The organism is Pyxidicoccus trucidator, from assembly GCF_010894435.1.
GTDB lineage: Bacteria > Myxococcota > Myxococcia > Myxococcales > Myxococcaceae > Myxococcus > Myxococcus trucidator.
In genome coordinates this window covers 115,037-172,707 of the sequence record NZ_JAAIXZ010000024.1, presented here as the reverse complement: position 1 = coordinate 172,707, position 57,671 = coordinate 115,037, and the positions used below count along the sequence as shown (strand labels likewise).

The 57,671-nt window shown below is 70.5% G+C and carries 44 protein-coding genes (2 of these 44 running past the window's edge); 26 read left to right on the top strand and 18 right to left on the bottom strand.

Annotated elements, in window-relative coordinates:
- Together G4D85_RS42900 and G4D85_RS42895 are read left to right on the top strand one after the other, a co-directional pair.
- Positions 1–8,105 carry the 3' portion of an RHS repeat-associated core domain-containing protein gene (locus G4D85_RS42900; RefSeq protein ID WP_164020069.1) on the top strand. Its footprint begins 319 nt before the window's first position, so 8,105 of the gene's 8,424 nt are visible here — the last part of the coding sequence; its start codon lies beyond the left edge, outside the window; it ends in the stop codon at positions 8,103–8,105.
- A gap of 211 nt (positions 8,106–8,316) precedes the next feature.
- Entirely contained in the window at positions 8,317–9,837 is a 1,521-nt protein-coding gene (locus G4D85_RS42895) for a cysteine peptidase family C39 domain-containing protein (RefSeq protein ID WP_164020068.1), read from the top strand.
- Between the two features lie 29 nt (positions 9,838–9,866).
- Here the strand turns inward: G4D85_RS42895 and G4D85_RS42890 are convergent, their stop codons facing one another.
- The 3 genes from G4D85_RS42890 to G4D85_RS42880 form a co-directional block, all read right to left on the bottom strand.
- Positions 9,867–11,930 carry an MSCRAMM family protein gene (locus tag G4D85_RS42890; protein ID WP_164020067.1) on the bottom strand — a complete coding sequence of 688 codons (2,064 nt, stop codon included), beginning with the start codon at positions 11,928–11,930 and terminating at the stop codon, positions 9,867–9,869.
- Positions 11,931–12,106: 176 nt separating this feature from the next.
- Complete coding sequence (locus tag G4D85_RS42885) at positions 12,107–12,988, bottom strand: NAD(P)-dependent oxidoreductase (protein ID WP_164020097.1); 882 nt, start codon at positions 12,986–12,988, stop codon at positions 12,107–12,109.
- A 129-nt stretch (positions 12,989–13,117) separates the two neighbouring features.
- Positions 13,118–14,227: a right-handed parallel beta-helix repeat-containing protein gene (locus tag G4D85_RS42880; protein ID WP_164020066.1), complete on the bottom strand. Its 1,110-nt coding sequence runs from the start codon at positions 14,225–14,227 to the stop codon at positions 13,118–13,120.
- 338 nt (positions 14,228–14,565) lie between these two features.
- On the opposite strand from G4D85_RS42880, the gene G4D85_RS42875 reads away from it, so the two are divergent.
- The 6 genes from G4D85_RS42875 to G4D85_RS42850 all read left to right on the top strand — a co-directional run bounded on the left by G4D85_RS42875 (position 14,566) and on the right by G4D85_RS42850 (position 19,852).
- Positions 14,566–15,834: a CCA tRNA nucleotidyltransferase gene (locus tag G4D85_RS42875; protein ID WP_164020065.1), complete on the top strand. Its 1,269-nt coding sequence runs from the start codon at positions 14,566–14,568 to the stop codon at positions 15,832–15,834.
- Positions 15,835–16,042: 208 nt separating this feature from the next.
- A complete protein-coding gene (gene mnmA, locus G4D85_RS42870; protein ID WP_164020064.1) occupies positions 16,043–17,089 on the top strand; it encodes a tRNA 2-thiouridine(34) synthase MnmA in 1,047 nt (348 codons plus the stop codon).
- Between the two features lie 27 nt (positions 17,090–17,116).
- A complete protein-coding gene (locus G4D85_RS42865) occupies positions 17,117–17,896 on the top strand; it encodes a hypothetical protein (RefSeq protein ID WP_164020063.1) in 780 nt (259 codons plus the stop codon).
- 79 nt (positions 17,897–17,975) lie between these two features.
- The gene (locus G4D85_RS42860; RefSeq protein WP_164020062.1) at positions 17,976–18,413 is read left to right on the top strand and encodes an integration host factor subunit beta; all 438 of its coding nucleotides are present in this window, start codon (positions 17,976–17,978) and stop codon (positions 18,411–18,413) included.
- Between the two features lie 134 nt (positions 18,414–18,547).
- On the top strand, positions 18,548–19,462 hold the full coding sequence (locus G4D85_RS42855) for an SPOR domain-containing protein (RefSeq protein WP_164020061.1): 915 nt from the start codon (positions 18,548–18,550) through the stop codon (positions 19,460–19,462).
- Between the two features lie 27 nt (positions 19,463–19,489).
- The gene (locus tag G4D85_RS42850) at positions 19,490–19,852 is read left to right on the top strand and encodes a cupin domain-containing protein (RefSeq protein WP_164020060.1); all 363 of its coding nucleotides are present in this window, start codon (positions 19,490–19,492) and stop codon (positions 19,850–19,852) included.
- A 28-nt stretch (positions 19,853–19,880) separates the two neighbouring features.
- On the opposite strand, the gene G4D85_RS42845 is transcribed toward G4D85_RS42850, so the two are convergent.
- Entirely contained in the window at positions 19,881–20,516 is a 636-nt protein-coding gene (locus G4D85_RS42845) for a hypothetical protein (protein ID WP_164020059.1), read from the bottom strand.
- Between the two features lie 93 nt (positions 20,517–20,609).
- Between G4D85_RS42845 and G4D85_RS42840 the strand changes: the two genes are divergently transcribed.
- The 9 genes from G4D85_RS42840 to G4D85_RS42800 all read left to right on the top strand — a co-directional run bounded on the left by G4D85_RS42840 (position 20,610) and on the right by G4D85_RS42800 (position 30,301).
- Positions 20,610–20,789 carry a ribbon-helix-helix domain-containing protein gene (locus G4D85_RS42840; protein ID WP_164020058.1) on the top strand — a complete coding sequence of 60 codons (180 nt, stop codon included), beginning with the start codon at positions 20,610–20,612 and terminating at the stop codon, positions 20,787–20,789.
- 14 nt (positions 20,790–20,803) lie between these two features.
- Positions 20,804–21,772: a UDP-glucuronic acid decarboxylase family protein gene (locus tag G4D85_RS42835; RefSeq protein WP_164020057.1), complete on the top strand. Its 969-nt coding sequence runs from the start codon at positions 20,804–20,806 to the stop codon at positions 21,770–21,772.
- Positions 21,773–21,841: 69 nt separating this feature from the next.
- The gene (locus G4D85_RS42830; protein WP_164020056.1) at positions 21,842–22,786 is read left to right on the top strand and encodes an NAD-dependent epimerase/dehydratase family protein; all 945 of its coding nucleotides are present in this window, start codon (positions 21,842–21,844) and stop codon (positions 22,784–22,786) included.
- Between the two features lie 303 nt (positions 22,787–23,089).
- Entirely contained in the window at positions 23,090–24,901 is a 1,812-nt protein-coding gene (gene lepA / locus G4D85_RS42825; RefSeq protein WP_164020055.1) for a translation elongation factor 4, read from the top strand.
- A 3-nt stretch (positions 24,902–24,904) separates the two neighbouring features.
- Entirely contained in the window at positions 24,905–26,167 is a 1,263-nt protein-coding gene (gene lepB / locus G4D85_RS42820) for a signal peptidase I (RefSeq protein WP_164020054.1), read from the top strand.
- A 124-nt stretch (positions 26,168–26,291) separates the two neighbouring features.
- The gene (locus G4D85_RS42815; RefSeq protein WP_164020053.1) at positions 26,292–27,185 is read left to right on the top strand and encodes an aspartate carbamoyltransferase catalytic subunit; all 894 of its coding nucleotides are present in this window, start codon (positions 26,292–26,294) and stop codon (positions 27,183–27,185) included.
- Entirely contained in the window at positions 27,182–28,495 is a 1,314-nt protein-coding gene (locus G4D85_RS42810; protein WP_164020052.1) for a dihydroorotase, read from the top strand. The genes G4D85_RS42815 and G4D85_RS42810 overlap by 4 nt, the downstream gene beginning before the upstream one ends.
- Positions 28,495–29,619, top strand: coding sequence for a glutamine-hydrolyzing carbamoyl-phosphate synthase small subunit (gene carA, locus G4D85_RS42805; protein ID WP_164020051.1), 1,125 nt, complete (start codon positions 28,495–28,497; stop codon positions 29,617–29,619). The genes G4D85_RS42810 and carA overlap by 1 nt, the downstream gene beginning before the upstream one ends.
- A 16-nt stretch (positions 29,620–29,635) precedes the next feature.
- Positions 29,636–30,301, top strand: coding sequence for a DUF7986 domain-containing protein (locus G4D85_RS42800; protein WP_164020096.1), 666 nt, complete (start codon positions 29,636–29,638; stop codon positions 30,299–30,301).
- Between the two features lie 60 nt (positions 30,302–30,361).
- Here G4D85_RS42800 and pyk read toward each other — a convergent pair whose 3' ends face one another.
- From pyk to G4D85_RS42785, 3 genes are all read right to left on the bottom strand, one after another.
- Positions 30,362–31,762, bottom strand: coding sequence for a pyruvate kinase (gene pyk / locus G4D85_RS42795; protein WP_164020050.1), 1,401 nt, complete (start codon positions 31,760–31,762; stop codon positions 30,362–30,364).
- A 223-nt stretch (positions 31,763–31,985) separates the two neighbouring features.
- Complete coding sequence (locus G4D85_RS42790) at positions 31,986–32,771, bottom strand: bifunctional nuclease family protein (protein WP_205525949.1); 786 nt, start codon at positions 32,769–32,771, stop codon at positions 31,986–31,988.
- A gap of 107 nt (positions 32,772–32,878) precedes the next feature.
- A complete protein-coding gene (locus G4D85_RS42785; RefSeq protein ID WP_164020049.1) occupies positions 32,879–33,256 on the bottom strand; it encodes a hypothetical protein in 378 nt (125 codons plus the stop codon).
- Between the two features lie 83 nt (positions 33,257–33,339).
- On the opposite strand from G4D85_RS42785, the gene G4D85_RS42780 reads away from it, so the two are divergent.
- Positions 33,340–35,166: an AMP-dependent synthetase/ligase gene (locus G4D85_RS42780; RefSeq protein WP_164020048.1), complete on the top strand. Its 1,827-nt coding sequence runs from the start codon at positions 33,340–33,342 to the stop codon at positions 35,164–35,166.
- A gap of 103 nt (positions 35,167–35,269) precedes the next feature.
- Here G4D85_RS42780 and G4D85_RS42775 read toward each other — a convergent pair whose 3' ends face one another.
- The 8 genes from G4D85_RS42775 to aroF form a co-directional block, all read right to left on the bottom strand.
- The gene (locus tag G4D85_RS42775) at positions 35,270–36,571 is read right to left on the bottom strand and encodes a citrate synthase (protein WP_164020047.1); all 1,302 of its coding nucleotides are present in this window, start codon (positions 36,569–36,571) and stop codon (positions 35,270–35,272) included.
- 77 nt (positions 36,572–36,648) lie between these two features.
- Entirely contained in the window at positions 36,649–37,950 is a 1,302-nt protein-coding gene (locus G4D85_RS42770) for a 3-phosphoshikimate 1-carboxyvinyltransferase (RefSeq protein WP_205525948.1), read from the bottom strand.
- The gene (locus tag G4D85_RS42765; RefSeq protein ID WP_164020045.1) at positions 37,947–39,023 is read right to left on the bottom strand and encodes a 3-dehydroquinate synthase; all 1,077 of its coding nucleotides are present in this window, start codon (positions 39,021–39,023) and stop codon (positions 37,947–37,949) included. The genes G4D85_RS42770 and G4D85_RS42765 overlap by 4 nt, the downstream gene beginning before the upstream one ends.
- Positions 39,020–40,039, bottom strand: a complete 1,020-nt coding sequence (gene aroC / locus G4D85_RS42760; protein ID WP_164020044.1) for a chorismate synthase — start codon at positions 40,037–40,039, stop codon at positions 39,020–39,022. The genes G4D85_RS42765 and aroC overlap by 4 nt, the downstream gene beginning before the upstream one ends.
- Positions 40,036–41,307 carry a shikimate dehydrogenase gene (locus tag G4D85_RS42755; RefSeq protein WP_164020043.1) on the bottom strand — a complete coding sequence of 424 codons (1,272 nt, stop codon included), beginning with the start codon at positions 41,305–41,307 and terminating at the stop codon, positions 40,036–40,038. Before G4D85_RS42755 ends, aroC begins: the two co-directional genes overlap by 4 nt.
- Positions 41,304–41,906: a shikimate kinase gene (locus G4D85_RS42750; RefSeq protein ID WP_164020042.1), complete on the bottom strand. Its 603-nt coding sequence runs from the start codon at positions 41,904–41,906 to the stop codon at positions 41,304–41,306. Before G4D85_RS42750 ends, G4D85_RS42755 begins: the two co-directional genes overlap by 4 nt.
- Positions 41,887–42,576, bottom strand: coding sequence for a bifunctional demethylmenaquinone methyltransferase/2-methoxy-6-polyprenyl-1,4-benzoquinol methylase UbiE (gene ubiE, locus G4D85_RS42745; protein ID WP_164020041.1), 690 nt, complete (start codon positions 42,574–42,576; stop codon positions 41,887–41,889). Before ubiE ends, G4D85_RS42750 begins: the two co-directional genes overlap by 20 nt.
- Positions 42,573–43,412 (bottom strand): 3-deoxy-7-phosphoheptulonate synthase, encoded by an 840-nt coding sequence (gene aroF, locus G4D85_RS42740; protein ID WP_240359837.1) that lies wholly within the window; start codon positions 43,410–43,412, stop codon positions 42,573–42,575. The genes ubiE and aroF overlap by 4 nt, the downstream gene beginning before the upstream one ends.
- A 182-nt stretch (positions 43,413–43,594) precedes the next feature.
- On the opposite strand from aroF, the gene G4D85_RS42735 reads away from it, so the two are divergent.
- The 6 genes from G4D85_RS42735 (at position 43,595) to menE (ending at position 51,190) form a co-directional block, all read left to right on the top strand.
- Positions 43,595–44,905: an isochorismate synthase gene (locus G4D85_RS42735; protein ID WP_164020040.1), complete on the top strand. Its 1,311-nt coding sequence runs from the start codon at positions 43,595–43,597 to the stop codon at positions 44,903–44,905.
- Positions 44,889–46,658, top strand: coding sequence for a 2-succinyl-5-enolpyruvyl-6-hydroxy-3-cyclohexene-1-carboxylic-acid synthase (gene menD / locus G4D85_RS42730; protein WP_164020039.1), 1,770 nt, complete (start codon positions 44,889–44,891; stop codon positions 46,656–46,658). Before G4D85_RS42735 ends, menD begins: the two co-directional genes overlap by 17 nt.
- Positions 46,649–47,512 carry a 2-succinyl-6-hydroxy-2,4-cyclohexadiene-1-carboxylate synthase gene (menH, locus tag G4D85_RS42725; protein WP_164020038.1) on the top strand — a complete coding sequence of 288 codons (864 nt, stop codon included), beginning with the start codon at positions 46,649–46,651 and terminating at the stop codon, positions 47,510–47,512. The genes menD and menH overlap by 10 nt, the downstream gene beginning before the upstream one ends.
- Positions 47,509–48,432, top strand: a complete 924-nt coding sequence (locus tag G4D85_RS42720) for a 1,4-dihydroxy-2-naphthoate polyprenyltransferase (protein ID WP_164020037.1) — start codon at positions 47,509–47,511, stop codon at positions 48,430–48,432. The genes menH and G4D85_RS42720 overlap by 4 nt, the downstream gene beginning before the upstream one ends.
- A 9-nt stretch (positions 48,433–48,441) precedes the next feature.
- On the top strand, positions 48,442–49,605 hold the full coding sequence (locus G4D85_RS42715; RefSeq protein ID WP_164020036.1) for a mandelate racemase/muconate lactonizing enzyme family protein: 1,164 nt from the start codon (positions 48,442–48,444) through the stop codon (positions 49,603–49,605).
- An 88-nt stretch (positions 49,606–49,693) separates the two neighbouring features.
- Entirely contained in the window at positions 49,694–51,190 is a 1,497-nt protein-coding gene (menE, locus tag G4D85_RS42710; RefSeq protein ID WP_164020035.1) for an o-succinylbenzoate--CoA ligase, read from the top strand.
- Between the two features lie 166 nt (positions 51,191–51,356).
- Here menE and G4D85_RS42705 read toward each other — a convergent pair whose 3' ends face one another.
- Positions 51,357–51,596 (bottom strand): hypothetical protein, encoded by a 240-nt coding sequence (locus G4D85_RS42705; RefSeq protein ID WP_240359836.1) that lies wholly within the window; start codon positions 51,594–51,596, stop codon positions 51,357–51,359.
- A 635-nt stretch (positions 51,597–52,231) separates the two neighbouring features.
- Between G4D85_RS42705 and G4D85_RS42700 the strand changes: the two genes are divergently transcribed.
- Positions 52,232–53,857 carry a bifunctional 3-(3-hydroxy-phenyl)propionate/3-hydroxycinnamic acid hydroxylase gene (locus G4D85_RS42700; RefSeq protein ID WP_164020034.1) on the top strand — a complete coding sequence of 542 codons (1,626 nt, stop codon included), beginning with the start codon at positions 52,232–52,234 and terminating at the stop codon, positions 53,855–53,857.
- A gap of 162 nt (positions 53,858–54,019) precedes the next feature.
- Here G4D85_RS42700 and G4D85_RS42695 read toward each other — a convergent pair whose 3' ends face one another.
- The gene (locus tag G4D85_RS42695) at positions 54,020–54,763 is read right to left on the bottom strand and encodes a hypothetical protein (RefSeq protein ID WP_164020033.1); all 744 of its coding nucleotides are present in this window, start codon (positions 54,761–54,763) and stop codon (positions 54,020–54,022) included.
- A gap of 5 nt (positions 54,764–54,768) precedes the next feature.
- Entirely contained in the window at positions 54,769–56,922 is a 2,154-nt protein-coding gene (locus G4D85_RS42690) for a hypothetical protein (RefSeq protein WP_205525947.1), read from the bottom strand.
- 407 nt (positions 56,923–57,329) lie between these two features.
- On the opposite strand from G4D85_RS42690, the gene G4D85_RS42685 reads away from it, so the two are divergent.
- On the top strand, positions 57,330–57,671 hold the 5' portion of the coding sequence (locus G4D85_RS42685; protein WP_240359835.1) for an ATP-binding protein. It continues 222 nt past the right edge of the window; the window shows 342 of its 564 coding nt (coding positions 1–342); the start codon lies at positions 57,330–57,332; its stop codon lies off the right edge, out of view.

Here is a 57,671-nt window from a genome sequence, read left to right as displayed (position 1 = left end):
GCACGCGGCAGTACGCGCTCTACGACAACGGGGTGCCCAACACGCTGGTTCGCCAGCCGTGGGCACCTCGCCTCTTCTCCGCCGACGCGGCCCTCGCTGGCGGCCTGGCCGACGGGAAGCCCGTCCCCGCCGCGCTCGTTGAGGAGTTCCACGCGCACGGGCTCCTCCTGTCGGCGGACGCCATCGTGCGGGGCGGCAATGGCACCTGGGAGCTCGTCGACGACACCCACGAGCTGCTCTATACGCTCGAGGTGGGAGAGCGGCTGCTGGCGAAGGACGGCGGCGAGGCGTACCAGCTCCAGAACTACCAGTTCTGGAAGCTCCAGTACTACCCGCGCTACGAGCGTTGGGTGGTCACGAGTGACTCGGCGATGCGGCGCTCGTTCGGCGGCGGTGTCACGCGGGACGCGGCCGGCGCGCACAGCGTGAACGAGACGGTGGCCTGGTCGGTGTGGTGGAAGGGAAGCAACGGTGAGCCGATCTGGAGCGGCGCCTCGAAGCGGACCGAGGGGCAGGTCCAGGTGGCGCGTGCCTGGTACCTCGGCCGCGTCACGGACCGATTCGGGAGTTCCGTCACCTATGCCTACAACGGCTTCGAGCGGACCGACGACGGCATGATCCGCGGCTGCGAGCAGCGTGTGGGCGCCGGCGGGCTGCCGTACACCAAGGCCGTGTACCTGACCCGCATCACCGACGTGTTCGGCCGCACCGTCACGCTCGACTACGGCGACAAGCTGTGGAGCGCCGAGGAGACGGCTCCGCGCGAGTACGCGGACCCGCACCTCGCCGTCCCCAGCGACGCCCCCGGCGCATGGCAGGACTGCTACGAGACGCGCTTCCTCGACGAGATCACCCTCCGGGCGACCGACGGCTCCACCCTCCTCAGCTTCCGCTTCACCTACGATCCGCGGCCGGGCGCGGCCGGACGGGAGCGCGAGGTGGCCAACGTCACCGATGCCACGGGCCCTCTCCGGGGCGACACGTTCAAGCGCTTCCTCACCGGCATCACCCAGTTCGACCAGGACGGCGTGGCGAGCCCCGGCCTCGTGCTCGGCTACTACCTCGACGCCGCGGCGGAGGGCGGCCAGCCCGCGGCCCTCGCGACCCTCACCTATCCGGAGGGCGGCACCGCCACCTATACCTATACCCGCCAGGAGCTCACGCTGTGCGAACGGCGCGCGGAGGTGAAGCGGCCGGACGCCGTCGGCAGCGGCTCGCCACGCGTCTACCATGGCCCGGACTACACGGTCGTCACGTACTACAACCAGGCGAACGGCCGGCTCTCACTCCAGGTCTGGACCTGGGGGGGGTCGTGGCTCACATGGCAGCTCGACCCGGACGACGCCCTCCTCGACACGCTCGGCCTCGATCTCGACAGCCTCCAGGTCGTCGCCAACCAGGACTTCTTCGCGCTCACCTTCACGCGCACCACCCCGTCGGAGCGCGCCGTCTACGTCTTCGACCGTGACGTGGCGCGGCCCGGCCAGTGGCGCAGCGCCACCATCGACGGGGTCACCACCGCGCAGAACGTCCCCACCCTCACGTGGCCGACGACCGGCGCCGCCACGACCTTCGTGGGCGGCACCACCTGGCTCGCCGTGGCGCGGATGAGCAGCAGTACCCAGTCCGGCAGCTACGATCTGCTCACCTGGCGATGGATCACGCGGGCGTGGACGCGCGAGACGATCACGCCCCCCCGCTACACATGGATCGCGGGCGGCGGGGAGTACCTCGCCACGTTGGATCTCGACGGCAAGCTGGCGCTCCGCTGGCTGGACAGTCTGCTCGTGTGGCAGTCGGGGACCGAGACCACGCTCCCGGGGTTTTCGACGGTGGACCTGGACAGTGTCGCCCTCGTGCCGGGCGCCTCGCTCGTGGCAGTGTCCAATCTGACCGCGAGCAACGAGCAGGAGAACACCTACCGCGTCTGGGTGGCGCAGTGGACGGCGGCCTACGCGCTCGAGGTCCACGAGCTCGGCGAGTTCACCGACACCTTCGGGCAGGGCAACCCGCCCACCCCGTGGATTCCGCAGGTGATCGACGACACGCTCGTCGCCAGCAACGGCAACCTCGCGCGCTTCGATGGCGCGGCGTGGGCGGTGAGCACGACGCTCAACCCGGGCATGCCCGACGCGGGTCGCGACCAGCGCTACGCGTTCGGGCCCGACTACGCCATCCAGGTCATCGTTCCCACCAACGGCATCGGCGAGGCCATCGGGCAGGTGATGGCCTACGACCCGACAATGGGTTGGAGGCCGGCCCCGGCCGGGTTGGGCCAATCGCTGCCGTCCCAGGATAATCAGGCGGACAACTGGCCCACGAGCGGAGGTGGCGACTGGGCGGTCGTCGGCCCGTACGTGTACTTCCGTGGCACCGCGTCGGACTGGGGTGCCGTCGTGACCTCGCCGGCGTCAGCCGACCTGGCGGCCCTCGTGAGCGCGGAGGGCTACGACTTCGACTCCGAGTCGCTCGTGGACGAGGGGCCGACCTTTCTGGCATTCACCGCCGAGAAGGGGAGCTCGTCGCAGCGGGCCGAGGCTGTCGTGCTGCGAAACGGGCAGGTGGGCAAGCCCGAGCCGTTCCTCCAGGAGAAGATGGTCCGCGGGGAGGGCCCGGGCACGTCGCCCAAGGGGCCGCGGCTTTTCGCCACCTACCCCGAGGCCGCCGTCGACTTCGACGCGGCGACGACGGTGTACCTCCACCAGTACGCCGGGGACGCCTTCGCCGGTCCCATCGAGCACTACGCGGTCACCGGCCTCGACGTCACCAACGGCTATCAGGACGAGCTCCCGACGCGCTACGTCTTCGACACGGGCACCGCGGGCTGCGACCCCCTGGGCAACATCGTGAAGTACTTCTCCGCCCGCACCTGCTCGGGCACCTCGGATGCGGCGGACCCCGTGAACGGGTGGGTGGACAGCACCTACCTCAACGGCATGGTGGATCAGACTGGCGACAACTACTACGCCATGCTCGACGGACTCCTGCTGCGCACGGAGACGCGCGACCGCGACGGCGTGCTGCTCGAGAGCACAGGGGCCTCCTGGGACGTCTACGAGCAGGTCGCCTCCGACGTCCTCGAGCCTGAGACCCTCGTGCTCCGCGGCGGTTGGGTGGTGCAGACGGTGGACACGCGAGTCGTCAACGGTGTCACCAACACGAAGACCACCGTGTTCATACCGGACGGCGCGCCCGGGTCCGCGACCGGCCAGCCGGTGACCATCTCGCTCCAGCAGTACGGGGGCGAGGGCCAGGCGCAGACGTTCGTGCAAACCACGGTCCAGGGCGTCGCGGTCGATGCCGGTCTGGCCGCGATCCACGCGCTCACCGACCCCGCGCAGGTGACCGACACAGTCACGACCGCCACGGGCACGGTCCCCGTGCTGGTCATGGCGACGACCTACGCCGGCTGGCCGAGCGCCGAGGGTGTGCTCGTCGCAGCGGCCGAGGCGAGCTTCGGCCTCCTCGACGCGGCGGACGTGGCGTTCCCGTTCGCCGCCTACGCACCGGGGGACAACCCGGCCGGGTGGGCCATCGCGGCGCGCACCACGGAGCGCACGGCCCATGGCCAGGAGCAGGAGAGCGTGGACGGCCTTGGCGTGCCGACCGCCACGATCCACAGCGCCAACTGCGAGTTCGCCGTGGCATGCTCGTCCAACGTGCCGTTCGGCGGGCTCGCCTTCCTCGGCTTCCAGCCCTACGAGGACACCTCCCGCTGGACGCTCTCCGGCGTGGAGTATGACGCGGACGACGCGCGCACTGGCATCCGCGCGGCCCGGCTGCCCGGCGGCGCCAACGCCTCTCTCGCCGTGACGGTGACGCCCGAGGCGCCCGAGGGCACGTACCTCGTCGGGGTGTGGGTGCAGACCCCGGCCGGCTTCGCCGCCGACGCCACCACAGGCATCTCCGCGACCGTCACCGTCGACGGCGTGGCCGCCACGCCGATCTTCGTGCCGCTGCCCGCCACGGAGGGCGCGTGGCGCTACGTCACCGTGCCCGTCCCGCTCGGCGGCCCCCAGGTGCTTGGGGGCGCCGTTCCCGCGCCCGATCGGCGCTCCGCGGCCCGCCGCGCCCGCCTCGCCGCTCGTCCTCGCCGGCCGAGGACCCTCGTGACCGGCAGTGCCCCGCTCGCGCCCCGCTCCGCCGCCACGGAGTCGTCGGTGGCGCTCGCCTTGTCGATCACGAACACCACCGCCAGCCCGGTGACCCTCGACAGCGTGCTGGTGGTCCCCCTGGCCAACAGCCTCGTGACCCGCACCTTCGATGAGCCGAGTCAGCAGATCACCTCCACCCAGGACGCGAGCGGCCGCACCACGCGCACGTACCATGACCGCGCCTTCCAGCCGACCGTCTCGGTGGGTGCCTCCGGGCAGATCAAGGAGCTCTTCCAGGCCTTCCTCTCGCGCCAGGGCAATGACGACGTCTTCTCGCCAACGAGCCCCAACGCCGAGGTCACCCTGCACCCCGCCACCGGCGGCGTGCTCGAGACCTTCCGTGACCGCGACCGTTGGCGCGAGCGCTGGAGCGCGTCCGCCGGGTGGGCGGCCGCGGACGGCGCCCTCGTGCACACGGGAGCCACCGAGGGGTTGGTCACCTGGCGCGGCACCGCAGTGGGGACCCGCGCGGTCTACTTCGAACTCCAGGCGCGCGACGTGGTCGCATCCGTGTCAGTGGGCAACGTGACGGTTCGCTGGGATGGCGGCTGGACCGCGTCCCAGGCGGGCGTGGCCTGGACGGCGTTGGCCACGTCCCCCCTCGAGCAGCACTGGCTCCTCGTCGTCGGCGATGGCGTCGTGCTCTTCTTCGCCGGAGGCCAGCTCCTCTACAGCCAGGCGGTCCGCCCTGTCGGGGACACTGTGTCCATCACGCTCGCCGGGGAGGGCGCCATCCGCAACCTCTCCGTCGTCGAGGGCGTCCGCGTCGGCGTGTCCTACAACGACGCCGCCGGCCGGCAGCGGCAGGTGCAGCAGCTCCATGGCGCCGACAGCACCGTGGTCGGCCTCGTCTACGACGCGCTCGACCGCCAGCTCGTGACGACGAAGGGCGCCCCCGGCTCGTTCGGCTCCGGCCAACACCAGCCCGTCTTCCAATACCGGCCCGGCTTCGTGGACGTGGAGGACTTCCTCGCGAATCTCTCCACCACCTGGGAGCTGAAGGGCGACGTCGCCGACTACTACCGGGGGCAGGCCGAGGACGGCATCATGCGCTCGGACGACAAGGGCTACCCCTACCTGGGCACGCGCTACGAGGCCTCGCCCCGGCAGCAGTCGATAGAGCAGGGCAAACCTGGCAAGCCCTATGCGATCGACCTCTCGGTGCTCGAGGAGCACCGCCAGACCACGCGGCTCCGTTTCGGCGCGAACGCGGCGGGGAGCCTCCCGGCCGGCCATTACTTCCAGGACACGCTCACGAGCCCGGTCCAGACGCGGTCCATGCGCCTGACCGACCAGCTCAGGCAGACCGTGACGAGCACCTACGTGTCGAGCGTGGGGGAGGAGGTCTCGCGCACCTCGGGCAACCGGACCTACACGGCGGGCGCGTCCGGGCCCGCGGCCACGCTCCAGACCGCGCTCCCCAACGCGCTGGTGAGCGGGCCCCAGCAGGACCCGAGCGCCTACGCACAGCGGACGACCACGGACGCCCTTCAGCGCATCGAGTCCCTTGCCGATCCCGACGCGGGGGAGACGCAGTTCGTGTCGGACGTGGCCGGGCGGCTGCGCTTCGTGCAGCCCGCGATGGATGCGGGCGAGCAGTGGTTCGTCTACTACAAGTACGACGCGATCGGGCGCATGGTGGAGGAGGGCACCGTCTCGGCGGCGTGGGACCCCGCGGCGCTGCGCCTGCTCGCGAACCAGCCCGACTGGCCGACCGAGGAGTCCACGGTTGCGGTCACGATGCACTACGACGGCAACGGGGACGAGCCCACCCTCATCGGCAGGAAATGGAGCTCGGTGGCGAACAATCCCGGGCACGACGGTGACGTCACGGTCACCGAGGTGTTCGGCTACGACGACGATGGGCACCTCTCCTCGGTGCGCATGACACTCGACGGGCCCACGGCCGCCGACGGTACGGTCGCCTACACGTACGACAACCTCTCGGAGGTGGTCCAAGTCGCTCTCCCCGCGGGAGCCCCGCTCGCGGCGGTCCACTATGCCTATGACGACCTCGGGCACGTCGTGTCCGTCGGCACCGCCGCCGGCCTCGCCGACCTCGCGGCCTACGGCTGGAGCGCGGACGGCGCGGTGCAGCGGGAGGTGCTCGGGCAGGGCGCGTGGACTCGGCTCGTCGACTACACCTCGCCCGGCCAGGTGGCCGCGATGACGACCACGTCGGCGGCCGGCGACCAGTCCTTCGCGCTCGCCTACGCTCATGACGCGGATGGCGTCGTGCGCACCCGCGGCGTGCGGTGGCGCTTCGCCGGCAAGGACACCAGCCAGGAGGAGGTCTTCGGCTACGACGGTCAGCGGCGGCTCCTCACCGCGGCCGGCGCCACGACAATGGCCATCCGCTCCTACGATCCCAGCGGAAACATCTGGGAGGCCGAGGAGAACGGCACCGTGGTGGCCACCCCGTGCGTCGGCGGCTCGGACCGTGTCGCGTCGCTCACCGTCGGGTCGGGGCCGGCCCAGCCGCTCACCTGGAGCGCGCGCGGCCAGCTCCTGGCGGGCGCCGGCCGCACGTTCGGGTACGACCGTGCCACCGGCATGACGACGCGCATCGAGGCCGGCGGCGCGCTCCGGCTCGCCTACGGTGGGAGCCAGCAGCGCGTGCTCAAGCGCCGCCGCGACGGCGCTGACAGCGTCTACTTCTTCGGCGCGGGTCTGGTCCCCGTGGCTCGGCGGGATGGTGCGTCCTGGACGGTGCTCGTACGGGGGCCGGCGGGGCTCCTCGCCCTGGTGGGCACGGCCACGCGCTTCGTGCTCCCGGATCCGGACCAGTCCGTGTGGGCGGTCGTGGAGGACGCCACGCTCGTGGCCCGCTACGCGTACGCCCCGTTCGGCGGCCTCACGCTCGCCGAGGGGGACATGGCGGCCACTCCCTACCTCTTCCAGGAGCAGGAGTGGGACGCCGAGGTCGGGCTCTACAACTTCCGCGCCCGCATGTACGACCCGGTCCTGCGCCGCTTCGTGGCGCCGGATCCGCAGCGGCAGTTCGCGAGCCCCTACATCTTCGCCGCGAACAATCCGCTCGGCATCACCGACCCCACCGGTGAGCTCTCGGTCTGGGAGCAGGTCGGCATCGGTGTGGCCATGGTGGCGATCACGGCCATTGGCATCGGGCTCACGGTCTTCACCGGCGGGGCATCGGGCGCGGCGGCGGGCGCGGCGGCGGGCGTGGCGAAGGGCGTGGCGAAGGGCGCGGCGAAGGGGGCGGCGAAGGGGGCGGCGAAGGGCGCGGCGGCCGGAGCGACGGGCGCAGCAGAAGGCGCGGCGGCGGGCGCGGCCGAGGTGGCCGCGGGGGCCACGGCGGCCGCGGGCGCGGCGAAATCGACCGCGTCCATGTCCACGAAACTCACCAAGTTCGGTCTCAATGTCGCGGGGAGCACGATCTCGAGCGCCGGGATGGCCGGACTGAAATACGACGTGCAGCACGGCAGCGACTTCACGGCCAAGGGCCTCTTCGAGGCCATGGGGATCGGCGCCGCCGGGGGCTTCGCGAAAGGGGTCGTGGGCGGCCTCGGGGGGCTCGCGACGGACGGGCTCTCCAGCATGAAGGGGGCCGCCGGCATCGCCGCGCGCATCGGCGCCAAGGCCGCCGTGGGCGGAGTATCGAGCGCGGTGGCGAGCGACTTGACGACGATCCTCACCAATGTCCAACAGCACCAGCCCTGGTACCAGGGGCTTGCCAAGAGCACGGTCACCGGCTTCGCCAGGGGCGCTGCTACTGACGCGGCCATCGGCGCCTGGGGCGAGCGCGTGAACATCTCCAAGGCCACGAGCGTGTCCGACCAGTCGACGACACGCGTGAGCAGCATCGTCGACAAGGTCAAGTCGGCCGCAGCCTCCGACGGCGCGTACAAGATCTACGGCACGGCCGCGTTCTTCGCGATGCCCGGGTACGTCATGTGGGGCGCGGCCGACACCTGGGGGCGGCACGGCTGACGCGCGGCCAGCCCGCCCGTCTGGGCCTGGGCCGTTCTAGTGGCTCTCCCGCACTTGACCCTGATGCCGGATTCGGGCGCCCGCAACCCCTCGGTTCGGGCGCCCGCAACCCCTCGGAATCCCGGCCCTTCATCGGTCAAATGGCCGCGGATGCGACATGCGCACGGGTCGTCCTGTCGAACGGTTGAACCCGCTCCACAGGAAAAGCCCCATGACCTTCCGAATCTCTTCCAAGCCCCTCGCTCAGACTGCTCCGCTCGCGGCGCCCACGCCGCCGCTTCCGCCGCCGCCGCCGCCGCGGGTCCAGTCCAACACGGCGGATACCTTCGAGTCGCCCCGCTCCAACTCCGCCAGGCCCACCACCCTCCGGACAGAGGTGCTGGGGGACGGCCAGCGCAACTGCCTGGAGTCCGCGGTGTCCATGGCCCGGCCGGGAGACTCGCTCGTCCTGCTGGATGACCGGCGGGACGGCAGCGGGCATGCGCTGGTGCTGGCGCCGGACGGCTCCGTGAGAGATCCCAACGCGCCGCAGATTCGCTACGAGACGCTGGGCCAGTGGCTGGCGCTCCACCCCGACTACCAACGCGAGGCCACGGTGCCCGCGGACCGGGCCCGCGCCGCGCTCGCGATTCCTCCCGGGCCCGAGCGTGACGCCGCGCTCCGGCAGCTCGGGCTGGGGGCCGCCGCCAACGTGGCGGTGGCCGATGACCCCGAGTGGAAGAACGTCACGACGGGCGGCGGCTTCTTCAACGCCTCGGGTGTCCGCATGGAGGAGGCCCGGGGGAACGAGCCGGTGCAGGTGCTGCGCGAGCTGAGCAACGAGGAGGACGGCGCGCTCGACTCGGAGGCCAACGGCACCTGGTACGAGGTGCGCCGGCAGGATGGGAGCACGGCCTTCGTGTACGAGGGACGGCTCGCGGACATCCAGACCAGCGGCTCGGTGGCGGGGCTGGCCACGCCCGAGCTGGGCGCGGCGGTGACGCCGCTGCTGCCCGCCGAGGGCGGTGGCTTCGTCCAGACGTTCGAGAACGGCTCCATCGCGATTGACGCGGCGGGGAACAAGACCGTCACCGGCGCGGACGGCCAGCCGCGCCCCCAGGTGGAGACCGGCACCGTGTCCAGCCTCGCGGAGGCCAACGAGCACCACGTCACCCAGCGTGGCCGCTACGTCGATGGCGTGCTGACGGGCGATGACTACAACAGCGCTCCCGAGTGGGACGGCTACGACGACTGCGGCCCCGCGTCCGTCGTCATTTCGGCCTCGCTGGTCGGCGAGCTGCCCCCCCCGACGGCCGAGGGCGCGCATGCGGCCATCGAAAATGCGCGGGACCTGGCCGCCGGGGTGGATACCTCTTCCAGCCGCACCACGGACGTGATTCAGCTGGCCACTTCGCTCCGGGGGCTGGGTGCCACCGCGACCGTGCACGCCCCGGCGAGCATGGACGCCATCGACGCGGCGCTGGCCGCGGGCAACCCCGTCATCGCCGGCGGGCATCCGTTCAACTCCGGAGCCTGGGGGGCCTCCACCGCGGACTACCTGGAGGACGGTAAGAAGAACTTCCCGCACTGGGTCGTGGTCTCAGGCACGACGCCCGAGGGGAACTACCTCATCAACGACCCGCTGTCCCCGAACGGGGCCATCGAGGTCACCCGCGAGCAATTGGTGGCCTACCTCGACGAGGGCATGGGCATGATTGAGGTCAGCCCGTCCTCCCTGCCGGCTGCGTCCTGACGGGGCGTCACGGGAAGCGCGCGGGCCTGTCAGGACTCGCTCCGCACCATCAGGTCCACCCGGGCCGTCTGTCCTTCCGCCCCCTCGAAGGTCGTCGGCTCGCCCCGCTGGTTGACGACCTGGATGGAGCCGCGCCCTGGCGATACCCGGATGACGTACGTCCCGTCGGGACGGATGGGTGCGAAGTGCGCCTCCCCCTTCACCTCCACGCGGACGTCGCCGTCCTCCAGTGGTAGCCCGCGCGCATCCTTGACGGTGCCCCGCACCGTCAACCCATGAGGCAGCCGTACCCGCGCCTCCGTGACGCCCTCGGGCACGAGAATCCGTGTCAGTGGCCAGTCCGGGGAGTCCAGCTCGAGCATGACCGGCTCCGCCGGCACGTGGACGAGGTAGAGGCTCCCATCCGGGAGCGTCTCGCCGTGGCAGGCACTCGGATCCCGGTGTGTCGGCGCGCCGGGCCATCTGCACCGGACCGCCACTCCGGCAAGCTCCCAGCCTTCCGGGGTCTCCACGCGCCCTGTGAGCGTCCTGCCCTTGTCGAGCCGGACGGCCCCCAGTTTCCGCGACGCCGGGGCACGCGGATCGAGGGTCAGAAGCCTGGGGGCGAAGCCATCGGCGGAGATGCGCAGCACGACCGCCTCCGCGCCCGGCGGCACCGGCATCGAGAAGCGGCCCTTCGCGTGCCGCTTCTGGGTGCCGTTCACGCTGAACGAGCGAATGGGCCGGCCCCGCGCATCCATCACGCGGCCAGAGACCGGGACGCTCCGCTGCCGCTTCAGCACAAGGCGGAGCGGTGCCGAAGCGGGGACCCGGACCTCGGTGGAGACGGGCTCGTAGCCCTCCTTCCAGGCCACCACCGTCAGCGCTCTTTCAGGAAGGCTGTCGAAGGTAAAGGTGCCGTCGATGCTCCGGCGCATCACCGAGAAGCCCGCCCTCGCTTCTTCCTCGTGGCGGAGTGACAGCCGTACGCCCCGCACGGGACGCCCGCGCGCGTCGACGACACGCCCTCGGAGCGGGTGGGGACTCCGGAAGTCCAGCGCCAGGGCCGGCTCGTCGGCGGAGACCTGGACCCTGCGGGACATGGACCGCTCCTCCGCGCGAGAGCGCAGGCTCGCCGTCACCTGGTAGGTCCCGGGCACGAGGCCCTCGAGCACCGCGCCTCCCGCGGCGTCGGTCTCGACGGTTCGCTCCGAGGGGAAGTTGGCCGGGTCCGCCAGCGGTCCGGAGAAGGACACCGTGGCAGTCGCGGGCGCACCGCGCTTACCCGTGACGGTGGTGGAGACGCGGACGCCCTCCGGGAGCGCCCAGCGGACCTCGGAGGAGGGGACCTCCACGTCTCCGATGAGAGAGGCGTGGGCCCGATGCTCGAGCAGGAAGCTGTACCGGCCTCGCTGGAGACCCCCGATGGCGAAGGTGCCGTCACCTTCCGTCAGGGTGGCGAGCGAGTCATGGCCGGAGAAGGTCCTGGAGAACGACGTCTGCCCGTACCGCTTGAGACGAACCCGGACGCCCTTCACCGGCGCGCCTCGGCTGTCGGTGACCCTGCCGCGCAGCTCCACCGAGCTCTTGAGCACCACGTCCCACTCCCCGGTGGGCGACGCCTCGGTGACTTGCTGGCGAAGGAACCCTGGAGCGCTCACCTGGACCGCGATCGGAGAGAAGCCCGCCACTGCAAGCTCGAACCGTCCGTTGCTGGCGGTGCGGTACTCGCGGGGGTTTCGCAGTCCGTCCACGCCCTGGAGGCCCGCCTCCACCCGGGCTCCGAGCACGGGCAGGCCCGACTCGGCACGCACGACGCCGCGCACGGTCCTGGGCAGGCCCAGCTCCAGCACCACGTAGCGCGGCCCCTCTGCCCCTGGCGCTGCCTGGACTTCTCCCACCTCGGAGCCTCGGGACGCGGTCAGGGTCCACCAGCCGTCGGACAGGCCGCGGAGCACGAAGTGGCCGTGCGCGTCGGTGCGGGTGGTAACGACGCGCCCTCCATGGGTGGCGCGGACCTTCACCGAGGCCACGGGCCCCGTGCTCGCGACAGCGACGCCTTCGATGACGCGGGAGCCGCGCGCGGGCGGTGTGCCCGCATGGGCAACCGTCATGAGCGCCAAGGGGAGAAGCCAGAGCGCACCGCGCGCGAATCGGAGGGCCATCGTTGCTCCGGAAGGATAACCCGAAGCGCGCGGAGCGTGTGGCGCCCCTGCCTGGTGGGTAGGGGCTCCAGCGCGGCGCCTGCTACTGAGAGCGTCCCCGTTGCGTCGGCTCCGCCCCGCCAGCGTCAGTCCTGCGTCAGGGTCCGGAACACGGCTGGCAGCTCCTGGGTCCCCAGTCCCGCGCTGACGGCTCGCTTGTAGTTGTCGAGCAGTTCCTTCGGGAAGCGCGCGCTGATGCGGGCGTCGGTGCTCAGCCGGACGATGTGCTCGATGGCCGCGACGTGGGTGTTGAGGCTGCACTGGTCGCCGGAGAAGTCGTTGCTCTCGACCATGCCCTGCGCGGCGTCGGCGGTGACGGAGATCAAGCCGAGGAAGGAGTTCTTCTGGGCGAAGAAGGCCTTCGGGTCGAGACCTTCCGCCTTGCACATGGCCGCGGCATGGAGGAACGCCAGGGAGCCCCCGTAGTAGGCTTCGAGAATCGCGCAGTCGAGCGTCGCGGCGGAGCCAATCTTCTCGTCGACGTAGGTGGAGTTCTTGGCGATCGCCTGGAGCGTTTCGAGGTGCCGGTCGAAGACCGCTCGCGACCCGGCGTAGAAGACCGTCGCGTAGTCGGTGGCGACGAAGCTCGGGTAGGCGAGTATCGCGGCGTCCAGGTAGTCCACGCCGTGTGCCCGTGCCCACTCCAGCCCCGAGCGAGCGTCCGCCGGTGAGCCGCTGGTGAGCTGGACGAGCGTCTTTCCGGCAAGTGCCGCCGAGACGCCCTTCGCGGACAGCAGCTCGAAGCTGGCGGCATAGTTGGACACGGAGACGACGACGAGCTCCCGGCCCGATACGGCCTCGAGCAGGTTCTCGAACGCGGTGGTGCCACCGCCTACGGCCTTTGCCTTGCTGGGAGTCCGATTCCAGACCGCGACGTCGTGCCCCGCCGCCGCGAAGGCTCGCGCCAGTGCACTGCCCATGAGGCCAGTGCCGATCACCACGAGCTTTGAAGGACTGCTGGGGGCCATCTTCATCTCCGGGAGGTGGATAGTGGGTAGCGACTGTAGCCCATGTGGCTCATGGAGCCGTGAGCCATCCTCTCTGGCGGAGGTGCTCCAGCTCCAGGAAGGAGCGCATCCACGTGGCTCAAATGCGCATCAGGGAGCGAGGTGACGCAGGCTCGGCGTGGGGTCGAAGGGCGTCACGAGCGTCCTGCCATTCCTGTCACAGACGGTCCCCCGTCCCCCATCATCGGCCGGGTCCGGGCCGGGACCGGTGGGGGCTCCCCAGTAGTTGCGGGTCGCGTCGACGGTGTTGCCGGAGTCATTGCCCACGCCACAGTTGGGAACCGCCGGAAAGATGGCTGTCGCCTCGCCCAGGTTGCCGAAGAAGGCGTTCCCGCGGAGCCTGAAGTTCGCGCCCACCTGCACCCAGACCCCCGGCCCCCTGTTGCCGATGGCTTCGTTCTCCTTGAACTCGAACCCCGAGGCGTCCGTGGAGAGGAGCAGGAACCCGATGCCCTTGTTGCCGATGGACCTGTTCTCCACGATTGAGTCATTCAAGCCAAAGATGGCGAAGCCGTAGCCGGTATTGGCGAGGGCGACGTTGTCCTTGATGGTGTTTCCTTCCGCATCAGACCCGCAGTCGAATCCCGTCCCATTGCCGATGGAGAAGTTGTCCCTGGCCGTTTGACGGTTTCCATTGATGCGAAAACCCGTGGCCTGATTCCCCTGGGCAATGTTGTCAATCACACGCACGTCGCGAGCTGCCAGGATATCCAGTCCGAGACCGTCATCGTCGGTCACCATGCGCGCCCCCGTCACGGTGAAGCCCTTCCCATCTCCGCCGAAGATGACGCCGTTCGCGGTGATGTTGACGACATCCAGCACGGCCCCGCTCGCATCGAGCACGGTGGCCTTCGCGCCGTCCGTCGATTCTATCTGGAGGCGCTTGTCGATCAGGATCATGCACCTGCACCCCGTCAACACCTCGGCCGCTTCGTCGCCGGGGTCGCTGAAGTCGCCGTCGGCGTTCAAGTCTCCGTAACGGCCGGGGCCGACGACTATCCGGTCTCCATGACGAGCATTCTCGATGGCTTGACTGATGGACCGGCAGGGCTGGGCTCTCGAGCCACAAGTCCTACTGTCAATTGCGTTGTTGGCGACGAAGAGCGTCCTCTTCCATTCCGCCTGGGGTTCAGCCTTCGCCAGGGGCGGAAACAACATTGCGCCCACCAGGGCCAGTAGCTGGAGTGTCTGTCTGGACATGAGTGCCTCCCGTCCATTGCCTGACATGGCAATGAAATGCCCGTCGAGCGAGCGCGGGAACATGGAGACGCGAGGCTTTCGTGCACAGCTTGCCCCCGGGCAGGGTGTCAGCTTCGCGACGCTGACGTTTTGCCTGCGGGGAAAGACAGACTCCCAGGCCCTCCGCCTGCCCCACACCTCACGCACGCGCCCACGTCCAGCGGGAAGGTCCTGCTCACCAAACGACGCCTCCGAGACGTCGGCGGGATTCGACCCGGGTCGGCGCCTCGCCGGCGCTCCCTGGAAGGCGACGCCCCGGGCTTGGATTATGCGAGGCTCACCGATACAACGCGGAATCGATGATCGCCAACCTCCACAACGCAGACATCCCCAAGCCCGTGCTCGAGGTCATCGCCCGGCTGCGCGAGCTGGGCCATGCCGTGTACCTCGTGGGCGGCTGCGTCCGGGACATGGTGCGCCTCGTGCCCCCCAAGGACTTCGATGTGGCGACCAGCGCGCTGCCCGAGGAAGTCCAACGCGCCTTCCGCAAGGTCATCCCCACCGGCATCCAGCACGGCACCGTCACCGTCGTCCAGGGTGGCACCCACGTGGAGGTGACGACGTTCCGCTCCGAGGGCGACTACCACGACGGGCGCCGGCCCAGCTCCGTCGCCTTCGAGCGCGACATCGTCAAGGACCTGTCCCGCCGCGACTTCACCATCAACGCGATGGCCTACAACCCGGTGGACCGCGAGCTGGTGGACCCCTTCGGCGGGCAATCCGACCTCAAGGCCCAGCTCATCCGCTGTGTGGGGTCGGCCCTGGAGCGCTTCTCCGAGGACGGGCTCCGCCCCCTGCGAGCCGTGCGTTTCGCCGCGGTGCTCGGCTTCTCCCTGGACCCGGCGACGCGTGACGCCATCCCCACCACGCTCTCCGTCTTCCGGAAGGTGGCCTTCGAGCGCATCCATGACGAGCTGGTGAAGCTGCTCCACACCCCCCGTGCCGAGCTGGGACTGGAGCTGCTCGCGGCCACCGGGCTGCTGGATGTCTTCCTGCCCGAGCTGGCGCGCGCGACGCCCGAGGCCGCCCGCCAGGCGCGCGCCGCCGTGCAGGCCTCGCCCGTCGACGTGGAGGTCCGCATGGCCGTGCTGCTCGCGGACCTCGTGGACCGCACCCAGGCCCGTGATATCGGCCTGCGCCTCAAGTTCCCCAACAAGGTCGCCGACCTCGTCGCGATCCTCGTGGAGCACGCGAAACTGGAGGCGCGGGTGGGGGAGTCGGACCCCGCGCTCCGCAGGCTCCTGGCCCGGGTGGGACTGCCGCAGCTCCCGCAGTTGATTGCCGTGGTCCGCGCCCGCGTCCAGGTCCGCGAGCCGGACCGGCTGCCGGAGGTCGAAGCCCTCTTCGCCCGGCTGGAGGCGCTCGCCGCCGCGAAGCCTCCGCTGAGCGCGAAGGAGCTCGCGCTCACGGGAGGCGACATCATGGCCACCCTGGGCGTGGGGCCGTCCCCCATCGTCGGCGAGGCCACCCGCTTCCTCCTGGAGTCCGTGCTGGATGACCCGGGCCTGAACACGGCCGACACGCTGAAGGCCCGGCTGAAGGACTGGCAGGCCCGCTCCGGACGCTGAGCCCGGCCCGCTGCTGATGGGCCTGCGCCGGGCGCTGAGCCCGCTGGCGGTGGGGCAGGGGAGCAGCCTCGTCCGGGTCTACCGACACGTCCGGAGCGGTCCACCCCCGGCTCCGGATGTTCCCCTACGAGGGCGCATGTCGGGAAAGGGGCCGCCCGGGCGTCCTCCCGCGTGCGCCCGGACGTCAGGGCGTGTAGGAAGGAGCACCATGCGAGTCGTCGTAGCCATGAGCGGCGGGGTGGATTCCTCGGCCGCCGCCGCCCTGCTCAAGGAGCAGGGCCATGAGGTCATCGGCATCACCCTGCGCGTCTGGTCCTACGAGGGCAAGGCGAAGTGTGGGAGCTGCTGCAGCCCGGACGACATCGACGACGCGCGGGCCGTGGCCCAGTCGCTGGGGATTCCCTTCTACGTGGCCAACGCGGAGGAGATCTTCCAGGACCGCGTCATCAACCCCTTCGTCCAGTCCTACCTCGGGGGCCGCACGCCCATCCCCTGCGTCGCTTGCAACCGCGACGTGAAGTTCAACTTCCTCCTCAAGCGCGCCCGCGCGCTCGGCGCCCGCCTGGCCACCGGCCACTACGCGCGCGTGGAGGAGGTGGACGGCCGCTACGTCCTGCGCCGCGCCGTCGACACCGCGAAGGACCAGAGCTACTTCCTCTTCACGCTCGGCCAGGATGAGCTGCGCGACCTCCACTTCCCCGTGGGTCACCTGACGAAGGCCGAGGTCCGCGCCGTCGCCGAGCGCCATGGCCTCGTCACCAGCCAGAAGCCCGAGAGCATGGAGATCTGCTTCGTGCCCGACGGTGACTACGCCGGCTTCGTGGAGAAGGTCGCCGGGCCCCAGCCCGCGGGCGAGATTGTCGACACCGAGGGCCAGGTGCTCGGTACGCACCAGGGCATCCACCGCTACACCGTGGGCCAGCGCAAGGGCCTCAACCTGGGCGGCGGCGAGGCGCGCTACGTCCAGCGCCTGGAGCCGGAGTCCCACCGCGTCGTCGTGGGCCCCGCCGAGGGCACTGGCCGGGACAACTTCGGCCTGCTCCAGCCCCACTGGGTGGACGCGCCGCCCCCGCCCGAGCAGGCCGTGGAGGTCCGCATCCGCCACCGCCACGCGGGGGCTCCGGGCCGCGTGCACGTGTCCCCGCATGGGCTCGTCTCCGTGAAGCTGGACGCTCCCGCGCGCGCCGTGACGCCAGGACAGGCCGCGGTGGTCTACCATCAGGACCGTGTGCTCGGCGGTGGTTGGATCGTCTGACCCCGCGTCACCCCGAGGGAGCCGGTCATGGCGCAGCGCCTGGTGGAGTGCCTGCTCGTGGCCGTCGCCCTGGGGTTCGCCTCGGGGTGCAAGGAGCGCTCGGACAAGCCCATCGCCGGACTGCTCGCCGCGGGCGCTCCGGTGATGCGCACCGAGGGCAAGGAGCAGCGCCCCGTCGCCGTCGGGGCCCAGCTCCTCGCGCATGAGCAGCTCACCGCCACCGGGCCCGCGGTGCTCGAGTACTTCGGCGGCGGCCTGCGCTTCCTGGAGGAAGGCGACACGCTGGAGGTCGGCGACGCGGACGAGGCGAAGCTCCACGGCGTCAACCTGCCTTCCCGCCGCTGGGAGGAGGGCGAGGTCCAGGAGGCCCCCCCTCCGCTGCGCATTGTCGCCGCGCGTTACACCCAGGTGCAGGTGACGCCCGCGTCCGCCCAGGCCCAGCAGGGCACCTACAGCAACGCCGAATACCTCGTGGCCTTCTTCACGCCCAACGGCATCCAGAAGCTGGGCTCCGGCTCGGCGCAGGAGGGGCCCCGCCAGCCGCTGCCCCCGCCACCGCTCCGGCCGAAGGTGCCCTTCATCCACGCGGGCGAGCTGGGGGAGGGCGGGCTGGTGGCCACCGTGGAGGACGGCTTCGTGGTGGCGGAGACGGACGACCTCGCCACCGCCGTGCTGCTGGAGGACCGCGAGGTGCCGCTGGGCCGCACTGTGCGCCTGCTGGTTCCAGACGGCGCCGAGGTGGTGCTGCGCTCGGTGACGGGCCGGGAAATCGAGGTGGAGGGCCCAGCGGACCTCAGCTTCCGCTAGCCCCGCGGGGAGGGGTGGTTTGTCCTGGCGGGCCTGCTTTCTGTAGAGTCGCCCGTCCCTCCAGGTTGAGAGGTGTGCGATGACGAGGAGTGAGCTCATCGAGCGCATCGTGGCGCGTGCCCCGCACGTCCCCCGGCGTGAGGTGGAGGCCATCGTCCATGCCGTCTTCGACTGCATGTGTCGGTCCCTGGTGGCCGGCAAGCGCATCGAGCTGCGCGGCTTCGGCGTCTTCTCCGTCCGCACGCGCCGCGCGCGCACGGGCCGCAACCCGAAGACGGGGAAGAGCGTCGCCGTGCCCGAGCGCCGGACGCTGTCCTTCGCCGCCGGCAAGGAGCTGCGCGAGCGACTCAACGCGCCTCCCGCCGAGGAGCCCGCGCCCGTGACGCTCGCCCCTCCCGCCGAGGCGCTCACCTCGCTCGCCGCCGTGCCGCTCGTCCCGCCCGCGGAAGCACCTGGCTCGCTCGCCCCCCCGCCACTGTCCGCGACGTCCGCGTTCGCCACGCCCGCCACGGGTTGACATCGCCAGAGGAACCGCTTCCGTGAATTTGACCCGTTCGGGGGTGGGGCGTACCTTGCCCTCCATGCCGACGCTACAGGCCGCAACACGGAATCGTGTGGCCCGCTGCGTCCGCGCCCGAGGACTTCCAAGCCATGCGTGACGCCCACCGGATGAAGGAGAAGTTCGACGTCTCCCTGGACAACAGGCAGATCGTCAGCCTGCTGATCGCCGGCATCGTCGTCATGGGCGCCGTCTTCGTCCTGGGAGTCGTCGTCGGCAAGAAGCTGGCGGGCAACGCCCAGACGGCCAGCGCTCCGGACCTGCTCTCCGCGCTGGACGCGAATGCGCAGGCGCTCCAGGACGTGCAGAAGGACTCGCCGCTCACCTTCCAGGACGAGCTGACCCGCAAGGCCGCCGCCGAGCCCGTCGCCGCCGCGCCCAAGCCGGCTCCGAAGCCCGCCGCCGCCGCGCCCGCTCCGGCTCAGAAGCCCGTTGCCGCGGCGCCGCTCCCCAAGCTCGCGCCCACCCCGGACCCGGACACGGGCGAATTGCCCCCCGAGGAGCCCGAGGAGGAGGCCGAGACTGTCGTTGCCGCCGAGGCTCCCAGCGCGCCTACCGCGCCCACCGCCGTGGCCCAGAAGCCGGAGCCCGTGAAGCCCGAGCCCGTGAAGCCCGAGCCCGTCAAGGTGGAGCCGGTGGTCAAGGCCGTGCCGGTGTCGGGCAAGGTGGAAGTCGCGGCCGTCCCCACGCGCACCACGAACAAGGAGGGTGGGACGCTGAAGGAGGCCATCGCCCGTGCCGCCCAGCCGCCCGCCCAGGCCGTGAAGGGTGGGGCCTTCACCCTCCAGATCTCCGCCTCCCAGGACCGCCAGGAGGCCGACCGCTTCGCCGCCCGGTTGCGCGACAAGGGCTATGCCCCCTATATCCTGGCCGCCGAGGTGCCCGGAAAGGGCACGTGGTATCGCGTCCGGATGGGCAGCTTCGCCTCCAAGGATACGGCCAGCCGGTATCTGGCAGACTTCAAGCGTGAGACCCAGCTCGACGCCTTCGTGGCCGGCACGAACTAGAGCAGGGCGAGGAAGACGGTAAGCATCATGACGACGACGAGGCGGGTGGAGAAGCCCTGGGGACACGAGCTCATCTGGGCTCACACCGAGCGCTACGTGGGCAAGCTGCTGCACGTGAAGCAGGGCCACAAGCTCAGCCTGCAGTTCCACAACCAGAAGGACGAGACGATCCACGTCCAGAGCGGGAAGCTGCTCTTCGTCGTCGATGAAGGCCAGGGGCTCATCGAGAGGGAGATGAACCCCGGCGAGAGCTACCACATCAAGCCGCTCACCAAGCACCGCATGGTGGCGCTGACCGACTGCAACATCCTCGAGGTCAGCACCCCGGAGCTGGACGACGTGGTGCGGCTGGAGGACTCGTACGGCCGCACCGGCACCAGCAAGCCGTAGCCGCTGACTGTCCCGCGCGGTCCGCGTCCTACTCGCGGGCCGCGTTGTTGGGGTTGCGGGTCCACTTGTCCACGGTGCCGTCCCCGTCCAGGTCCTCGCCGATGCGGTCCACCTGGCCGCCCTCCCAGTACTCCCAGTAGTCCACCTTGCCGTCGGTGTTGGTGTCGCGCTCCTTCCGCACCAGCGTGCCACCCTCGTAGAAGGTGAAGCTGTCCGCGCGGCCGTCGCCGTTGACGTCCCGCTCGCGGCGCGTGTTGACGCCCTTCTCGAAGAAGTAGGTGGCGTCCACCTTGCCGTCGTAGTCCAGGTCCAGCGTCTCGCGCGTCTGATCGCCGTTGGCGTCGAAGTAGCGCGTCAGGTCCACGCGGCCGTCCCAGTTGAGGTCCAGCTCCTGGCGCACCCGGCGGTAGCCGTCCGACTCGGGCGCGCTCTCATCGCGCACGGTGTACGTCCACACGTCCGGTTTCCCGTCGCCGTTGACGTCCTGCTCCGCCACCCGCTCGTCGCCCGAGCGCCCCGGTTGGATGGGCTCCCCCGTCGTCCGGCCCGCCGCGGCCGCCCCTTCAGCCCCCGTGCCACGCTCCGCCGATTTGCCGCCCGCGCAGCCGGCCAGGGCCCCCGCGGCCAGAAAACCCAGGAAGAACAGACGCTTGGACTGTGGCATGGAGGACTCCGGTGGGGCGCTGCGGCGGGGCCTCGCCGCGTGCACGAGAGGCTTTCGCGCGACACGTCACTTCATATATTTTCACATATCGCCATGGCCCGAAAGAAGATCAGCACCACCATCTACATCACTCCGGAGCAGAACGAGCTCCTCAAGGCGCTGAACCAGAAGACGAAGGTTCCCGTGGCCGAGTACATCCGCCAGGGCATCGATCTGGTACTCGAGAAGTACAAGGCTCAGCTCCCCGGTCAGGTGACCTTCGACGAGCTGTGAGAGAGAGGCGTGACGTGAAGAGCTTTCGTGGCAAGCGGGTGGTGGTGCTCGGCGGTGCGGGCTTCGTCGGTTCTCACCTGTGCGAGCGGCTGCTGGACGACGGCGCTGCGTCCGTGGTCGCGGTGGACAACCTCATCACCGGGAGCGAGCAGAACCTGCGCACGCTCACCGGGCGCCAGGGCTTCGAGTACGTGAAGGCGGACATCGTCGAGGGCATCCCCGTGAAGGGCCCCGTCGACTACGTGTTCAACATGGCGTCGCCGGCGTCGCCCATCGACTACGCGGAGCTGCCGCTGGAGACGCTGCGCGTGGGCTCCATCGGCACGGAGAACGGGCTGAAGCTGGCCGAGGCGAACAAGGCCGTCTTCCTCATGGCCTCCACCTCCGAGGTGTACGGCGACCCGCTCGTCCACCCGCAGCGCGAGGACTACTGGGGCAACGTGAATCCCATCGGCCCGCGCTCGGTGTACGACGAGGCCAAGCGCTACGCGGAGGCGATTACCGCCGCCTACGGCCGCAGCCGCGGCGTGCAGGTGCGCATCGTCCGCATCTTCAACACCTACGGTCCGCGCATGCGCCTCAACGACGGTCGCGTGGTGCCGGCCTTCGTGGGCCAGGCGCTCAAGGGAGAGGACTTCACCGTCTTCGGCGACGGCAGCCAGACGCGCTCATTCTGCTACGTGAAGGACCTGGTGGACGGGCTGGTGCGGCTGATGCTCTCGGACGAGACGAGCCCCGTGAATGTCGGCAACCCGCGCGAGATGACCATCCGCCAGTTCGCGGAGGCGGTGCGCGTGGCCGCGGGCGGCGGCGGGAAGATCATCGAGAAGCCCCTGCCCAAGGATGATCCGAAGCAGCGGCAGCCGGACATCACCCGTGCCCGCACGCTGCTGGGCTGGGAGCCGAAGGTGCTCCTGGAAGACGGTCTGAAGGAGACCATTGCCTATTTCCGGGAGGTTGCCGGAGTGAAGCCCACGGCATAGGTTGCCGGCGGCTTGATTCTTGAATCCCTGTAGACACTGCGGCCACACGGATGGGTGGCGGGAGGAAGCGTGAAAGTCCTGGTGACGGGTGGTGCGGGCTTCATCGGCTCGCACGTGTGCGATGAGTTCCTGCGAAGTGGGCATGAGGTCATCGCCCTGGATGACCTGTCCGGTGGCAAGCGGGAGAACCTGGACCCGCGCGTCCGCCTGGCGGTGCATGACATCCGCAGCCGCGAGGCGGCGGAGATCATCAAGGCCGAGAAGCCGCAGGTGCTCTGCCACCTGGCGGCGCAGATGGACGTGCGCCGCAGCGTGGACGACCCGGGTTTCGACGCGGACGTGAACATCCGCGGCATGCTCAACCTCCTGGAGGCTGCGCGCGTCTCCGGGGTGAAGAAGGTCATCTTCAGCTCCACCGGCGGCGCCATCTACGGCGAGCAGGATGTCTTCCCCGCGCCGGAGGGCCACCCGACGCGTCCGGTGTCTCCGTACGGCGTGTCCAAGGCGGCCGGCGAGCTGTACCTCGGCTACTACCGCGCCCAGTACGGCCTGCCGTACGTGGCCCTGCGGTACGCCAACGTCTACGGCCCCCGGCAGAACCCGCATGGCGAGGCCGGTGTGGTGGCCATCTTCAGCCAGCGGCTGATCGCCGGCCAGGGCTGCACCATCTTCGGCGAGGGCAAGCAGACGCGTGACTTCGTCTTCGGCCCGGACGTGGCCCGCGCCAACCGGCTCGCCTTCGAGAAGGACTACGTGGGCGCCATCAACATCGGCACCGGCGTGGAGACGGACATCAACCGCCTCTACGCGCTGCTGGCCGAGGCCGCTGGCTCCACCGCCGCCGTGGCGCACGCGCCGGCGAAGCCCGGTGAGCAGCTGCGCTCCTGCATCGACAACGCCCTGGCGAAGAAGGTGCTCGGCTGGGAGCCCACCGTGGACGTTCGCGAGGGCCTGAGCCGCACCATCGCCTTCTTCCGCGAGAAGGCCGGCTTGCCCTCCCGCGCCCACGGCTGAGGGCAGGGGCCTCGCCCCGGCCTCTGGCTGGGGCGAAGCCATCAGGGTGTGCGGTGCTTCCCGCTCCTCCCTGGCAGGTCGCCCGGCGCGGGTCGGCTTTCCGGAGAGGCCTTGCTCCCTTCCCACGAGCCAGACGGGGGCTGCTCGGTGCGGGGGGCGTGCATTCGCCCGGGCGGGCGCTCATGGTGACTGGGGAACAAACGGGCTCCCCTGGCGGGTTGCTCGTCCAGCGGGCGCTCGCGCGTAGATTTTCGCGCGGTTCGGTGTTACTCACGCCCGCTTCTTCCGACGAGCGCCCCGAAAATGCCGGCTGAAAACGCGCACATCCGCAACTTCTGCATCATCGCCCATATCGACCATGGAAAGTCGACGCTGGCCGACCGTCTCCTCGACAAGACGGGGACGTTGACCAAGCGAGAGGCGCAGGCCCAGTTCCTCGACAACATGGACATCGAGCGGGAACGGGGCATCACCATCAAGGCCCAGTCCGTGCGGATGAACTACACCGCGAAGGACGGCAAGCAGTACGTCCTCAACCTCATCGACACGCCGGGACACGTGGACTTCGCCTACGAGGTGAGCCGCAGCCTGGCCGCGTGCGAAGGCGCGCTCCTGGTGGTGGACGCGTCGCAGGGCGTCGAGGCCCAGACGCTGGCCAACGTCTACATGGCGCTGGACCACGACCTGGAGATCATCCCGGTCATCAACAAGATCGACCTGCCCAGCGCGGACGTGGCGCGCACCCGGTCGGAGATTGAAGACGTCATCGGCATCGATGCGTCCATCGCGGTGCCGGCCTCCGCCAAGGAGGGCATCGGCATCGAGGAGATCCTCGAGTCCGTGGTGGCGCGCGTGCCGCCCCCCAGCGGCTCGCCGGACGCCCCGCTCAAGGCGCTCATCTTCGACTCCTGGTACGACAACTACCGGGGCGTGGTGACGCTGGTGCGCGTGCTGGAAGGCACCCTCAAGCTCAAGCAGAAGATCAAGCTCTTCAGCAACAACAAGGTCTTCGAGGTGCAGGAGCTGGGCGTGTTCAGCCCCTTCTCTCGCCCGGTGCAGCAGCTGATGGCCGGCGAGGTGGGTGTGCTCGTCGCCAACGTGAAGGAGCTGCAGGACGCGAAGGTGGGCGACACCGTCACCGAGGAGGCCCGTCCCACGGAAGCGCCGTTCCCCGGCTTCAAGGAAGTGAAGCCGATGGTGTTCTCCGGCATCTTCCCGGTGGACTCCGCGGAGTACGAGAACCTGCGCGACGCGCTGGCCAAGCTGACGCTGAACGACTCCGCCTTCACGTACGAGCCCGAGTCCTCCACCGCGCTGGGCTTCGGCTTCCGCTGCGGCTACCTGGGCCTGCTGCACATGGAGATCGTCCAGGAGCGCCTGGAGCGCGAGTACAACCTGAACCTCATCACCACCGCGCCCAGCGTGGTGTACCGCATCACCACCGGCAAGGGTGACGTGATGCTGGTGGACAACCCGGCCAAGCTGCCGCCGGTGCAGAACATCGAGAAGTTCGAGGAGCCCCTCCTCACCTGCCACATCCACGTCCCCAACGACCACCTGGGTGCCATCCTCAAGCTGTGCCAGGACCGGCGCGGCGTGCAGAAGGACATCAAGTACCTGGGCAGCAGCGGCCAGCGCGTGCAGGTGACGTACGCGATGCCGCTCGCCGAGGTGGTGTTCGACTTCTTCGACAAGCTGAAGAGCGTGTCGCGCGGTTACGCGAGCCTGGACTACGAGCTGGCCGGGTACATGGAGTCCGACCTGGCCCGGCTGGACATCCTCATCAACGGGGACCCGGTGGACGCGCTGAGCGTCATCGTGCACCGCGAGCGCGCCTACCTGCGCGGCCGCGAGGTGTGCCAGAAGCTGAAGGAGGTCATCCCGAAGCAGATGTACGAGGTGGCCATCCAGGCGGCGATTGGCGCGAAGATCATCTCGCGGGAAACCATCTCCGCCATGCGCAAGAACGTGCTCGCCAAGTGCTACGGCGGTGACATCAGCCGCAAGCGCAAGCTCCTGGAGAAGCAGAAGGAGGGCAAGAAGCGCATGAAGCAGGTGGGCACGGTGGAGATCCCGCAGGAAGCCTTCCTCGCGGTCCTCAAATCGGAGCAGTAGCGCATGAACGCGGCCACTCCCTCCGCAACCCCGACGCCTCCCGTGAAGCTCGCCGCGGCCATGGCCGCGCGCCGCTCGCCGGAGCAGCTGCGCGCCCGCCGCCTGCTGGTGTGGCGCGAGCTGCTCACCAGCCTGTGGGCGCCGCTGTGCATCATCGGCCTGGCGTTCGTCCCCTACACCATCCTCATTGAGTTCGCGCCTGCCGCGGCCGCCTGGGCCCAGCCGCTCATGAAGGGGCTGGGGCTGCTGATGGTGGCCTGCTTCGTCGTGCTCCTGGTGTGGCGCAACGCGTCCCCCAAGGAGAAGGCGCTGCGCGGGCTGCGCCACGAGGCCAGCGAGCTCATCGCCGAGAACGAGCGCATCCTCCAGAAGCCGCACGTGCGGGAGAAGCTGGGCGCGCAGGTGCCCGAGCGCATCACCGAGCAGGCGCTGCGCGTGGAGACGGCGTCCATCGACGGCAACGCCGACAGGATGCGCGAGGAGCTCAAGGGGCTGGAGGAGCTGACCGCGAAGCACCTGGGCCCGTTCCGCAAGCAGTCCGCCATGGACTTCGTGGGCGGCTTCGGCAAGGCGCTGCTCATCGCCCTGGTCATCCGCACCTTCATCGTGGAGCCGTACCGGATTCCGTCCGGCTCCATGCTCCCCACGCTGCAGATTGGCGACCAGGTCTTCGTCAACAAGTTCATCTACGGGGTGCGCGTCCCGTTCGCCAACGTGGTGCCGTTCGTCATCGTCCGGAAGCCGGAGCGCGGAGACGTCATCGTCTTCAACAACCCGGTGGACGAGTCCAAGGACTACATCAAGCGCGTGGTGGGGCTGCCCGGTGACACCGTGGAGGTGCTCGACGGCGTCATCCACATCAACGGCAAGCCGCAGACGCGCAAGGTCATCTCCACCGACTACGTCGTCCACAACATCACCGACGACGGCCGCTGGTACGACCAGTCCGAGGCGCTGTTCGAGGAGGACCTGTCCGGGGTGACGCACGCGGCGCTGCAGACGCTGGCCCACATGCCCGCTCGCGAGGGCCCCTACGAGGTCCCCCCGGGGCACGTCTTCGTCATGGGCGACAACCGGGACAACAGCGCGGACAGCCGCCATGGCCTGGGCGTCACCGGCCGGGGCAAGGCGGAGTACGTGCCGTACGGCCACATCAAGGGCAAGGCCATGGTGGTGTGGCTGTCGCTGGGCTACGAGGGCCTGCTGCACGGCCTCTTCGGCGGCACCGGCCTGCGGGTGGACCGCTTCTTCGAGCCGGTCCGCTGAAGCACACCCCCGGAAGCGACCGGCCTGCCGGTCCGCTGACGCACACCCGGAAGTCAGGCGACCCGGCGTTCCACGCACGGTGCTTGACGCGCCGTGCGGCGCGGGGTACGCGGCGCCCCCGGCCATGAGACACCTCCTTGGAATCGAAGGCTGGCGCCGGGACGAGCTGGAAGCCCTGCTCGACAGAGCCCAGGCGCACCTGCCCGGCAGACCGGACGCCACGAACATCCTGCGTGGCAAGGTGGTGGCGAACCTCTTCTTCGAGGACTCCACCCGGACGCGCACCTCGTTCCACATGGCCGCCAAGGGCCTGGGCGCGAGCGTGATGAACTGGACCCAGACGGGCTCCTCCGTCTCCAAGGGCGAGACGCTGCTGGACACCGCGCGCAACATCGAGGCGACGGGGCCGACGGTCATCGTCATGCGGCACAGGTCCTCGGGCGCGCCGCACCTGGTGGCGAAGCACGTGCGCTGCGCCATCATCAACGCCGGTGACGGCACCCACGAGCACCCCTCGCAGGCACTGCTGGACGCCTTCACGCTGCGTCAGCGGTGGGGCTCGCTGGACGGGCGCACGGTGCTCATCCTCGGCGACATCATGCACAGTCGCGTGGCGCGCTCGAACCTGCTCTGCCTCCGGGCGCTGGGTGCACGCGTCGTGCTCTGCGGCCCGCCCACGCTGATGCCGCCAGGGCTGGAGGCGATGGGCGCGGAGGTGACACACAGCCTGGACTCGGCGCTGCCGCAGGCGGACGCAGTCATGTGCCTGCGCCTGCAACTGGAGCGGATGAGCGAGAACTTCCTGCCGTCCACGCGTGAGTACTCGCGCCTGTTCGGCCTCAACGCGGCCCGCGAGGAGCGGATGAAGGAGGGCGCGGTGGTGATGCACCCGGGCCCCATCAACCGCGGCGTGGAGATTGCTCCGTCGGTGGCGGACGGCGCCCGCAGCGTCATCCTGGAGCAGGTGTCCAACGGCGTGGCCGTGCGGCGGGCCATCCTGGAGGTATGCGCGTCATGAGCTCCACGGTGCTCTTCCGGCGGGGCCGCGTCATCGACCCGCGCAACGGTGTGGACGGCGTGCGCGACGTGCTGGTGCGCGACGGCAAGGTGGTGGAGGTCTCCGAGGCTCCGCTGCCAGTGCCCGCCAGCGCCGAGGTGGTCGACGCCAACGGCAAGTGGGTGGTGCCGGGCTTCATCGACCTGCACGTGCACCTGCGCGAGCCGGGCGAGGAGGGGAAGGAGACCGTCCTCACGGGCTGCCGCGCCGCGGTGGCGGGCGGCTTCACCGCCGTGGTGGCCATGCCCAACACCAAGGTCGTCAACGACAACGGCATGGTGACGGAGCTGGTGCTGTCCCGCGCCCGCGCGGCGAACCTCTGCCACGTGTACCCCGCCGGGGCCATTACCAAGGGCCTCAAGGGCGAGGAGATGGCGGAGATGGGCGAGCTGGTGTCCGCCGGCTGCGTGGCCATCACCGACGACGGGCGCCCCGTCATGAACGCGGCGCTGATGCGGCGCGCGCTCCAGTACTCCACCCAGTTCGGCGTCCCCATCATGGTCCACGAGGAGGACCTGACGCTGTCCGCCGGCGGCGCCATGCACGAGGGTGCCACGTCCACCCGACTGGGCCTGCGCGGCATCCCCGCCTCGGCGGAGGTGGCCATGGTGGCGCGCGACTTGGTGCTGCTGGAGGAGACGGGCGCCCGGCTGCACCTGGCCCACGTGTCCTGCGAGGGCAGCGTGCGCCTCATCCGCGAGGCGAAGCGCCGCGGCCTGCGCGTCACGTCGGAGGTGACGCCGCACCACCTCATCCTGGATGACCGGGCGGTGGGGGACTACGACACCCACGCGAAGATGGCGCCCCCGCTGCGCTCGGACCGGGATGTCCAGGCCCTGCGCGAGGCGATTGCCGACGGCACGGTGGAGGCCATCGCCACGGACCACGCGCCGCATGGCGTGCTGGACAAGCTGGTGGAGTTCGAGAAGGGCATCAACGGCATCGTCGGGCTGGAGACGGCCCTGGGGCTGACGCTGGAGCTGGTCCACGCGGGCGTGCTCACCGCGACGCGGGCGGTGGAGCTGCTGACGCACGGGCCGGCCCAGGCGTTCAGCCTGCCGGGCGGTCACCTGGCCCCCGGGGCCCCGGCGGACGTCACGGTGGTGGACCCCACGGAGGAGTGGACGGTGGACGCCCACCGGTTCTATTCCCGCAGCCGGAATACCCCCTTCCACGGGCGCAAGCAGAAGGGACGCGTGGTGCAGACGTGGGTCGGCGGTCGCAAGGTGTTCGAGAACGGCCAGGTTGGCCCGGGCAAGGAGTCGCGGTGATGACGAAGAAGGCAGTGCTCGCGCTGGCGGATGGCACCACCTTCGAGGGCCGGGCCTTTGGCGCGGTCGGCGAGATGGTGGGCGAGGTGGTCTTCAACACGACCATGTACGGCTACCAGGAGGTCCTCACGGACCCTTCGTACGTCGGGCAGATCGTCACCATGGCGTACCCGGAGATGGGCAATGTCGGCGCCAACCCGGAGGACGAAGAGGGCTCCAAGGTCCACGCGGTGGGCATGGTGGTCCGCGCGCTGACGGAGCAGCCGTCCAACTGGCGCGCGAAGGAGTCCCTGGACGCGTACCTCAAGCGCAACGGCGTCGCCGGCATCGAGGGCCTGGACACCCGCCGCCTCGTGCGCCACCTGCGCACGCACGGCGCGCAGATGGGCGTCATCTCCAGCGAGGGGCTGTCCCCCGCCGCCCTGGTGGAGCGCGCGAAGACGGCGCGCGGCATGGAGGGGCTGGACCTGGCCACCGGCGTGTCCACGAAGGCGCCGTACACCTTCACCACGCCGTCGCCGGACGTGTTCACCGGCGTGGGTGAGAAGCAGCCCGAGGCGAAGCTCCACTTCGACGTGGTGGCGTACGACTACGGCCTGAAGAAGTCGATGCTCCACTTCCTGGTGGACCAGGGCTGCCGGGTGACGGTGGTGCCCTCCACCACCACGGCGGACGAGGTGCTGGCGCGCAAGCCGCACGGCGTCTTCCTGGCCAACGGCCCCGGGGACCCGGCCGCCGTGAAGGGCGCGGACCGCACCGTGGCGGCGCTGCTGGGCAAGGTGCCGGTGTTCGGTATCTGCCTCGGCCACCAGATCATGGCCCTGGCCCTGGGCGGCCGGACGTACAAGATGAAGTTCGGCCACCGCGGCGGAAACCAGCCCGTGAAGGATTTGACGACGGGCAAGGTGGAGATCACCGCACAGAATCACGGCTTCGCCGTGGACGACGCCAGCCTCAAGGGCCTGGCCGTCGTCACGCACATCAACCTGAATGATGGCACGGTGGAGGGCCTGGCCGTCCCGGACGCTCGGGCCTTCAGCGTGCAGTACCACCCCGAGGCCTCGCCCGGCCCGCATGACGCGCGCTATCTCTTCGGCCGGTTCGCGAAGCTGATGGCGGAGTAGGATGGCAGACCGCCCTATGGACTCGCCGCTGTCACCGCTTTCGTATCAGCCGTATCTGGATCAGCTCATCGCCTTCGGCAGCGCGGAGCCTCGCAAGGAGGACCTCCTCGCCGCCAAGGCGGACTACTTCCGCCTGACGGGAGAGGTGTTCGAGGACGACAAGCTCTTCGAGTTGAGGATGGCGTCCTTCCTCGACTACTACCTCTATGACCGCGTCTCTCCGCTCACCGGCAAGACGCCGGCCGCGGAGCTGTACGAGCAGCGCCTGGCCAACGCTCCGCCCGAGGAGGCCAACGCCTTCCGCAGCTTCACGGAGACGGTCCACGGCCTCTTCGAGGTCCGCAAGCTGGGCAAGGGCGAGGTCCGCCTGCGCGAGCTGTACTCCGGCAAGGACTTCGACGTGACGGAGCGCCGCCACATCGCCGGCCTGGAGACGGGGGACATCATCGAGGCCCGCCTCCTCCCCTTCGGCGGGCACCTGCTGTTCTCCTCCGCCTTCTGCTACCACCCGCGCGTGGCCGTGAAGCCCATCAAGGCCGAGGTGAAGCGCCGCAAGAAGAAGGAGCCGGCACGCACCCCCAACGAGCTCGTCTGGGAGTGTGCCCGCCGCGCCCTCAACGTGGAGCGCTACCGCCAGCTCCCCGTGGAGAAGATCTACGACTTCGAGCAGAAGGTGCTCTGAGTCTCCCTGCCCCGGCCCGCGTCGACTCGCGGGCCCGGGGAAGGGCAGGGCGCCCGCCGCTCAGACCCGGTGGATGCTCATGAGGTTGGTGTTGCCAGGCACGTTGAGCGGGACGCCGGCCACCACCACCACGAGCGTGCCTGTCTTGCAGAGGCCCTCATCGCGGCACAGCTTGCGCACCTGCTTGAGCATGCCGTCCGTGGACGTCACCCGGCCCACCTGGTGCCCCGTCACGCCCCAGTAGAGCGCCATCCGGTTCACCGTGTCCGCGCTCGGCGTGAGGGCGATGATGCGCGCGTTGGGCCGGAACTCGGAGATGAGGCGCGCGGTGTGCCCGCTCTCCGTGTAGGCCACAATCGTGTCGACGTTGAGCTGCGTGGCCGCCGCCACCGCCGCCGCCGCCACGCCCGTCCCCATGTCCTCCGAGCGCTCGAAGGGCGAGTGGTGCTGGTGCCGCACCACGCCCCGCTCCGTCTCCTCGACGATGCGCGCCATGGTGGCCGCGGCCTCGATGGGGTAGCGCCCCGCCGCCGTCTCGCCTGACAGCATCACCGCGTCCGCCCCGTCGAGGATGGCGTTGGCCACGTCCGACACCTCGGCGCGGGTGGGGCGCGGGTTGCTCACCATGCTCTCCAGCATCTCCGTGGCGACGATGACCAGGCCGCCCCGGCGGTTCACCTCGCGCACCATGCGCTTCTGGATGGCGGGGAGCTGCTCGAGCGGCATCTCCACCCCCAGGTCGCCGCGCGCCACCATGATGCCGTCCGCCGCCTCGGCGATGGACTCCAGCGCGTCCACGGCCTGGGGCTTTTCAATCTTCGCGATGAGGGGCGTCTTGTTCTTCTTCACCAGCTCGCGCGCCTTGTGGATGTCGGCCGCGGAGCGCACGAAGGACAGCGCCACGTAGTCCACGCCGACCTCCTGCCCGAAGGCCAGGTCGTCGATGTCCTTGCGGGTAATCGTGGGCACGGACATGGGCGAGCCCGGCAGGTTCAGCCCCTTCTTGTCCTTCAGCAGCCCGCCGACCTCCACGCGGCAGGTGACATCCGGCCCCTGCACCTTCATCACCCGCAGCCGCACCCGGCCGTCGTCCAGGAGGATGTCGTCCCCGCGCACCACGTCCTTCACCAGCGACTTGATGGGCGTGGGGATGACCGAGCCCTGGCCCAGCACCGCGCGCGTCGTCACCGTCACCGTCTGACCGGGCTTCACGGTGAGCTGCCCGCCGTCGAACCTACCCAGGCGGATCTTCGGCCCCTGGACGTCCTGGAGGATGGCCACCGGCGTGCCCAGGCGCTTCGCCACCTTGCGGATGATGGCCACCCGCTGGCGGTGCTCCTCGTGCGTACCGTGGGAGAAGTTCAGCCGCGCCACGTTCATGCCGGCGCGGATGAGGCCCTCGATGACTTCCGGTGTGTCCGACGCGGGCCCGAGGGTGCAGATGATCTTCGCCTTGCGCATATGCGCGGGCATCCTAGGCGTCCGGGAGGGCGGCTTGACAGTCTCTCGCTCACGGGACAATCCTTCCGCCTCGACGCGAGGCGCCCGCCACACCGGCGGGCCCTCGCGTCTTCTTTTGTGCTCTCGACGTCAGAGAGAAAGAAAGCCCGGCTTCCCTGGGAGGGGGGGCCGGGCTTTCTTGCATCTTCACCTGTCCTCGCGCCCGGTAGCCGGGGCCGGCGGCCTAGAGCTCGATCTGCTTGCCCGTTCCCTGGGGCGTGACGGGCGGGTGGCCCGGCGGCAGCGAGTCCAGGTCCATGTCGAGCGGCGGCGGCTGGCCCTGCGAGGGCGCGCCAGGCATGCCGGGCAGGGGCAGGGGCACGCCCTCCTCCGTGTCCATGCCACCGCTGCCACCCACGCCGGGGCCGCCCTGCATGCCCTCGATTTCGTCGCGGCTGATGCCGGCCAGCGTCAGCACCTTGCGGGTGACGCGGATGCGGGCGTGGCTGGTGAGGGCCATGGCGATGGAGTCCGAGGGGCGCGCGTCCAGGGTCATCTTGCGCTTGCCCTGCTCCAGGAAGACGCGGCCGGAGTAGACGTTGTCGCGGAGGTCATCGATGCGGACCTCGGTGACTTTGCCACCGAGCTCCTTCACCACGTCGTCCAGCAGGTCCTGGGCGAGCGGCTGGGGCGGGCTGCGTTCGGCCAGCCGGAAGGCGATGGAGACCGCCGAGGCCTCGTCCACGAAGACGGGCAGGACGATGTCGCGGTCCTTCGTCGTCAGCACGACGGCGTGCGTCTGCGCCTCCACCAGCGGCACCACGTCCTGCACCTCCAGCTCCACGAGCTCGGCGCAGGCCTTGGGGTCGTCCCCATCGTCGGTGATGCAGGGCTGAGAACTCGCCGCGGGTACCGCCGCGGCCACGGCACCTGCCGAGCTGAAGGCAGGCAGGAGCAGCAACCCTCCCAGCGCCAGGACCACTGCGGAGAGGGGGGCTACGAAGAGGGTGGCGCGGTTGGGCGTTTTCACACCCTTAAGCTACGCACCCGGTACCCCCCCGGGAGGGCGCCGCTCCGGGCACGCCCCTCCCGGTGAGACGGCCATGCCCCCCGGGTAGGAGGGCAGGCAGGCGGGCTTCAGCGGGTTTCGTCCTCACCGTCGTCGTCGTCGTAGTCCTCGTCGTCGTCGACGTCCTCGTCCTCATCCTCGTCGAGGTCGTCGTCCTCCTCCGACTCCTCCTCGTCCTCGTCGTCCTCCTCGTCGTCGAGCGTGTCCTCCACGTCCACGGACTCGAGCGTCATGGACACGGCGAACTTCTTGTCGAGCGCGGCGATCTGCGCCCGCATCTCCGTGAGCGCCGCCACGAAGTCCTCCGTCAAGTTGGTGGGCGCCTTCGCGTCGCAGTGAGGGCAGACGATCTTCTCCGTCCCCTCGATGAGATCCTGGGCGTCCAGCTCGAAGCTCGCCTCGCACTTCTGGCAGGTGAAGTCGATGCTCATGGTCGGGCGCGGCATACAAAGCCCTCCAACCAGCTGTCAACGTCGGAGACGCGTGAGGCTGCTGGCGGCGGCGGGTGGGCTTCCGTTAGCTTCCCTCCATGGAACTTCCGAAGACCGTCATTCACGCACTCCATGACCGGGCCACCCAGCTGGATCAGCAGCCCGCCCTCTGGACGCTCCAAGAGGGCGCCTATGTGCCCACCTCCTGGGCCGAGTACGCGCAGCGGGTGCGCCGCTTCGCCCTGGGCCTGCGCGCCCTGGGGTTCGGGGCGGGGCAGCCGGTGGGCATCCTCGGCTTCAACCGCGAGGAGTGGCACGTGGCGGACCTGGCCACCATCGCCATGGGCGGCGTGCCGGTGGGGCTCTACACCACCAGCTCCCTGGAGCAGCTCGAGTACATCCTCGGGCACTGTGAGGCCACCGTCCTGGTGGTGGAGAACGAGAAGCACCTGCGCACCGGCCTGGCCCTGCGCCAGCGGCTGCCCGGGCTGCGCCACCTCGTCGTCATCGACCCGCCGGCCACGCTGCCCGAGGGTGTGCTGACGTACGCGGACGTCATGGCGCGGGGTACCGGGGTGGACGAGGGGCCGTACTGGGACAGTGTCAACGCGCTCAAGCCGGAGGCGATGGGCACCCTCATCTACACCTCGGGCACCACCGGCCACCCCAAGGGGGTGATGCTGAGCCACTACAACCTGACGTGGACGGCGAAGCAGCTGAAGGACTCGGTGGAGTTCGGGCAGAACAACCCGCCCTCGCTCATCTCCTACCTGCCGTTGTCCCACATCGCCGAGCAGATCATCTCCCTGCACTGTCCGCTGCTGATGGGCATCCAGGTGTACTTCGCCCAGTCGGTGGACACGATGCCGGACAGCCTGAAGGCGGTGCGGCCCACCTTCTTCTTCGGCGTGCCCCGCGTGTGGGAGAAGTTCAAGGTCAAGGCGGAGTCGGGGCTCAACTCGCAGCCGCCCATGAAGCGGCGACTGGTGGACTGGGCCCGCGGCGTGGCCATGGAGCGCCACACCCGCGTCATGCGCCACGAGCGCGTCTCCGTGTTCCTGGAGGCGAAGTTCCGCCTGGCGCAGCGGCTCGTCTTCGCCCCGCTGCGGGCGCGCATCGGCATGGACCGGGTGGAGTTCTTCGCCACCGCGGCGGCGCCCATCGGCCGGGACGTGCTGGACTTCTTCGCCTCCATCGACATGGTCATCCACGAGGTGTGGGGCATGACGGAGGTGACGGGCCCGGGCACGGTGAACACCGAGGACGCCACGCGGCTGGGCACGGTGGGGCGCGCCATGCTGGGCGTGGAGATCCGCATCGCCGAGGACGGGGAAATCCTCGTGCGCGGCGGCAACGTCTGCATGGGCTACTACAAGAACCCGGAGGCCACCGCGGAGCTGCTGGAGGACGGGTGGCTGCACACCGGTGACGTGGGCCAGCTGGACGCGGAGGGCTTCGTCCACATCACCGGCCGCAAGAAGGAGATCATCGTCACCTCCGGCGGGAAGAAGACGGCCCCAAGCAACATCGAGGAGCTGCTGAAGATGCTGCCGGGCGTGGGCAACGCGCTGGTGGTGGGCGAGCGGCGCAACTACCTGGTGGCCCTGCTGGTGCTGGAGGGGGAGAAGGCCCGCGCCCTGGCGAAGCAGAAGGGCTGGCCCGAGGACCTGATGCTGCTGGCCGAGGACTCGCGCCTGCAGCAGTTCCTCCAGGAGGCGGTGGAGCGCGACGTCAACCCGAAGCTGGCCCGCTTCGAGACCATCAAGCGCTTCGCCGTGGTGGGGAAGGAGTTCTCCATCGACGGCGGCGAGCTGACGCCCAAGCTGAGCGTGCGCCGCAAGGTGGTGGAGGAGAAGTACTCCGCCCTCATCGAGACGCTCTACGCCGAGACGAAGCACGGCGCCGACAAGGCCCACACGGGCTGAGGCGCGGGGGCCCTCTGGAAAAGCGAAGGGGCGGGGAACCTCGCGGTTCCTCGCCCCTTTTCACTTCAGGCCCGTGCTACCGCGCGGGCCTGGGTGGCGCCGACTACTTCGCGGCGCGCTTGTCCATGGCGATGTAGTCGCGGCGCTTGGAGCCGGTGTACACCTGACGGGGACGGGCAATCTTCTGCTCCGAGTCCATCACCATCTCCTCCCACTGCGCGCACCAGCCCACCGTGCGGGGGATGGCGAAGAGCACCGGGAACATCTCCACCTGGAAGCCCATCGCCTCGTAGATGAGGCCCGAGTAGAAGTCGACGTTGGGGTACAGCTTCCGCTTCACGAAGTACTCGTCCTGGAGGGCGATGCGCTCCAGCTCCAGGGCGATGTCGAGCAGCGGGTTCTTGCCCGTCACCTCGAAGACCTCGTCCGCCACGCGCTTGATGACCTTGGCGCGCGGGTCGTAGGACTTGTAGACGCGGTGGCCGAAGCCCATCAGCTTCTTCTCGCCCTCGCCGCTCTTCACCGACTTGATGAAGTCCGGGATCTTGGAGATGTGGCCGATCTCCCGGAGCATGCGGAGCACCGCCTCGTTGGCGCCGCCGTGGAGCGGGCCGTAGAGGGCGCCGATGCCCGCCGTGACGGCGGAGTACGGGTCCACTTCGGAGGAGCCCACGGTGCGCACGGACGTGGTGGAGCAGTTCTGCTCGTGGTCCGCGTGGAGGATGAAGAGCACGTCGAGCGCGCGCTCCAGCACCGGGTGCACCTTGTAGGTGGTGGTGCCGATGCGCTTGATCATCGCCAGGAAGTTGGCGACGTAGGACAGGTCGTTGTCCGGGTAGATGTACGGCAGGCCCATGCTGTGCCGGTAGGAGAACGCGGCGATGGTGGGCATCTTCGCGATGAGGCGCGTGATCTGGATGCGGCGGCTGCGCTCATCCTTGATGTTCTTCGCGTCCGGGTAGAAGCCGGAGAGCGCGGCGACGGTGGAGCCCAGCATGGACATGGGGTGCGCGTCGTAGCGGAACCCGTCCATGAAGGACTTCACGTTCTCGTGCACGTAGGTGTGGTGCGTGACGAGGTGGATGAACTGCTCCAGCTCCTTCGGCGTGGGCAGCTCCCCGTTCAGCAGGAGGTACGCGACCTCCAGGAAGCTGGACTTCTCCGCGAGCTGCTCGATGGGGTAGCCACGGTACTCGAGGATGCCCTTGTCACCGTCGATGAAGGTGATGGCGCTCTTGCAGTTGGCCGTGTTGAGGAACGCCGGGTCGTAGCCCATCAGCCCGAAGTCTTCGTCACTGGCTTTGATCTGGCGGAGAGCGTTGGTGCGAATACAGCCGTTCTCGATCGGGACCTCGTACGTCTTCCCGGTCCGATTGTCGGTGATCGTCAGCGTGTCCTTGGCCATGGGGCGGAGATTTCACAGGCCGCAGAGTGCTTTCAACAAAAAAGAACGATAAGTCCGATGGGCGGACACTGATGCCCCTATGGCTCTCGGGAAATAAGAGCGCCGGTGCGTGAAAGCTGGCGCCAGAAGCCGGGAAAACTCTTCTCCACGCACTCGGGGCCGGTGAGGAGGAGGGGCGTACCGGATAGCACGCACAGTGTGGCAGCCGTCATCGCCAGGCGGTGGTCACCCCGGCTGTCCATCTCGAAGCGCGCCGGGGGCGAGGACGGGGGGTGGATTTCCAGCGACTCACCCTGGAGCTTCGTGGTGCCGCCATAGGCCGCCACGAGGGTGCGGATGCCTTCCAGGCGGTCGCTCTCCTTCACCCGGAGGATTTCCACGTCCGTGAGGGTGGAGGGGGCCGGCAGCACACACGCCAGGGCCGCCAGCGTGGGCAGCAGGTCCGGGCACTCCTTGCCGGAGGCCCGCAGCCCACCGGACAGGCGTCCTTCGACCTTCAGCGTGTGCTGGCCCCCGGCGGGCACGGCCCGGAGGCCCACCTGCTCGATGAGCCGGACGATGGCGTCGTCCGGGTGCGCGCTGCCCGTGTCCGCCCGCTCCACGGTGCCGCCCGCCTTCCAGGAGATGAGCAGCAGGTAGCCCAGCGAGGACCAGTCGCCCGGCAGCGAGGGGACGCTCGGGGGCGCGGTGTAGCCGGCCACCGTGTAGCGGGAAGAGGACTCCTGGATGTCGAAGCCGAAGCGCTTCAGCCAGGTGACGGTGAGCTCCAGGTAGCCGGCGCTCGTCAGGGCGCCTTCGATTTCCACGCTCCACGCGCGGCGCTCGCGCAGGAAGAGCGCGGCGCAGCCCAGCAGCAGGCTGGAGGCGTACTGGCTGCTCTGCGCGCCCGGCACCCGGAACACCGGGGCCACGGCGGAGGTGTCTCGGGGCGCCTTCAGCTCCACCGGCCAGGGCGTGCCTTCCGTGAGCGTGAGGCCGGCCGTCCCGAGCGCCGCGCGCACGGAGGTGAACAGCGGCCCGTGGGGGCGCTCCCCCAGGCGCGGCGTGCCCGTGAAGCGCACGTGCGCGCCGGGCGTCACCGCGGCCTGGGTGACGAGGATGCGGAAGGGCGCGCCACCGTCGGCGCAGTCCACGTCGCGCACGGTGCCCTGAGGCTCCCACCGCTGGCGCAGGGCCTCCACGCCCCGGCGCAGCACGCGGACGTCCGCGGGGAGGTCCTCGTCGGGCTCGGCCTGCACGGAAGGCAGGGGCCAGGCGCCGGTGAGGTGGCCCAGCACCAGGGCCCGCTGCGCGTCCGACTTGGACACGGGCGGGTTGAGGGGCGCGGCGCGCAGGCCGGCCGGATTCACGAGGATGCGGGAGTCACTCGTCGAGCTCATGGGCGGACACCTTTCGTCCAGGCGGGCCACAGCTCACGCCAGGTGTGCTCGGCCACGTCGTGCACCTCGGTGGTGCCGATGGCGCTGAGCAGCACCATGCGCAGCTCGCCGGCGCTGCCCGCCTTCTTGTCGGCGCCGAGCAGCGTCACGATGTCCTTCAGCGGGGCGCGGCGGAGCAGGGCGGCGGCCCGCTCGCGGCCTGGCACTCCGGGGCCGTTGGCGAGGGCTTCCTCGGCCCGGGCGGCCACGTCCCCGGGCGTCACGCCCAGGAGCCGGCCCACGTCCAGGGCCAGCAGCATGCCCAGCCCCACGCCGTCACCGTGCGACAGCTTGAAGTGGGACACGCTCTCCAGCACGTGGCCGAAGGTGTGGCCGAAGTTGAGCACGCGGCGCAGGCCCTGGTGCTCGTACGGGTCCTGCGAGCAGACGCTCTCCTTGAGTCTGCGGGCGTCCTTCACCAGCTTCGTCAGCGCGGGCGGCGTGCGGACGTAGCGGCGGAAGAGGGAGGCATCGAGGCTGATGACCATCTTCCACGCCTCGAGCGAGCCCTCGCGCACCTGCGTCTCGGACAGGGTGGTGAAGAACTCCGGGCAGAGCCAGCCCTCCTCGGCGTAGTGGAAGACGCCGGCGGGATTCTTCACCACGCGGCCGCGCACGGTGAGGTCCACCGCGCCCTTGCCGCCGAGGCTGCTGTCCACCGCCGCCAGCAGCGTGGTGGGTACCTGCACCAGCCGCACGCCGCGCTTGAGCAGGTGCGCGGCCACGGTGGACACGTCGCCCACGGTGCCGCCCCCCACGGCGAGCAGGGTGCCGGAGCGCGGCAGGGACAGGCCCCCCGCGAGCACCTTCTCCAGGGCGGTGAAGGACTTCGCGCTCTCGCCGCCGGTGAGCTGGACGATGGCGCGCGGGCGCCGGGCCTCCAGCGTGGGAAGGAGCGTGGGGTGCAGCTTCGCCACGGTGCGGTCGACGACGGCCACGCTGCCCTCGGGGAGGCTTGCGGCGAGACGGGCGAAGGTGCCCCAGCGGTCGACGGGCGGACGGTAGGCCCCGGGAGGAAGGAAGGCGGTCGTCATAGGGTGTGGGGCCGGGCGTTCAGCTGCAGGACGAGGTCGGCGATGACCATGGACACCATCGCCTCCAGCACGGGGACGGCGCGGGGCATGATGCACGGGTCATGGCGCCCGCCCTTGGCGTGGTCCATCAGCGTGGCGGGCGGCTTGAAGAAGGCGCGCACCTGCATGGGCTCCCCGTTGGCCAGGCCCCCCTGGATGCCGCCGTAGGCGTCCTTCACCGAGTGGAAGACGGTGCCGGGCTGGCCGATGCGCTCGAGCAGGTCCGGCGGCCCCCAGACGACACCCGTCACCGCGCCGATGCTGCCGAGCGCCTGGGCGATGAGCGCCTTGATCTTCCCGAAGATGGGCTCGCCCAGGCCGACGGGCAGGCCCTCCACGCGCACGTCGATGGAGCCGCCCAGGCTGTCCCCGGCCTCCTTGGCGGCGAGGATGCGGCGGGACATCTCGTCGCGCACGGCGAGGTCCGGGCAGCGGGTGGCGTGGGTGTCCACCTGCTCGCGCGTCAGGCCGGGCGCGGGCACCGCGGCCACGAGCTCGCCCACCTGCGACACGTACGCGACGGTGCGGATGGCGGGGAGGTCCCGGGCGAGGTACGCCTCGGCGATGGCGCCGCCGATGACGCGGCAGAGCGTCTCGCGCCCGCTGGTGCGGCCTCCGCCCCGGTGGTCGCGGTGCTTGAAGCGCTCGCGCCACACGGCGTCCGCGTGGCCGGGGCGGTCCTCCGCCTTCAGCTTCTCGTAGTCGCCCGAGCGCTGGTTGGTGTTCCGGACGATGGCGGCGATGGGCGTGCCCAGCGTCTTGTCCTCGAAGACGCCGGACAGGATCTCCACCTGGTCGGGCTCGCTGCGGGCGGTGACGAGGGCGGACTGGCCCGGGCGGCGCCGGTCCAGGGCCACCTGGATCTGCTCGCGGGTGAGGGGAACGCCGGCGGGGCAGCCATCGATGATGGAGCCGAGCGCGGGCCCGTGGCTCTCGCCAAAGGTCGTCAAGCGGAAGAGTGTGCCGAAGGTGTTCATGTCGCGGACTCCCAGAGCTGGCGCTGCCGCCGGGCCTGCGCGATGAACCATGCCGCGCCCAGCAGGACCGGAGTACCTCCACGGCGCGAAATCTCCGTGGCGATACGCCGGCCCGGAGCACCGTAGGCGATCACCGCGACGCGCGCTCGCTCGAAACGCAGGGACTCCGGCGCGGGCACCCGGTCCGGCCACGTCCAGATGCCTGCCCCCTTGAGGGGCGCCTGGATGTCGGCCCGGCGGAGGATGCGCAGGTTGCAGCCAATCTCGCCCGCCACGGCCCGCATGGCCGCGGTGGCGCCGCCGTCGCCCAGCACGAAGGCGTCCATGGCGTTGAGCCTGTCCAACACCGTGAGGGCGCCGTACGTGTCGGTGTTGAAGGACTCCCAGCGGTTGCCCCGGCGCACCAGCGTGTTGATGGCCTCCAGCGGCGAGCGCGTGTGCCGCGCGAGGCGGAGCTTGAAGGGGCTGGTGACGGCGAAGCCGGCGTAGTGCGGCAGCAGCGAGTCCACCAGCGTCTCGACGGGCCCGTCCTCGGGGATGTCGATGCGGTCGAACGGCTGCCGGTGGATGCGCGGCGAGCGCGAGTGGACGATGGACGTGCCGAGGATTCCGAGCCGCAGCGGCGGCGCCAGCGCCAGGCTGTCGGCCCCGCGCGTCTCCCGGACGACGTCGTCCAGCAGGCGCTGCCCGGGCGCCGCGGCCCAGGAGCCTCCCGCCGCCACGTAGTCGAGCACGTTGTTGCGCGCCAGCACCGCCCGCGCCGGCAGCGCGAACGGGCCCATGCCCAGCACCGTGACGCGCGTCACGCCTAAGCGCTCCGTCAGCAGGCGCTGGGTCTCCAGCAGCGTCACCAGGTGCTCCGGCCCGTGCATGGGCTCCACGTGCTTCACCAGTGCATCCGGGGGCAGCTCGCGCTCCCACAGTCGGAGGGCCTCGACGGTGGAGAGCTGGCGCTCCGCATGGTGCGACGCGAGCAGCTTCCCGGAGGGCGCGTCCAGGGCGCCCTCGCGCCCCTTCGTGTCCTTCAAGTCACGGTCCACGCGCCACGCGGCGGCCACCCAGGCGGCCGGGAGGGGCTTGCCCCGCTCGGAGACGAGCAGTGGGAGCACGGCCGCGAGCGCGTCGGCGTCGACTGCGTCGGGCGCATGCAGGTCCGTGCGGATTTCCAGCACGCTCGCGCCCCGAAGCTGGCACTCGCGCGCGAAGCGCGGAGCGTCGGGGCCGGACACGGTGGGGGGAAGGGTGACGACGCGACGGGCGGGCGTCACGGGAGGACCTCGGTGGTGAGGCAGCCCCGGAGGAACTCCACCAGGGCCACGGTGGGGACGCGGGCGTGGAGGGCCTCGCGCTCATGGAACACGGAGGACAGCTCCTCTTCGAGCGAGAGCTCGGGACGCAGGCGCGGGCGCGTCCGGTCCCTGAGCAGGCGCTCGCGGTAGCTGTCGAAGCTGATGGGGACGAGCAGGGTGAACACGCCCGTCAGTGCGTCCGCATGGTGGGAGAGGAAGCCGCCGCCCAGGGACACCAGCCCTCCGGGCGGCAAATCCAGCAGGGCGCGGCGCTCGGCGGCGCGGAACTCCGCCGGGGCCTCGGCCACCCAGGTGCGGAGCGGGCGGCCATGGGTGCGCTCCAGGTGGGCGTCCAGGTCCAGCCCGGTCCTGCCAAGCAGCGCGCCCACCAGCGGCAGCAGGCGCGTCTTGCCCGCGCTGCGGTGGCCGGCAATCGCCACCGTCTGCCCGGGCGTCGGGAGCAGGCCCGGCCCGGGACGGGCGAGTGCCTCGCGAAGCCCCGGCGAGAGCCGGGGATCAACGCAGGTGAGGACCTGTTCTACGAGGCGTTGGCGCTCTTCAGCGGACGGTGCCGACATAGACGTAGGCGGTGCCGAACGTCAGCGGGTGGGCGGCCCGCTCCGAGTACGCGCCGGACTGCTCCATCAGCTCCACGAACTTGTCCCCGGAGGGGAAGGCCGCGGAGGTGCGGGGCAGGTACTCGTACGCGGCGCGGTTGCCGGTGAGCAGGCCGCCGATGGCGGGCATGATGCTCTTGCTGTAGAAGCGGAACAGCGCGCCGAACGCGCCGTTGGGCTGGCCGAACTCCAGCACCACCACGCGGCCGCCGGGGCGCACCACGCGGGCCATCTCCTTCAGGCACTTCACCGGGTCATCCACGTTGCGGATGCCGAAGGCGATGGAGGCCACGTCGAAGGAGTTGTCCGCGAAGGGCAGGGCGAGCGCGTCCGCCACCTGGAACTCCACCTGGAGGCCGGCCTTCGCCGCCTTGGCGGGAGCGCTCTCCAGCATCTCCGGGCAGAAGTCGGTGCCGACGACGCGGCCGGCGCCGCCCACCTTGCGCTTGAAGACCATGGCCAGGTCGCCCGTGCCGGTGGCGCAGTCGAGGACGCTGCTGCCCTCCTTCGCACCACTGAGCCGCACGGCGGTCCGACGCCACAGGCGGTGGACGCCGAACGAGAGGACCTCGTTCGTCACGTCGTACCGCGGAGCGATGGAAGAGAACATCTGACGGACTTCGCTGCTCATCGCGCCCTCGCGACCTGGGCCGGACTGTCCGGCCTCCAAAGGTGTCGGTCCACCGCTCCTAGCACGGCTGGCAGCCGGCGCATCAAAGTCTGGAAGCGCTCGGGAGTCAGGGCCTGGTGGCCGTCGCACATTGCTTGCTCCGGCCGGGGGTGGACTTCAATCAATAATCCGTCCGCCCCGGCGGCAGCGGCCGCCAGCGACATGGGGAGGATGAGCTCCGGGTCGCCCGTCGCATGCGACGGGTCGACGATGACGGGCAGGTGCGAGCGCTGCTTCGCCCACGCCACCGCCGCCAGGTCCAGCGTGTTGCGCAGCTCCGTCTCGAAGGTGCGGATGCCGCGCTCACACAGCATCACCTGCTCGTTGCCACCGTCGAGGATGTACTCCGCCGCCAGCAGCCACTCCTGGAGCGTCGCGGAAAGTCCCCGCTTGAGCAGCACCGGCCGGCGCGACTTTCCCAAAGCTCGTAGCAGCGAGTAGTTCTGCATGTTCCGCGCGCCCACCTGGAGGATGTCGGCGGACTCCTCCATGAGCGGCAGCTGCTCGCGCTCCATCACCTCACTGATGATGGGCAGCCCGTGGCGGCGCCCGGCCTCGGCCAGCACGTGCAGGCCCGGCTCTCCCATGCCCTGGAAGGCGTAGGGGCTGGTGCGAGGCTTGAATACGCCGCCCCGCAACACATGGGCCCCGGCTGCGGCCACCGCGGCGGCGGCGCGGTCCACCTGCTCCACGCCCTCCACCGCGCACGGCCCCGCCATGACGACGAAGCCCGGGCCGCCGAACTCGACGGAGCCCACGCGGACTCGCGTGCCCTCGGGCCGTGCGGCACGGAGCACCTTCCTCGCGCCTGTGTCCCGCGCCGACACCGCCGGTGCGGGTACGTCTGGCCGCTCGCCTCCCACGGACCCTCCGATTCATGGAGTTCAAGAGGTTTTGAACTCCTTGGTGCATGTATAGCCGAGATGGCTTAGAAGACAACCGAAGGTGATTGCGAGGCAATCATCGATGAGGACCGCTGATGAAGACGCTCAATCCCGTTGAGGGCCAGCGCTGGGTGGCCGGAATGATGCCCCTGGCGGTGGGGGATCCGCTGGCGGGAGCGGACGTGCTGGGCGTTCCTTCGGTGTACTGGGAGCGGCCGCTGGCGCGGGAGGCGGCGGCGGGGTGGGGCGAGGCCGCGGTGGTGGAGGCGGGGGACGCGTCGCAGGCCCCGGCGGCGCTGGCGTCCCTGGGCGCCCTGTCCCTGCGCTGGATGGGCGAGGAGCCCGAGTCGATGCCGGGCCCCTGGTTCGGCGGCATGCGCTTTGGCTCCACAGGTGTGCCGGATGCGGCGTGGGACTCACATGGTGTGGCGCGCTGGACACTGCCGGAGGTGCTGGTGTGGCGCACGGACGCTGGCCTGCGGGTGGCGGCCTTCGCGCAGGAGGGCCGGGGTGGCGAGGACGCGGTGCGCTCGCGGCTGGAGCGTGTGCGCGCGTGCTTCCCGGACACGTACCGGCACCCGCGTGGCGCGCAGGCGTCGCTGGAGCTGACCTCCTCGCGCTCCGCCTTCGAGGCGCGGGTGAACCGCGCGCTGGAGGCGATTGCGTCGGGTCACCTCCAGAAGGTGGTGCTGGCGCGCTCGCTGGACGCGGACGGGACGGCGCCCTTCGACGTGGTGGACGTGCTGTCGCGGCTGCGTGAGCAGAACCCGCGCTGCGCCACCTTCCTCTTCCGCGCGCCGGACGGGACGTGCTTCCTGGGCGCCACGCCGGAGACGCTGTGCCGGGTGGAGGGGCGCGTGCTGGAGACGGACGCGCTCGCGGGCACGGCGGCGCCGGGGCAGGCCGAGGGGCTGCGGGGGCACGACAAGGACCTGCGCGAGCATGACTCGGTGGTGCGCTACATCCTCGCGACGCTGCGCCCGCTGTCGGAGCAGGTGACGTCGGACGCGGAGCCCGCGCTGCTGACGCTGAAGAACGTGGTGCACCTGCGCACGGGCATCCGCGCGGAGTTGCGCCAGGGCGTCACGGCGGCGCAGGTGGTGGCGGCGCTGCACCCCACGCCGGCGGTGGGCGGCTTCCCGCGAGAGCGCGCGCTGGCGTTCCTGCTGGAGCACGAGGGGTTGGACCGGGGCTGGTACGCGGGGCCGGTGGGCTGGGTGGGACCGAAGCGCGCACACCTGATGGTGGCGCTGCGCTCGGCGCTGGTGCGGGGAGCGAAGGCGCGGCTGTTCGTGGGCGTGGGGCTGGTTGCTGGCTCCACCCCCGAGGCCGAGTGGCGGGAGACGGAGATGAAGAGTCTGGCCATGTTGCGGGCGCTGGGAGGCGGGGATGTCGTCAGACGCTAACCTCAACGTGCTGTGGGCACGCGCGCTGATGGAGGAGCTGACGCGCGGAGGCGTGCGGCACGCGGTGGTATGCCCGGGCTCTCGCTCGTCGCCGCTCGCGCTGGCCTGTGCCCGCGCGGAGGGATTGCGCACCTGGTCCGTCATCGACGAGCGGAGCGCGGGCTTCTTCGCCCTGGGCCTCGCGAAGCAGTCGCGGGCCCCGGTGGTGGTGGTGGCCACGAGTGGCACGGCGGGCGCGCACTTCTACCCGGCGGTCATCGAGGCGGCGCTGGCCCATGTGCCGCTGGTGGTGCTGACGGCGGACCGGCCGCTGGAGTTGCAGGGGTGGGGTGCGCCGCAGACGGTGTCGCAGGCACGCTTCTACGGTGAGCACGCGCGCCTCTTCGCGGACCTGGGCCAGCCCGAGGCGAGTGACGTGGCGCTGGGCCACCTGCGCGCCACCGCTGCTCGCGCCGTGGCCACCGCGATGCGCGCGCCGCGCGGGGCCGTGCAGCTCAACGTGCCCTTCCGCGAGCCGCTGGCCCCCGTGGCCGAGCCCTTCGGAGAGGAGCGCCTGTCCGCGCTGGCGAAGTCGGGCCGGCCTGGGGCTCCGCTCACGCGAATCGTTCCGCCCACACCCGCTCCGGACGCGGCCGTGCTGGAGGACGTGCGCAAGCGCATCTCCGCCACCGAGCGCGGAGTCATCGTCTGTGGCCCGCGCGACGAGGCGGACGGGTTCTCGGAGGCCATCAGCGCGCTGTCGCGGGCGACGGGCTACCCGGTGCTGGCCGAGGCCACGTCGCAGGCCCGCTATGGCGGTGGCCCGCTCACGGTGTCGCACTACGACGCGCTGCTGCGCCACGCGCCCTTCGCGAAGGCGCACCGGCCCGAACTGGTGCTGCGCTTCGGCGGCGGGCTGACGCCCAGGGTGCCGCAGCAGTGGATGGATGCGTCCGGCGCGGACATCGTCCTCTTCAGCGACGGGGGCGCGCTGTTCGACCCGGCGCACCGCGCGGGGCTGGTGGTGGAGGGCTCGGCGGTGGCTGCGTGCGAGGCGCTGGCGCGGGGCCTGTCGCGTGGAGCGGGGCCGTGGGCGCGCAGCTTCCTGGGCGCGGAGCGGCTGGCGCGCGCCGAGTTGGAGTCCGCCTTCGCGGAGCGTCCCGAGGTGCTGAACGAGCCGCGCATCGCCCGCGAGGTGGTGGCGGCGCTGCCGGCGGGAGTGCCGCTCTTCGTCTCCAGCAGCATGCCCATCCGCGACGTGGACGCCTTCGCCCCCGCGGGACCGGTGCCGCTGCGGGTGCTGGCGAACCGCGGGGCCAACGGCATCGACGGAATCATCTCCAGCGCCCTCGGCATGGCCGCGGCGGCGGGGCGGCCGGCGGTGCTGCTCACGGGGGACCTGGCCCTGCTGCACGACGTGGGCGCCTTCGTCACCGCGTCGCGCGCCCGCCTGTCGCTCACCGTGGTGGTGGTGAACAACGACGGCGGCGGCATCTTCTCGTTCCTGCCCATCGCCCAGGCGGCGCGGCCGGACGACTTCGAGTCCCTCTTCGGCACTCCGCACGGGGTGGACCTCGCCCACGCGGCGGCGCTCGGTGGCGCGCGCCTGCACCGGCCCGAGACGCCCACGGCGCTCCGGGCGGCGGTGCGCGAGGGCCTGGAGGGGGGACTGCATCTGGTGGAGGCGCGGGTCGACCGGGCCTCCAACGTCGACGAGCACCGGCAGTTGTTCGCGCGGATGGCTGCCGCACTGGGAGAAGGACCATGGGCGTGACGCTGGCATACGAGCAGTGGGGCGAAGGCCCCCGGCCCCTCGTGCTGCTGCACGGCTTCACCGGGAGCCGCAACTCCTTCGATGACCTGCGCCCCTGGCTGGGGAAGACGGTGAAGGCCATCGCGGTGGACCTGCCCGGTCATGGCGCCACGCCGCTGCCGGAGAAGAAGGGGCGCGAGGGCTTCCTGGAGACGGTGGACGCGCTGGTGGCGCTGGTGGACCGGCTGGAGCTGGGGCCGGTGGACCTGCTGGGCTACTCGCAGGGTGCGCGGGTGGCGCTGGCGGCGGCTGTGCGTGCGCCGGACCGCTTCGGCCGGCTCATCATGGAGAGCGGCTCGCCGGGCCTGCACCGTCGTCAGGAGCGGGCGGCGCGGCGCGAGGCGGATGCCCAACTCGCGGCCTTCATCCGCGCCCGGGGCGTGGACGCCTTCGTGGAGCGCTGGGAGGCGCTGCCCCTGTTCGAGGGCCTGCGTCAGCTCCCGCCCGAGCGCCAGGAAGTCCTGCGAGCCCGCCGCCGGGCCTGCACGGCGGAGGGACTGGCCGGGGCGCTGGAGTGCCTGGGCCTCGGCGTCCAGCCGGACTACTGGCCGGAGCTGCACGCGCAGCGGCTGCCCACGCTGCTGCTCACCGGGGCCAAGGACGCGAAGTTCACCCAGACGGCGCGCCGCATGGCCGCGGAGCTGCCGGTGGTGTGGCGTCACGCCTTCGCGGAGTGCCACCACGCGCCACATCTGGAATCGCCGGAGGACTACGCGCGTGAGGTGCTGGGCTTCCTCCAGACGCCCTGGTACGAGGCGCCGCAGTTCGACAGCCCCGCCGCGACGGTGGCGGCCCCGGGGAGGGTGAGCCCGTGAGCACGTCGGTTCCGGTACCGGGCCCCGCGGCGGTGAAGCCGCGTCCTGGGGTGAAGCTGTGGGTGATGGCGGCCCGGCCGAAGACGCTGACAGCGGCGTTGGTGCCGGTGTTGGTGGGGACGGCGCTCGCGTTCGGCCTGGGCGTGGGGCGCGCGCTGCCGGCGCTCGCGGCGCTGGTGGGCGCGGTGCTCATCCAGATCGGCACCAACTTCATCAACGACTACTACGACTTCAAGAAGGGCGCGGACACGCACGAGCGGCTCGGCCCCAAGCGGGTGACGCAGAGCGGGCTCATCGCTCCGAGCACGGTGCTGGCTGGCGCGGCGGTGTGCTTCGGGCTGGCGACGGCGGTGGGCCTGTACCTGGTGGTGGTGGGCGGGTGGCCCATCATCGCGATTGGCGTGGCGTCACTGGTGTGCGGGTTCGCATACACGGGCGGTCCCTTCCCGCTGGGCTACCACGGGCTCGGGGATGTGTTCGTGTTCATCTTCTTCGGCCTCGTGGCGGTGACGGGGACGTACTACGTGCAGGCGGGCACGGTGGACCCGGCGACGTGGTGGGCCGCCGTTCCGGTGGGGGCCATTGGCACCGCGCTCATCGTGGTGAACAACCAGCGCGACGCCTCGACGGACGTGAAGGCAGGCAAGCGCACGCTGGTGGTGCGCTTCGGGACCGGTATGGGCAAGGCGGAGTACGTGCTGCTGCTCGTGCTCTCCTACGCCACGCCGTTCGCCATGTACGCGCTGGGGCTGGCAAGCCCCTGGGTCTTCCTGGCCCTCCTGAGTCTTCCCCTGGCGATTCCACCTCTGAGGTTGATGCTGACCTCGGAGGGGGCGGCGCTGAACCCGGCGCTTGGTGGGACGGCCCGGCTGCAACTCTTCTACGGCCTGCTGTTCGCACTGGGGCTGTACCTGCGATGATGTGAGCCCATGCGGATTGCCCAGGCGTCGTTCACCCCGTTGCGGTTGGAGCTGCTCCAGCCCCTGAAGACCTCCCGAGGCACGTACACGGCGCGCGAGGGGTTCCTCGTGCGACTGGAGGACGAGGCGGGACGGGTAGGGCTCGGTGAGGCGATGCCGCTGCCGGAGTTCGGCACCGAGTCACTCGCCGACTGCGGCGCCACGCTGGGCGCCTGGCTCTCCGCGCTGAAGGGACAGTTCCTCGGCGACTCGGTGCGCGCCATCGAGGACACGCTGTCTCCCTTCCCGCCCCAGGTGGCGCGAGGCGAGGGCGTGCGAATCCGCGCACGACAGACGACGCCCGAAGGGCCCATGCCCGCCTCGGAGCACGCGCTGGAGCTGGCGCTGCTGGACCTGCTTGCGCAGCGGCAGGGCGTCCCCCTGTGCTGGCTGCTGGCGGAGGAGGCGCGTCCGGAGGTTGCCGTGAATGCGCTGCTGGGCGCGGACGGGCCGGAGGCGCTGGCGGACGAGGCGCGCAAGGCGGTGGCCGAGGGCTTCGGCACGCTGAAGCTGAAGGTGGCGGCGGGCCGCTCATTGGATGAGGACGAGCAGCGCGTGAAGGCGGTGCGCGAGGCGGTGGGCCCGGACGTGAAGCTGCGGCTGGACGCGAATGGCGGCTGGTCCGAGCCCGAGGCGAAGCGCGCGCTGGACAAGCTGGGCTGGTACGGGCTGGAGCTGGTGGAGCAGCCCACGCCGCCGGAGGACCTGGCGGCGCTGTGGCGCGTGCAGCGACGGGCGCCGTGCCTGGTGGCCGCGGACGAGTCGCTCGGCTCGCCGGAGGCGCTGCGGGCGCTGCTGGCGGTGGATCCGCTGATGGGCGGAGGCCCGGCGGTGGGCGCGGTGGTGCTGAAGCCGATGGTGCTCGGCGGGCTGCTGCCATGCCTGGTGGTGGCGATGCGCGCGGCGCGGCTGGGAATGCAGTCGTACGTCACGAGCTCGATTGACGGGGTGGTGGCGCGCGCGGGGGCGACCCACCTGGCGGCGGCGCTGCCCTCGGGAGCGCTTGCGTCGGGGCTCGCTGTGGGGCGCCTCTTCACGAAGGAGCCCGCGTCGCACCCGTACCGGCCCGTGCAGGGGAACATCCGGCTGCCGCAGTCATCGGGGCTCGGCCTGACGCCCGACATGGTGGGATGACGGGCGCGGCACCCCGAAGCCACGGCGACCCCACCGGGCCGCGTGCTGGCTACAGGAGCGCCCGACCCACGAAATACGAGGCGGTGGGATGACGGACCCGAAGACCGGCGACGCGGGGACTCTCACTGGCTCCCGGTGCGGCCCCTGGAGCTGTCCCATCCGGGAAGGCGCCCAGAAGTTTCCGGACGCGGAGGCGCTCACCTTCGCCGGCCGCACCTGGACCTACAGCGCGCTGGACGCGGAGGTGGGCCCGTGGGTGAAGGCCCTCGAGTCCGAAGGGGTCGGAGCGGGAGACCGGGTGGCGGTGCTCGCCACGAACCACGTGGCTTCCGTGGGGCTGTTCTGGGCCCTGGGGCGACTGGGGGCCGTGCTGGCGCCGCTCAATGCCCGCCTCACGCGCGCGGAGCTGGCGCCGCTGGTGGAGGACGTGGCCCCGCGCCTCACGCTGGCCCTGGGCGCGCTGATGGACCGGCTCCCCGGCGCCCGGCCCCTGGAGTCCTTCGTCGCTGCCACCGGAACGCCGTCCCACACATGCACACCGCTCTCCGGGGACTCGCCTCGCGTGGTCCTCTTCACCAGCGGGACGACGGGCCGGCCCAAGGGCGCGGTGCTGACGGAGGGCAACTTCCGGGCGTCAACCCAGGCCTCCGCGGCCAACCTGGGCCCACACCCCGCGCCGCGCTGGCTGGGCACGCTGCCGCTCTTCCATGTGGGCGGCCTCGCCATGCTCACCCGCACCGCCTACGAGGGGGGCTGCCTCGTCCTGCACGACCGCTTCGACGCGGACGCGGTCAACCGGGCCATCGACGCGGAGGGCGTCTCCCACGCCAGCCTCGTCGCCACCACGCTGGAGCGCGTCCTGGACGCGCGAGGTGATAGCCCCGTGCCGCCGACGTTCCGTCTGGCGCTCATTGGCGGAGGCCCGGTCCCCGTGCCGCTGTTGAAGCGGGCCCGCGCGGCCGGGATGCTGGCGCTCCAGACCTACGGCCTCACGGAGGCGTGCTCCCAGGTCACCACCGAGCGCCCCACCGAGGCCGACGGCCGCACCGCGGGGCCACCGCTCCCCGGCGTGGAGGTCCGCATCGTCGGAGGGGACGGCGCGCTGAAGGCCCCCGGCGAGGAAGGCGACATCGAGGTCCGCGGCCCCACGGTGATGGCCGGCTACTGGCAACGCCCGGACGCCACGCGCGAGGCGCTGCGGGACGGCTGGCTGCGCACGAAGGACCTGGGCGTGCTCGACGCGCGGGGGCGCCTCACGGTGCTCTCCCGGCGCACGGACCTCATCGTCCGCGGCGGAGAGAACATCTACCCCGCGGAGGTGGAGGCGGTGCTCGCCAACCACCCGGCGGTGCAGGAGGTCGCCGTGGTGGGCCTGCCCGACGCCCGCTGGGGCGAGGTACCCGTGGCCTTCCTCGCGCCTCGCGCCGGCCAGCCGACGCCCACCACTGAGGAACTGGAGTCCTGGTGCCGCCAGTCGCTCGCGGGCTTCAAGACGCCCGCGCGCTTCACCTGGGTGGATGCGCTGCCCCGCAACGCCATGGGCAAGGTCGAGCGCACCGTGCTCCGCCAGCGCTCCATGGGCTGACGCGGAAGCCTGATTCTGGAGTCAAGGTCGAGACCGGGGGCTGCGCTCCCGTCCCTCGGATGAGGGCGGAGGAGGGGCCTCGTCGCGGTCTCCCGTGCTGGGCTCGCGCCGGCCGCGCCCTGGCGCCGTCAGCGGCGGACGGGCCGGGCCACGGGGCGCGAGGCGCTCAGCATTCGGAGGCGGGGTGGCCCCAGGGATTGGTACGCGGGTATGAGCGCAGCATCGCGTTCAGCCGGTACGCCGCGGCGACGGTGGCGCTGGCGCCGGGCTTGCGAGCCGCGAGGGCTCCGCGGCTCATCGCCGCCCCAAGTCGCGCGGCCTGCATCGCCAGCTGCCGCTCCACTTCAGGGGACCAACGCGGGAATTCGAGCCATTCCATCTGTGTGTACTCCTTGAGGAACTTCACCCCGCATCCAACAACCGTGAGCCGTGGAAATCACGACGCCCCGCGTTGGTGCAGGGCGTCACTGCCGGGTTCCCGACACGGTCCTCGTGCCGCCTCTCGGAGCTGTCACCTGGCGAGCGGACGAGTCCTCGCCCTCTTCACGTCCCACCTCACACTCCACGGCACCAGGTCTTCGCGCCGTGGCGCAATCTTGAAGCCTCCAAGGAACTGTCTCGGCTGTCTTGCTACGTGGATCCACTTACGTCGTGTGTCCTTCGGCGACGCAGATTCCAGACATGCGGGAAAGCCAAACCCATGCGGGAAGAAAAAGCGCAGACATGCAAGGAATTTCACCCCGTGCGTTCAATTAAGTGAAGGCGGTGGCGACGCGGTGGGGTGGGTCGCCCAGGCAGCTGAAGGCCCGCGGCAGCATGTCGCGGTGAGATCGCATTCCGGGTCGACTCCCGAGGGAAAACGCGTCCTGCGCAGAGCGGGGTGGGTGTGGGAGTCCGATGCTTGTCAGGTCGGCAGGGTAGTGGCGTCGAGATAGGCGACCGAGGGGTTGTCAGGTTGTATTGGTATCTCTATCTCCCAGGTCAAGGGGGAGCTCGGCTCAAAGGCAGCTCAAATCCGTAGACACGTAACAGGAGGCGGACATGGCTCCAGAGTCTGTTGATGTCATCATCGTCGGATGTGGTCCTGTCGGTGCGATGGCGGCGAACCTCCTGGGGCAGCAGGGCGTCCGCACCCTCGTCATCGAGCGTGAAACCGAGCCCAACGGCCAGTCCCGCGCCTTCAGCCTGGACGACGAAACGCAGCGCATCTTCCAGTCCGTGGGCCTGGTGGGCGAGCTGGATCCGGGCTTCCTCCCGTGCCGGCGCCTCCAGTACCTGAACGACGATCTGGTCTCCCTGGCGGAGGTGGACTTCACGAAGGTGGACATGCCCTACAGCCACTTCGCGTGCGCGTTCTTCCAGCAGCCGCGGATGGAGGCGGCGCTCCACAAGGGCATGGCGCGCTTCCCCCACGTGAGCCTGTGGCGAGGCCACGAGGTGGAGTCCTTCGTGCAGGACGACGAGGGCGTCACCGCACGGGTCAAGGAGTGCGGGACCGAGCACGCCGTCACGGTGCGCGCCCGCTACCTGCTGGCCTGCGACGGCGCGCACAGCGCCATCCGTCGGCGGCTGGGGCTGCAGCTCCAGGGCACGACGGCACTGGAGCACTCGCTCGCCATCTCCGTGACGACCGCCTCTCCGGAGCCGGCGTTCACCGCCTATCTCTGCGGTCCGAACCGCCGGGGCTTCATCACCCGCACGTCGCGGGACGAGATGCGCTTCGACGTCATCCTCGCGCCGGACCAGGACCTGGAGGCCGCGCGTCGGCCCGAGTACGTGCGCAACATCATCTCGCACTACGTGGACCCGGCCACCGTGAAGGTCCGTTCCGCCAACGTGTACTCGTACCACAGCCGCATCACGGAGAAGTGGCAGGTGGGCAGGGTCTTCCTCCTCGGGGACGCTGCGCACCTGATGCCGCCCTTCCTGGGGCAGGGGCTGTGCGCGGGCATGCGCGACGCGGCGAACCTGTCGTGGAAGCTGGCCCTGGTGCTCGGGGACGCGGCGGACGCGTCGCTGCTGGATTCCTACGAGCAGGAGCGGCGCGCGCACGTGGTGGAGATCATCCGCGGCTCGGACGCCATGGGCCGGGTGATGATGACGGGCGGCCAGCTGCTGGCGCGGGCGCGCAACGCCCTCATCCAGGTGCTCTACCGCCTGCCCTTCACCGGTGAGTTCATCCGCCAGTACAAGGTCAAGCCGGTGGAGCCGCTGGCGCAGGGCTTCCTCATCCGCGGTCGCCGCATGGGGAAGGGCGCCGCCGAGGGCAACTGCTTCCCGCAGCCGCGCGTGGAGCTGCCGGACGGGACTACCGCCCTGCTGGACGACGTCCTGGGAGAGGGCTTCGCGGTGCTGACCCGGCCTGGCGCCTCACTGGACACGCAGCGCGAGGCCCGGGCCCTGGCGGAGGAGCTCGGCGGGCGCTGGCTGTCGGTGTCCGCCGCGGAGCGGACGGGTGCAGGCCGCTCGGACGGGGTGGTGGACGTGGAGGGCCGGCTGGGCGCCTGGTTCGCGCAGCACGCGGCGGACCTCGTGGTGCTCCGCCCGGATCGCTACGTCTACGGGACGGCGGGCGCCGGCCAGTCGGGCCAGCTCCAGGGCTCGCTCCGGGGACGCATCCGTCCGCTGGCGCGCCGCGGACAGGGCGCGGTGCGGCGGGCGGGCTGAGCCGGCGCGCTCCGGCCTCGCGCGGATTCGCGCTGGGACGGAACACGCCGCGGCCTCACGGCGGGGCAGGGGGCCGAAATGGACAGGGCGCCGAGGGCAGACTGAGGCCCGTGGCGCCCTGGGTACGGCGGGTGCTTCAGGGACTGAACGCGGTGCGGAGGCTCAGGCCGCGGCGGACTTCAGCATCTTCTGGGAGAGCTCGACGCAGATGGCCATGTGGTTCAGGTAGATGTCGAGGGCGCGGGCACCCGTCTGGCCGATGATCTCCGCCTTCTCCGGCACCTGGGTCAGCAGCTTGCCCAGCATCACCTCGTTGAGGGCGGTGTGGCCCACGTCGATCTCCGCGTGCTCCTTCAGGAAGGACAGGGCCTCCATGATGTCGTCGCCGAGCACGCGACGCGCCTGCTCCATCAGCCCGGGCACGAAGACCACCGACAGGTTCTCGATCTCGTACTCGATGGCGACCTGCGCGGCGGGCATCGGGCCGACGATGGTGTCCTCGTGGATGGCCCGGTACTCCTTCATCGGCTGCGTCGGGGTCTGGTTGAGCAGGGTCTCCACGTCCAGCTTGGGAGAGCGGCGCTTGTTCCAGTTGGCGACGAGGGCCTTCGAGTCCTCGATCATCATCAGGTGGTGACCGGCCTCATGCTTGGCGTGGGCGATGAGCTTGGTGCCCACGTCCTCCAGGCCCATCTTCACCGTCGCCTCACCGGCGCGGCGGATCCACCCGTCCACCGGCTCCGTCATGTACACGCCGAGGGTGTTGAACTGGATGAGGAAGGCCTCGACCAGCGCCGGGTCCGCCTTCGGATCCAGCAGCGCCTTCATGGCAGGGGACGTCTGGAGCCGCTCACGCGCCCCCTTGACGTGCGGCGCGTACAACTCCTCCACAAGCTTCTTGCTCATGTCATTTACCCTTGGCGAGTGTTGGGGGCGTTGCGGCGCCCGATGGTCAGCTCACTGATGTATTCCAGGTAGTCCGGGACCAGCTTGGCGGAGATGATCCACAGATACGGCTCGCATCCACCGTGGATGCCGGCTTCCTGGACGGCCTGCACCGCTTCGTCCTCTTCGCAGAGGAAGTGGAACGAAGTGCGACGGCGCGCGGCGTACCAGCGGCGGGCGGCATCAACCAGCGCGACATAAGCGGACGGCCCGTCCTCGGTCAGCGGGAACAGGCGGGACATGTCCAGCAGGCAGAACAGGTTGGTGCCCTGCTGGCCCAGTTCCAGAACGGCGGCGGCGATGGGAACGCCATGGCGGCGGGCGATGATGACCTCCCGCTCACGCTCCAGGCCGAACTCCTTCCAACGGGCCTGCATCGGGCTCAGGTCGAAGCTCTCGCGGGCGAAGTCGAGCGCCTCCACGTAGCAGCCGGGGCGGGTGCGGGCGATGCTGTCCGCCAGCATCGTGATTTCGTTCGGCGTGGCCGTGCCGATGGTGATGCCCTCGAAGGTGCGGCCCGTCAGCTCCTGGGTGAGCACGTCGAACATGTGCACCCGGCGGGTGAAGGCCTGGCTGGAGCCCGCCTCCATCTGCCGCTCGGCGTAGCGGATGTGCGAGCGCGCAATCCACGGGCTGAGGGGCTCCACGTAGGACACCACCCACTGGAAGTCCGGGTCGCTCTGCGGGTGCTCGAAGGCGCGCACATACAGGTCGCGCATGACCTGACCCGGCGCCGTCACGCCCGCGGGCGCCTTCCCCGGCTGCTTCGCCAGCTGATGAACCATCCACGTGTGCTGGTAGGGCTTCATCATGGACAGCGTCGCCTCGGGGCCGCGCTCGGACGTGCGCACCGCCTGGCAGAACAGCTGCGGAATCTCGGCGGCCCGCTTCGCCATGCTGCGGAAGGCCAGCCGCACTTCCTCGAACTCCGCGGCGGACTTGCCCGCCAGGCTGAAGAAGCCGGAGCGGGTGAAGAGGTCCCACAGCCCGTCCTCCAGGTTCTCACTGGTGCGGGTGTTGGGCGAGGCCGCCTGCGACACGAAGCGCACCCAGCGCGCCTCGTCAGAGGTGTAGGGCAGCACGCCCAGGCCGCACAGGACGGTGCCGTCCGCGCGCACGCTGCTGACGTAGCGGATCTCCCCGCGCAGGTTCAGCGTCTGGCCGTCGTCGGTGTGCAGCTCGAGCAGGGGCGGCAGCAGGCCCGGGAACACCAGGTCCTCCGGGCGGCAGCGCACGCACATGCCGGAGAAGGACACGTCCACCAGCTCACGCGAAATCTCACCCAGCTCCCGCCACAGCGGGTGGTGGAAGCGCACGCTGGCGCCGGCGGGGGCCGGCACGCGACGGTGCCACCGGTGACGGATGCGGAAGAGCTGCTCGGGCAGCGGCGTGGAGAGAAGGTTGCCGTCCGTGCTGCCCGACTCCGCCTTCATCCGGTACGCGCTGTTGTAGCCGATGACGTCGATGTCGTAGGGCGCCTCGCCCCACTCGGCCACCGGCTCCTCGGAGCGCCACTCCAGCTGCTCCGTCTCGGTGTTGAAGCGCTCCAGGACCATGCGCACCGTGCGGCCCATGCGGCGCAGCACGCCCTTGTTACCGGAGGCGCAGATGGCGACCAGGATGGAGCGGATGCGCTCGGCCTCGTCGATGGTGTCCTGCACCGGCAGCGCCGACGCGGCCGGCTCCGCCACGCCGTGCTTCAGCGCGTCCGCCAGCAGGGACAGCAGCTGCCGGCCCTGCTCCAGCGTCACACCCACCAGCTGCAGACCCACCGGAGCGTTCGCCGTCTCCGCGTCCGCCCGGATGAAGGCGCCGAAGAAGGGGCCAAGGGTGACGCCGCGGCCGGACAGGTACACCGACATCGTCCGCGCCTCGCTCGTATCGACCGGACCCTGGGGCATGACCCACACCACCGTGGGAGACAGCCGGGTGACTTCACCGATGATGCCGTCCGGCGTCCGCAGCGAACAGGTGATGGCGTCGGCGCCCGTGCCGTGCAGCGAATAGCCCGAGTCATCCAGGGCCGCCTCGGCCGGCGGGAGCGGAATCACATTGAACAGCGCGTCACGGCTGACGAACTCCAACGCCTGCTTGGAGGAGACCGGATTTCCCCCTTCCATCGGCAGGAGCCCCTTTCTCCGCTGCTGAGGAACGCCTGGTGCGGATGTCGAGATTGCAATCACAACAGTCCCTCCCTGCATCCGCGGTTCTGCGGCGGGCGGCGAATCGCTATAGGTCCGCATCATACGGATTCAGTAGGAACAGTCAAATCGAATTTATGCAGCCTGGCTGTTTTCTGGCTGGCGGGAATGTAGGCCTGTGGGTCGGGGGTGACAGATGCTTTCTCCGAGTTCCACAAATTGCGATGCCCGGTACCGAACAACATCACGGCGATGTTGTCGCGCGGCTGTAATGTCACAAGTCGGGCATGCTGTGCGTACTTTCTCGTAGTGAAATTCGCTGCGTCAGTGGAGGGCGTCAGACGGGGGCGTTAGAGTAGCTCCTGTCTGACAGAGGGAGGTGAGGGATGAGTGCAGCGTTCAGCACTATCGGTGGGGCGCAGTCCCAGGCGCCGTCGCAGCAGGGCGGCAGCGGCCGTGTCGGCACGCTGGAATCGGTGGACGTGCCGGACGTCTTCCGGGTGGATGTCGCGGCCATTGCCCGCAACGCGGTGGAGCTGCTGGGCGCCACGCGCCGCCTCCATGGAGTGGAAGTGGCGCTGCACCTGCCGGAGGACGTCGTCCCCGCGCGCGTCAGCGGCCGCCGGCTCCAGCAGGTGATGCTGCTCCTGCTGGCGCATGCCGCGGACGCGACCCACGGGCAGGGCGTCCGGCTGGTGGTGGACGCCGCGGATGACTTCGGAGACGAG

What these genes read in the sequence shown, in the direction of transcription:
- G4D85_RS42895 (WP_164020068.1), top strand. Translation starts at nt 8,317, where the DNA reads ATGACCTTCCGAATCTCTTCCAAGCCCCTCGCTCAGACTGCTCCGCTC.
- G4D85_RS42890 (WP_164020067.1), bottom strand. Translation starts at nt 11,930, where the DNA reads ATGACGGTTGCCCATGCGGGCACACCGCCCGCGCGCGGCTCCCGCGTC.
- G4D85_RS42885 (WP_164020097.1), bottom strand. Translation starts at nt 12,988, where the DNA reads ATGGCCCCCAGCAGTCCTTCAAAGCTCGTGGTGATCGGCACTGGCCTC.
- G4D85_RS42880 (WP_164020066.1), bottom strand. Translation starts at nt 14,227, where the DNA reads ATGTCCAGACAGACACTCCAGCTACTGGCCCTGGTGGGCGCAATGTTG.
- G4D85_RS42875 (WP_164020065.1), top strand. Translation starts at nt 14,566, where the DNA reads ATGATCGCCAACCTCCACAACGCAGACATCCCCAAGCCCGTGCTCGAG.
- mnmA (WP_164020064.1), top strand. Translation starts at nt 16,043, where the DNA reads ATGCGAGTCGTCGTAGCCATGAGCGGCGGGGTGGATTCCTCGGCCGCC.
- G4D85_RS42865 (WP_164020063.1), top strand. Translation starts at nt 17,117, where the DNA reads ATGGCGCAGCGCCTGGTGGAGTGCCTGCTCGTGGCCGTCGCCCTGGGG.
- G4D85_RS42860 (WP_164020062.1), top strand. Translation starts at nt 17,976, where the DNA reads ATGACGAGGAGTGAGCTCATCGAGCGCATCGTGGCGCGTGCCCCGCAC.
- G4D85_RS42855 (WP_164020061.1), top strand. Translation starts at nt 18,548, where the DNA reads ATGCGTGACGCCCACCGGATGAAGGAGAAGTTCGACGTCTCCCTGGAC.
- G4D85_RS42850 (WP_164020060.1), top strand. Translation starts at nt 19,490, where the DNA reads ATGACGACGACGAGGCGGGTGGAGAAGCCCTGGGGACACGAGCTCATC.
- G4D85_RS42845 (WP_164020059.1), bottom strand. Translation starts at nt 20,516, where the DNA reads ATGCCACAGTCCAAGCGTCTGTTCTTCCTGGGTTTTCTGGCCGCGGGG.
- G4D85_RS42840 (WP_164020058.1), top strand. Translation starts at nt 20,610, where the DNA reads ATGGCCCGAAAGAAGATCAGCACCACCATCTACATCACTCCGGAGCAG.
- lepA (WP_164020055.1), top strand. Translation starts at nt 23,090, where the DNA reads ATGCCGGCTGAAAACGCGCACATCCGCAACTTCTGCATCATCGCCCAT.
- lepB (WP_164020054.1), top strand. Translation starts at nt 24,905, where the DNA reads ATGAACGCGGCCACTCCCTCCGCAACCCCGACGCCTCCCGTGAAGCTC.
- G4D85_RS42815 (WP_164020053.1), top strand. Translation starts at nt 26,292, where the DNA reads ATGAGACACCTCCTTGGAATCGAAGGCTGGCGCCGGGACGAGCTGGAA.
- G4D85_RS42810 (WP_164020052.1), top strand. Translation starts at nt 27,182, where the DNA reads ATGAGCTCCACGGTGCTCTTCCGGCGGGGCCGCGTCATCGACCCGCGC.
- carA (WP_164020051.1), top strand. Translation starts at nt 28,495, where the DNA reads ATGACGAAGAAGGCAGTGCTCGCGCTGGCGGATGGCACCACCTTCGAG.
- G4D85_RS42800 (WP_164020096.1), top strand. Translation starts at nt 29,636, where the DNA reads ATGGACTCGCCGCTGTCACCGCTTTCGTATCAGCCGTATCTGGATCAG.
- pyk (WP_164020050.1), bottom strand. Translation starts at nt 31,762, where the DNA reads ATGCGCAAGGCGAAGATCATCTGCACCCTCGGGCCCGCGTCGGACACA.
- G4D85_RS42785 (WP_164020049.1), bottom strand. Translation starts at nt 33,256, where the DNA reads ATGCCGCGCCCGACCATGAGCATCGACTTCACCTGCCAGAAGTGCGAG.
- G4D85_RS42780 (WP_164020048.1), top strand. Translation starts at nt 33,340, where the DNA reads ATGGAACTTCCGAAGACCGTCATTCACGCACTCCATGACCGGGCCACC.
- G4D85_RS42775 (WP_164020047.1), bottom strand. Translation starts at nt 36,571, where the DNA reads ATGGCCAAGGACACGCTGACGATCACCGACAATCGGACCGGGAAGACG.
- G4D85_RS42770 (WP_205525948.1), bottom strand. Translation starts at nt 37,950, where the DNA reads ATGAGCTCGACGAGTGACTCCCGCATCCTCGTGAATCCGGCCGGCCTG.
- G4D85_RS42765 (WP_164020045.1), bottom strand. Translation starts at nt 39,023, where the DNA reads ATGACGACCGCCTTCCTTCCTCCCGGGGCCTACCGTCCGCCCGTCGAC.
- aroC (WP_164020044.1), bottom strand. Translation starts at nt 40,039, where the DNA reads ATGAACACCTTCGGCACACTCTTCCGCTTGACGACCTTTGGCGAGAGC.
- G4D85_RS42750 (WP_164020042.1), bottom strand. Translation starts at nt 41,906, where the DNA reads ATGTCGGCACCGTCCGCTGAAGAGCGCCAACGCCTCGTAGAACAGGTC.
- ubiE (WP_164020041.1), bottom strand. Translation starts at nt 42,576, where the DNA reads ATGAGCAGCGAAGTCCGTCAGATGTTCTCTTCCATCGCTCCGCGGTAC.
- G4D85_RS42735 (WP_164020040.1), top strand. Translation starts at nt 43,595, where the DNA reads ATGAAGACGCTCAATCCCGTTGAGGGCCAGCGCTGGGTGGCCGGAATG.
- menD (WP_164020039.1), top strand. Translation starts at nt 44,889, where the DNA reads ATGTCGTCAGACGCTAACCTCAACGTGCTGTGGGCACGCGCGCTGATG.
- menH (WP_164020038.1), top strand. Translation starts at nt 46,649, where the DNA reads ATGGGCGTGACGCTGGCATACGAGCAGTGGGGCGAAGGCCCCCGGCCC.
- G4D85_RS42715 (WP_164020036.1), top strand. Translation starts at nt 48,442, where the DNA reads ATGCGGATTGCCCAGGCGTCGTTCACCCCGTTGCGGTTGGAGCTGCTC.
- menE (WP_164020035.1), top strand. Translation starts at nt 49,694, where the DNA reads ATGACGGACCCGAAGACCGGCGACGCGGGGACTCTCACTGGCTCCCGG.
- G4D85_RS42700 (WP_164020034.1), top strand. Translation starts at nt 52,232, where the DNA reads ATGGCTCCAGAGTCTGTTGATGTCATCATCGTCGGATGTGGTCCTGTC.
- G4D85_RS42695 (WP_164020033.1), bottom strand. Translation starts at nt 54,763, where the DNA reads ATGAGCAAGAAGCTTGTGGAGGAGTTGTACGCGCCGCACGTCAAGGGG.
- G4D85_RS42690 (WP_205525947.1), bottom strand. Translation starts at nt 56,922, where the DNA reads ATGGAAGGGGGAAATCCGGTCTCCTCCAAGCAGGCGTTGGAGTTCGTC.